Here is a 43,609-nt window from a genome sequence, read left to right as displayed (position 1 = left end):
CTCGGCGGAGTTGATCCGGTAGCCTGTGGAGAGGCGGTTTTGCCGGATGCCGAGCTCGCGGTTGATGCGGAAAAGCGAGTTGAGCGCACCCAGGGACTGCGAATCCGAATTGATGCGGGTCAGATCGCCGAACGGCATGGCAGTGCTCCTTCTGTTGCCTGTTCCGTCTTGGGTTCCCAGGCAGGTTATCGGCGATCTCAAAACGATACTTAAGCCCCCGGCCGACCTGCTTGTTTTTCGCAACGCCGGTGGCGTATTTCGCACGAAACCCTTTACCAACCGGAGCGCGGGATGGCGCTTTGGACAGAGCTGGAGCCGTTTCCTGAGCCGCCGATCGTGCGCACCCGCTATCCGGTGATCTTCTTGCACGGCCTCGGCACGGCCGCGCTCATGGTCCGGCGCGGCATGTTCTATCAGATCGCCATGTATCTACGCCAGCACCTGATCTGGGCCTTCTGCCCCAACGTGACTCCTTATGGCAGGATAGAGCAGCGGGCGGCCGAATGGAAGACGCGCATCGAGCGCATCTTGGCGCTTACGGGCGCCGAACGGGCAAACCTCATCGCCCACAGCATGGGGGGCCTGGACGGCCGCTATCTCATCAGCAAGCTGGGCATGGGCCCACAGGTGGCCACCCTCACCACGATCGCCACCCCGCATCGGGGCACGAGCCTAGCCGAGTACGCTTTGGAACAACCGAAGCCGTTTCAAAAAGCCCTCGTAGCCCTGTACAACTGGGTGGGCTCGAAGCTGTATCGCCATAACAGGGGGGAGGTTTTGGCCGCTATCGGAGAGCTCACCCGGGAATTCGTACAGAACGTCTTCAACCCCGAGGTGCCCGATCGACCCGAGGTGCGCTACTTTTCCTTTGCCGGCGCGGCGGGCAAGGGCACCGATACGCCCATCAGCCCCTTTCTGCTCTGGTTCAACGGGCTCATCTACGAACGCGAGGGCCTAAACGACGGCATGGTCTCGGTCGCATCCAGCCGCTGGGGGGATTTTCAGGGCGTTCTGCCGGCCGATCACGCCCAACAGCTCGGCATAAGGCTGGGGACCCAGGAACGATTCGATCCGTATGGCTTTTACTTGGATTGGGTGCGCAAACTAGCCGAAATGGGCTACTAGCAGCCGCAGCGATCACCATGCATGCCATGAGCCCCCTCGAAGAGGCCCTTCGGCGGTGCATCCACTGCGGGATGTGCCTGCCCAGCTGCCCCACGTACGAGATAAGTCAGCGCGAGGAACACTCCCCTCGGGGACGGATTCAACTTTTTCGCTCCTTCTGGGAAGGGGAGCTAGAGCTCTCTCCGCTGATCGCGGAGTCCTTCGCCTACTGCCTGGGCTGTTACGCCTGCAAGACGGCCTGTCCGGCCGGCGTGCGCTACGAATACATCTTCGAGGCGGCCCGCGACGAGCTCGAGGCGCGCTATCCGAATCGGCTCAAGCGGCTTCTTTTGCGCGCCCTTTTCGCGCACCTGAGCTTGCTCCGACTGCTTGCGCTCACGCTGCGCTGGACCGAACAAATAGGGCTGCGCCGCTGGGCCTTGCAGAGCGGATGGTTCGCGCGGCTCTTTCCGCGCCTGGCGCGCCTAGAGCCTTTTGCCCCCCCGATTTCCAGGCGTTTTTCGCGATCGCTCATCCGACCCCTAGAACGGCCCGCTTCGCCTCCTAGGGCCCGGGTGCGGTTTTTGTTGGGATGCGTGATGGATGTGGCCTTCGCCGAGACCAACCGCTCCAGCGTGGATCTGCTGTTGGCCTCTGGGGCCGAGGTGCACACGCCCCTCAATCAGGGCTGTTGCGGAGCGCTGCACGCGCACAACGGCGATCTGCGCACCGCCCGTCGCCTGGCCCAGCGCCTGATCGCTGCACTCGGAGGCCCGGATGCCGAGGCCGTGATTACGAACTCCGCCGGCTGTGGCGCCTTCATGAAAAGCTACGGTGCGCTGCTAGCCGATGATCCGCAGTGGGCAGCCCGGGCGCGGGCCTTCAGCGATCGGGTTCGAGACCTGAGCGAATGGCTCCTGGAGGCGGGTCTCCCGGTTCCGTTGCGCGCACTTCCGGTTCGGGCTACCTATCACGACGCCTGCCACCATGTGCACGCGCAGGGCATCGCCCGCCAACCCCGGACTCTACTCGGCCGCATACCGGAACTAGAGCTAGTGCCCCTGGAAGAGTCGAGCTGGTGCTGCGGAAGCGCTGGAATCTACAGCCTCCTACGGCCGCAGGATGCGGCCCAGCTGCTGGAGCGCAAGCTCGAGCGGCTGCGCCGTACAGGGGCCCAGTGGGTCATCACAGGCAACCCCGGCTGCGTCCTGCAGCTGCGCGCCGGCATCCAAGAGGCAGGTCTGAACATGGCGGTACACCACTACGCGGACGTGCTCCGATGGGCGCTACCGGAGGCATGACGCTGCGCGCCGAGGCGCTGGCCAAGCGCTATCGTAAGCGCTGGGTCGTACAGGAGGTCTCGCTTTCGGTCCGGCAGGGTGAGATCGTGGGGCTGCTCGGCCCCAACGGAGCTGGCAAAACAACCACCTTTTACATGATCGTGGGGCTTGTGCGCCCCGACAGGGGCCGGATTTTCCTGGACGATCGCGATCTGACGCGGCTGCCCATGCACCAAAGGGCGCGCATGGGAATCGGCTACCTGCCCCAGGAGGCCTCCGTGTTTCGATACCTTACGGTGGAAGAGAACCTGGAGGCCGTGCTCGAATTTCAACCCTTGAGCCGACAGGCACGCCGACAAAGGGTTGAGCAGCTCTTAGAGGAGTTCGGGCTCATGCGCGTTCGACGCACCAAGGGGTACGCCCTTTCCGGAGGGGAGCGGCGGCGAACCGAAATCGCCCGGGCTCTGGCCGTAGATCCCAAGTTCATCTTGCTCGACGAGCCCTTTGCCGGAGTCGATCCGATCGCGGTGGAGGATCTGCAGCGCATCGTGGCCGAGCTCAAACGCCGCGGCATCGGGGTGTTGATCACGGATCACAACGTGCACGAGACGCTAGCTATCACGGACCGAGCCTATCTTCTTTTCGAGGGCCGGATCCTGAAGGAGGGCACCTCGCAGTTTCTGGCCAACGACCCCGAGGCGCGCCGGCTGTATCTGGGCGAACGGTTTCGCCTGGAGCGCTACGCGGAATGAGGTCCACAGAGAGCCTGGCGAAAATACGCCACCGTGCGTTGAATCCCCTCCTCCAGCGAAACCTGAGGCTCCCAGCCGAGGCGCCTGTGGATTTTGGCGAAATCCAATACGCTGCGGCGCTGCTCACCGGACCTCGGAGGACCGTGTAGCTCAGGCACATCTGCGCCCACGGCCTGGCGGATGAGCCGAAAGAGCGTCAGCACGTCCGTCTCGCGTCCCGTGCCCACGTTGAAAACCTCGGGCTCCGGGCAAGCTAGCGCCAACAGGTTAGCCCGCACCACATCGCCTACGTAGACGAAGTCACGCGTCTGCAGCCCATCGCCGTAGATGAGGGGCTGCTGCCTGAGCAGCATGCGCTCGGTGAAGATGGCCACCACCCCGGCCTCTCCATGGGGGTTCTGCCGCGGCCCATAGACGTTGGCATAACGCAGCGCTACATACGGGATGCCATACTGCACGTAGTAGTAGTGCAGATACTTTTCGGCCGCCAACTTGCTCACCCCGTATGGGGAGACTGGCTGCACGGGATGCTCTTCATCTTGCGGGGCGTATACGGGCTCCCCGTAGATCGCTCCGCCCGTGGAGGCGAAGATCACCTTGCGCAACCCGTTTCGGCGGCCCGCCTCCAGCAAACGCAGGGTGCCGAGCACGTTTACGTCCGCATCAAACAGAGGGTCGGCCACGGAACGGCGCACGTCCATCTGGGCGGCGTGATGACAGAGCACCTCGAAGCGATGTTCCCCCCACAGGCGTTCGATCTCCGGAGAGCGGATGTCCAGCACGTGCAGGGAAACGCCACGGGGTACGTGCTCAGCGCGGCCCGAGGAGAGGTCATCAACTACGTGCACCTCGTGTCCGGCCTGCTGAAAGGCCGCCGCGACGTGGGATCCGATAAAGCCGGCCCCGCCGGTGACCAAGATCTTCACGGCCCGCTCCGTCTTAGAGCAGCTCCACGGCTAAGGCGCTCGCCCCGCCGCCGCCGTTGCAGATGCCCGCTACGCCGCGGCGCCCCCCATGGATGCGCAGCGCGTGCAGCAGGGTCACCAAAATGCGGGCTCCGGAGCAGCCCACCGGATGTCCTAAGGCCACAGCCCCGCCATGTACGTTCAGCTTCTCCGACGAGATACCCAGCTGTCGGGAGTCGGCGATCGCCACCACAGCAAAGGCTTCGTTGATCTCAAAGAGGTCCACGTCCGAGACGGTCCAGCCAGCCTTGCGCAGGACTTTCGAGATCGCGTCCACCGGCGCCAGGGTAAACCACAAAGGTTCCCGTTCCGCGTCGGCCTGAGCCACAACGCGGGCCATAGGGTTAAGACCCAGGGCGCGCGCCTTCTCGGCGCTCATAAGCACCAAGGCGGCCGCCCCGTCGTTGATTTTCGAGGCGTTGGCGGCCGTAACGGTGCCGTTTTCCTCGAAGGCGGGCTTAAGCTGCGGGATTTTGTCGAAATTCACGCGTCGAAGCTCTTCGTCCTCCCGAAACCGAAGCGGCTCGCCCCTGGGCTGCGGGACCTCAACGGTTACCAGCTCTTCTTCAAACCATCCCTCGCGATGGGCCCGAAGGGCGCGTTCGTATGACCGCACGGCGTAGGCGTCCTGCTCCTGGCGGCTGATCCCCAAGGTGCGCGCGCACAGTTCAGCCGCGTTGCCCATGTGGCAGCCCTCGTAGGCGTCCTCTAACCCATCGTGCAGAAGCCCATCGACGAGCTGCGCATGCCCTAGCCTGTAGCCCCGACGCGCGCCCAGAACGTAGTAGGGCACGTTGGACATGGACTCAAAGCCGCCTGCGACCACCACGTCGGCATCACCGGCCTGGATGGCGTGCACGCCCAGCTGCACGGCCTTAAGCCCAGAGGCGCAGACCTTGTTGATCGTAGTGCAGGGGACCCCGACGGGCAGCCCAGCTTTGAGCGCGGCCTGACGAGCCGGAGCCTGCCGCTCGCCGGCCTGGTAAACGTTGCCCAGCAGCACCTCGTCGACCTGCTCTGGCGCAATACCAGCCCGCAAAACGGCCTCCCGAACCGCTATGGCACCTAACTCCGGACCCGAAAGCGGCGCCAAAGCACCCTGAAAGGACCCTATGCCCGTTCGAACCGCGCTCGCGATCACCACCTCGCGCATGCTCTTGACCCTTCTTGCTCGAGAAACGGCGCTAAAATACACGCGCCGCTTCGCACAAGGCCAATCCAACCGCGGCAAGAAAGGTTAGACAAAGCGCACCGGAAGGCGCAGCGCATCCCGCAGAAGACCCAAATACGCCGACCGGGGGATAGCCACGGCCCCAAAGCGAGCCAGATGTGGGGTGACCCACTGTACATCGAGCAGGGCGAAACCTCGCGCGCGCAACCGCTCCACTAGCGCCACCAGGGCCACCTTGGAGGCATCCCGCTCCCGATGAAACATGGATTCGCCGAAAAACGCCCCGCCTATCGACACCCCGTAGAGCCCGCCCACAAGCTGTCCCTGCCTCCAGCTCTCCACGGAGTGCGCCCAACCTTGTCGGTGTAACTCCCCATACACCGCTATGATGCGCTCCGAAATCCATGTCTCGGCTCGATCCGCGCAGGCCCGGATTACGGCCTCAAAGGCCGTGTTATAGCGGACCTCGAAGCGCCCCTGTCGGTATAGACGCGCTAGCGTCCGAGGTATGCGGAACCGATCCAGCGGCAAAACGCCTCGCGGGTCGGGGCTAAACCAATGGATTTCGGAACTGTCGCGACCCGGGGCCATGGGGAAAAACCCCATTCGATACCCCTTTAGGACCTGCTCCGGCGTAAGCGGCCAGCGCACCTCAGCGGAGAAGCCCATTAGAACCGCTTGCTCCGACCTAAAAACGCCCCCTTACTTTACGAGCTCAGTCCTTGGTTCGCAAGGAGGTTCGCCCCATGGGCCGCGTGGGTCTGTCTTTGCTGCTGGGCTTGGGGAGTGCGCTTGCCGGCTGGGCTCAGCGCACCCATAAACCGTGGACGATAGAGGACGTGATCCAACAGGAAAGCATCACCGGCTTTGACATCTCACCCGACGGCCGAGCCGTGGTCTGGGCCAAGCGTTACGCGGATCCGAAAAAGGATCGACACGTAACCGATCTGTACCTTACGCGCCTTCCGGAGGGTGGAAGCGTGCAGCTTACGCGCGGCGGACACGACGACGCCGCGGCGCGTTTTAGCCCCGATGGCCGCTGGATCGCCTTTCTCTCGGCCCGCAGAGCCGAAGAGCTCAAAGAAGGACGCCAGATCTGGCTCATCCGTCCCGACGGGGGCGAGCCCTGGCCGATCAGCAACCACGAGGGAGGGGTGCGCGCTTTCGCCTGGCGGGATTCGCTTCGGATCGTTTTCCTGGCGCGGGAGGAGCCCACGCTGCGCGAACGCCAGCTTAAGGAGCGCAAGGACGACGCCCAAGTGGTCGAAGATCCGGAGTTTTGGCCGCCGGTCCGACTTTTTGAGCTCGACATCCGAACGCGCAACGTGCGGCGCCTGACGGAGAACACGGACCAGATCCTCGAATTCGCCCTCTCCCCAGACGGGCGTTACATCGTCACCTCCCACAACCAGAGCCCCCACTACGCGGCCGATGCCCGCCAACAGCCCCGCCAGTTTCTGTACGACCTCGTAAGCGGAGAACGCATTGAGATCTTCGCCGAACGGTATCTGGACCCGGGCAACTTTCAGTGGACGCCGGACGCGCGCGGATTTTACGCCACAGACACGCGCGCAAGCGATCCCCAGTGGGAGGGTGCGGGCATCGAGGAGCTTTATTATTTCGACCTGAGCACGCGAACGCACCTTAAGGTACCTTTGGCGTGGGACTGGGGCCTGGGCAGCTTCGGCGTCGTGGTGCCCACCCCCCAGGGGGTGCTGGTGCAGCTGGCCAACGGGACCACAAACCGTCTGGCGCACTACGTGCGCACGCCCTCTGGCTGGGAGCGCCGCTGGGTCTCGATCGCGGACACGAGCCTGTCGCCGGACCACCTGGGCGGCGTGGTCCTAGGTCCGGACGGGCGCACGATAGTTCTAGCGCATTCTCGAGCCAACCGGCCCACGCAATACTTTTGGGGGCGCCTAGAAGGGGAAAGCATTGTGGGCGTGCGGGAATTGGTGCGCCTGAACGCGCACCTGCGGGAGCGCCGCATCGCTCAGACCGAGGTTTTCCGCTGGCGAGGGTCTCGCAACCGCACAATCGAAGGCATCCTGTATTACCCGCACGATTACAGACCGGGGCGCCGCTACCCGCTCATCGTGCTCATACACGGCGGGCCGGCCTCCGTGGACTTAGACGCCTGGCGGGAATCTTGGGCCGGCTACCCCAACTTGCTCGCCCAACGCGGCGCCTTCGTGTTACGGCCCAACTACCACGGATCTTCGAACTACGGGCTGGAGTTCGTCGAGTCCATCAAGGGCCGCTACTACGAATACGAGCTTCCCGACATCCGGCGAGGCGTGGAGGCCCTTATCCAACGGGGCCTCGTGCATTCGGATAGCCTGGGCGTGATGGGGTGGTCCAACGGGGCTATCCTCACGATCGGGCTTACCGTGGAATATCCCACGCTCTTTAAGGCCGCTGCACCCGGAGCGGGCAACGTGAACTGGATCTCCGACTACGGCAACTGCTCCTTCGGCGTCCGCTTCGACGAGTCTTATTTTAAGGGCAACCCTTGGAACAACCTGAAGCACTACCTTGAAAAATCCCCCCTGTTTCGGCTGGATCGGGTCGTAACGCCAACGCTTATCTGCTTCGGCACCGAGGACCGGGCCGTGCCTACGGAGCAAGGATGGCAGCATTACCGCGCCCTGCAGCAGCTGGGCAAGGCCCCGGTCCGCTTCGTTCTTTTCCCGGGCGCGGAGCATAGCCTAGTGCGCCTGTCCCATCAGCGCCGCAAGATGGAGGAGGAGCTAGCCTGGTTTGCACAGTATCTATTCGGGCGATACGACAAACCCAACCCGGCCTACAAGGCCGACTCCCCCCTGGGGGAGCTCTTAAGACGCGCGCAAATAGCCCGCACAGACGGCCTATACGGGATACGGCTAGCCGATGGTACGCTTGTTCCGGAGTTCGTCAAAGCCGACTCCTTCTGGGTGAGCCGCTTTGAGATCACGCGAGCCCAATATCGGGCCTTTCGGCCCGACTATGCGTATCCAGCCGGTACGGATAACTACCCGGCAAACGGGATCTCGCTACAGGAGGCCCAAGCTTATGCGCGGTGGCTGGCCGAAAAGCTGGGCCAGCCGGTTCGCCTGCCCACGGTGGCCGAATTCGAAGCCCTAGAGCGCATCGCACAGGACAAAAGGGCACAAGAGAACACGCTGGACTTCTGGGCCGGATACACGCCGAACCCAGATGAGGTGCAGCTTCTGCAGCGCCAGCTGCAAGAGCTACCCCGAGCGGATGCGCTGCTGTTGGAGGTGGGATCGCGGCCCGGTGCGGGTCCGATGCTGCTATTCGACATCGGGGGCAACGTGGCCGAATGGTGCCTGGATGCCCAAGGAGAAGGCGTTGTGCGAGGGGGCGCGGCCGTTTTGCCCGCCGACCCCAAGGCGTCCTACAGACCTCCTGCGGCCGCCTACGTGGGCTTTCGGCTTGTGCGAGCCAAGCCTTAATCGGCCAGCTGAAAATCAAGCTGCCGCGTTTCCGTGTCGGCCCGAATGGGCACCACGCGCACCCGATCGCCCAGCCGATAACAACGGCCCGTGCTTTGGCCGATCAGGGCGTACCGCCGTTCATCCAGGACGTAATAGTCATCCCGCAGGTCGCGCACACGCACCAAGCCCTCGGCCAGCGTATCCAGTAGCTCGACGAAGAAGCCAAAGGGCGTCACGCCCGATATAACGCCTTCGAAGACCTGGCCGAGGCGTCGGCTCATGTATTCGACCTGCTTGAGCTTAACGGATTCCCGCTCGGCCTCGTCGGCCGCCCGCTCTCGCTGCGAACAGTGCCTGCAGATGGCCTCTAGCTCCTCCGCATCCCAATCCGAACCGCCTCGGCTATAACGATCCAGCAGCCGATGCACCATCAGGTCGGGATAGCGACGGATGGGCGAGGTAAAGTGCGTGTAGTAGCGGAAGGCCAGCCCATAGTGTCCGATGTTGCGCGTGGCGTATACGGCCTTGGCCATGGAGCGCAGCACCACTTGCTCGATGACCCCCTCTTCAGGGCTTCCCTCCACTTCGCGTAGCAGCCGTTGCAGCGAGCGCGCCGTGATCCGGTCCGCCTCCTTTTGGAGGCGATAGCCGAAATGCCGAACGAAAGCGTCTAGCTGGATCAACTTCTGCGGATCCGGCTCATCGTGCACCCGATAGATGAAGGGCCTGGGGCGCCGTCCGCGACGCAAGCGCCCGATGTGCTCGGCCACGGTGCGGTTGGCCAGCAGCATGAACTCTTCGATGAGCTTATGGCTGTCTTTGCGCACCTTGGGGATCACCTCCACGGGTAGGCCGTGCGCATCGAGCACAAACTTGACCTCCGGCAGATCGAAATCCAGGCTTCCGTTGCGCATGCGGCGGGCGCGCAGGCGCTTGGCCAGCTCGTTCATCCGGCGCAGGATCTCCGCAAAGGGGTGCTTTAGGCGCCCCTCCAGGATCGCATCGACCTCCTCATATGTGAAACGGGCCCGGCTGCAGATGACCCCCTTGGTGATGCGGTAGCGAAGAACCCGTCCCTGAGGGGTGAGGTTCAGGATCACGGAGTATACCAGTCGATCCTCCTCCGGCCGCAAGCTGCAAAGGTCGTTCGAAAGGCGCTCCGGCAGCATGGGCAGAGTGCGATCCACGAGGTAAACGCTTGTGGCTCGCCGTAGGGCCTCGCGGTCTAAGGCTGTGCCGGGCCGCACGTAATGGGAGACGTCGGCCACGTGCACCCCCAGTTCATAGGTGCCATCCGGAAGAGGCCGCAAAGCGACGGCGTCGTCGAAATCCTTCGCGTCGGCCGGATCGATGGTAAAGACGATCCAGGGGCGAAAGTCCTCCCGACCCTCTAGATCCGCTGCGCCGATGCGCCCCGACAGGGCCTCAGCCTCCTGAAGCGCGTCCTCCGGAAAAACCGAGGGGACCTCGAAGGCCTTGGCCACAGCCAGCACCTCAACGTCCGATCGCCCCGCCGGGCCAAGCACCTCCACGACGCGCCCCTCGGGGTTGAGGCGGGGGTCGGTCCAGCCCTCCAGATCCAGCTCCACCACCACCTTATCTCCCTCCTGAGCCCCGGCGCGCTCCGCGAGGATCACATCGTGAGGAAACCGGCGGTCATCCGGCTGCAGCACGTACAGGCGCCGAAAACGCCGAACCGTGCCCACCAGGGTTCTTCGGCGGCGCTCCAGCACCTCAACCACCTCCCCTTCGGGGTGCTTTGCCCCAGAGGCCCGGTGGGCGAACAGGGCCACGCGCACTCGGTCTCCGTCCAAGGCCGTGCCCATATGCCGGGGCGAGATGAAGACCTCTGCTGCTCCTTCCTCGGGCGTGACGAAGCCAAAGCCCTGCGGGGTCAGGCGCAGTATACCCTCCAGATAGCGCCGCTCGGGCTCGTAGCCGAAACGCTTGCCTTTGATGCGTTTGATGAGACCAGCCTGCAGGAGCGCCTCCAGAACTAGGCGCACCTCCTGTGTCGCCTGCGGGGTGCGCTGGCCCAGACGGCGGGCGATCTCGCCGGCACGAAAAAACCGACCGGGGTACGTGCGCAGAAAGCGCAGGATGCGTTCGCTAAGCGGCGTCATCTGATCGCGCTGCCCGGACATTCAGTTGCCTCCGCTTTTGGCTCACAGACCGGCCCGCGCGGAGCGAACGCGCTCGCCTCCCCAGAGCACGTATCGCCAGGCTGGGAAATCGGTTCGGTACCGAAGCCCCAGGCCGTATGTTTCGGGACTCAGCTGCCAATAAGTTCCGCCGGTGCGGTGAAAGAACTCCACCGAAAGCCGTCTGCTGAGCCGAAACGCCACGGTCAGGTCCCCAAACCATTGGCCGGCACCCTCAGGGCCACCCGCGGGAGTGTTCGGCGCGCCTACGCCCCCCAGGGTGCCCACGCGTCGGATGAGCAGCCGGTCGTCAAAGAGTCGAAGGGCGATATCCACGTTTACGCCCCCACCCCGCTGCAGATCCTGCAGGTCCAGCTGAATGTCCAGGTTTTCCAGCAGGCCTCGCAGAAGCTGGTTCACCTGGCTGGATAGGAAATACAGCCCTGTGGTCGTGCCCCCAGAGGCGAGCAGCCCTCCGAAGGCCGTAGTCGGCCCCAGGCCGCCCTCTTGCCAAAGCCGACCGGTAAGGAGCACGCTAGCGGCCTCCAGAAGACGGTTTTCGCTCTGGTTGAGCTGCGCGATACGGGCCCGCAGCTGGGGATCGGTCGTCTCCTCCAGCAGGGTGAACTCCAGCGTGACCTCGGGAGTCTGGGTGCGACCGGAAAGCCGCAGCCGAATCCCCAGGGGCACGCGCGCATTGGCCTCGGAACCGGAAAGGCCCAGATCGACCCGCGCCCGATAGAGCGCGGCTAGCTCCAGCTGGGCGTTCACAGGGTCCCCATCCCAGCGGAGCACGCCGCCGGGTTCGAGCTCAAAGCGGCGCACGAACACATCGCGCGCCGTAAAGCGGTACTCACCTTGGCTGACCGAAAAGGAGCCGAAGGTAAAGAAACGGCCCTCGCGCAGCACAAGCTGCAGCCGTCCCGAACCCACAGCGCGCAGCTCATCCCCGATGCGGGGATCGAAAAGGAGCCAAACGGTGGCGCCCTCCGGCGCCGTTATGTTGAGCGTCATCTCCAGGGCCTCTAGAAAACTGCGCTCCCGGGACGCGCCGGCCAGAGCGCGCGGCCGGGGGCTTGGCGAGGCGGAAAGCGTATCCAGCAGGGGTACGGGCTCTAGGTACACGATAAAGCCATCGGCGGCTTCCTCAAGCTCCTCGCTGCGGACCGTCAGAAACAGCTCGGAGCGGGGATCGGCCGTGGCTTCGATCCAGAGCACCGGCCGCGATTCGGGTCCGGTGAGGCTAAAGCGGCCCGAGGCGCTTACGGTCCCATAGAAAAGCTCCCCTGTGCGCTCTCGATTGTCTAACACCAACAGGTTTTGGGCCTCCCCGCGCAGATCAAAGGCCCACTGGCCCCAACGTCCGTTGTGAAAAAGACGTCCCTCAAGCCGGCCCGAGCCTCCTCGGTCATCCTGAAGCGCAAGGTTGGTCAGCTCAAGCGCCCGAGGCGAGAACCGAATCGAGCCTGAGACCGTAAGCTCGGCGTCGAACTGACTTAATCGGACCCGCGCGGAGCCGATTTGCGCCGTTCCCTCCAGAGCGAAAGCGCCCGGATGGCCCTCTAAACGCAGCTCCCCGGAGGCCCAGCCGCCGACTTGGGAGAAGAGATCCGCAAGCAGATATTCCAAGAAGAAAAGATCTAAGGCCTCTAGATGCGCCTCGGCTCGCAGCACCGGCTCATCGGGAGCCTGGGTGCGCAAAGACCAGGAGCCGATGAGCTCGGCCTTGTTGGCGATCCCGATCCGACCGGGAGGCAAATCCTTGTGCAAGCGCACGGAGAAGATGGCGCGCTCCCCTTGAGGATCGAACCGGCTTTCGGCCTCCAGATCCCCCAGCAAAGCCTCATCCACCTGCAGGCCGCGCACGCGAAGCGCGCCCGTAAGGGCCCCCCAAGCGCCTGGAAGCCCTCGCAGCGCAAGTCGGGCTTCCAACTGTCCGGCCAACCGAATGGGGCTCTGCAGAAGTTCGGATAGCTCCGCCATCTGCAGAGCTTCTATGTAAAGTTCCAGTGAATCGCGCTCCGCCGACCCCAGACGGCCCCGAATGCGCAGCCGCTGCGGGCCGTTGACCAGCTCCAGGGCCTCAACGCTTAGGCCCTCGGCCGACAGCACAAGGCGCCCCTCTTCGGGGTTGCGCCACGCGTATGCGGGGGTGCCGACGTACAGGTCGATGAGCGTAAAGTGGCTTTGCCCGGCCTGCTGGCTTAGCAGGCCGGAGGCCTGCAGGCGGACGTCGGGCTCTTGCCCCCGTAGGCTCAGGTACCACTCCGTAAGCGGAGCTCGGTAAGCGGCTAAAGCCTCCAATTGCGCTAGACGTCGGGGCCCTAGCGCGAGATCCCGCAGCTGGGCCTGAAAGCGATACCCCCACCTCATGGGCGTTGCGCGGAGCACCGAGGCCTCCAGCTGCATCCGCGCAGATCCCATCGAGGCCGCTGGGCTGCGCAAGGAGTCGGCCTGCAAAAGCAAGCGCATGCGCAGGCTATCGGGTTCGGCTCGCGCCTCCCAGGATCCCACTCCGATCCAGGCCCACTCTGCTGCGGACGCCCACCAAGACCGCAGCGCCGCAAGCCGTTTGGGTCGCCACCGCAGGGCGACCCACGTGCCGGGCTCTGGGGCGCGAACCGCCGCGAAGGCGGCGCTATCCGACCCAAGCGCCCTAAGCTCGTTCGCATAGCCCTGAAAACGCAGCGCCCAGTAGCGAGACAGGTCCGCTAGCCCCTCCCAGCTGAAGCGCCCCTCTAGCTCCGCCTCTAGAGCGGAGGAGTCGAAGCGGATCCGCTTTTGCCCTTGCGGGGTGCTCTCCAGTTCCAGTTGGGCTTCCAGGGCCTCCTCCGGTTGCGGACCCTCTAGGCGCAGCGCCGCGCTTGCGGAAAGCGACTCCCAATCCGGCCCGCGCGTCTCCACGGACCAGCGACCCGAAAGCGGTGCGGCATCTCGTGATCCCTCCTTGAGCCAGCGCCATGGCATCCAGTCGGTGAAACTGCCCTGCAGGCGCACCTCTTCGGGCCAGAGGCGCAAGGCCGCAAAGCGGGCGTGACCTTCAAGGGCAAACGCCCCATCGGGGCTTAGCAGGGCAAGCCGCGCCGCCGCAAGCCGATCCGCCCAGGATAGCTCCGCCCAAAGCGAGTCGATGCGCATCCGCTGCCAGCGCGAACCCACAAGGCGAGCGCGCACCTCCACGGAGGCCCGCTGCCAGTTCACATCCCGCCCTCTTAGCTCGAGTGCGCCGTTAAAGGCTCCCTCAGGGGCCTGAGGGCCTAGCCAACGTGCGGGGTTCCAGCTGCTCAGGCGAACGAGGCCGGCGTACTGCGCGGGCCCATTTTGGGGGAGCTTGACGTTGAGGTCTGTCTCCAGCGCCCCCGACTCCGATCCGCCGTCTAGGCGCAGCTGGGCCACCCAATCGCGCAGAAACCCATCCAGGCGCCCTTCCAGGTTGAGCCGATCCGGAAGCGTAGGAGGCGTTATGCGCAGCAGATCGGCATAGGGCCGCCAGTCTGCCGCCAGGACCCGGCTGGGCTCTAGGCGCAAGCTCAGGAATGCGCGCCGCCAATCCGGAAGCCCCCGGATGTCTCCGCGCAGCCGCAGCGCGGACTCCCGCCAATGCAGGGCCGCGGTGCGCAACCGCAGCCGATCCAGGCGCCCTTCGGCCCACAGCTCAACCCAAAGCGTGTCGCGGCTCGGAACCGGCAGCCAAGAGGCCAGCTCCTTAAGCGCGATCTGCGAGGGCTGCAAGCGCACCTGTAGCGCTTCGCTTCCGAGCCTACTGGGCCGTTCGCGCCATCCGGCGCCTCGCAGCCGAAGCTCTAAGGCCAGCCGACTCCGCTCGGTCTCCAAGCGCAGCCGATTTACCTCCAGGCCCGCGCTATCCAAATAGAGCTGGCCCTCTAGACGTCGCAGGTGAAGGCCCTGGCGGGGGAGCTCGGCCTCAAGGTGGCTGAACTCCACAAGTTGATAGTCCGTCCCCCACTCCAGGTGGATCCTAGCGGAGGCCGACAGGAGCTCCCCTATCTGCCCCTCGGCTTGCCATAGACGAGCCCGCCGCCAGGAGAGCCAATCCACATACAGTAGCCAGCTTGGGCCGGGGCGCTCGAGGGGGGGCGGCCTGCGGGGGGCCAGGGCCTCCCAAAGCGCCCAAGGGCGCTGTGGGGCATGCCGGAAGAGCGCTAGGCGTAGGCCTGAGGCGTGCACAGAGCGGAAGACGATGCGGTTTCGCAGCAGCTCTAGGGGCCGCAGGGCCAGCTCCAGCGTATCGACCCACAGCACGGGCACCCCCTCGGGATCGCGCAGCCCGATATCGAGCAGGCGAAACCGATTCCAACCCAGAGGCACGATATCCCCCACGTGCAAGCGCCCCTGAAAGCGCGCAGCGAAGGCCTCTTCAAGCCGTTCCCTTAACAGCCCCCGACCGGTTGGCGAGAGGGCGAACAAGGCGGCGCCCAACGCACCCCAGAGCGCTAGCCAGAACGCAAACCGTATCCCAGCCCAGAGGTAGCGCATACTAGCGCTTGCCTTGAACCCACTGCCAGGCCTCTTGGGCCTCTTCGGGGCGCACAAATTCCAGCACGGGATCACCTAGAGCGCGCAGCAACACGAAGCGTAGCCCACTCATCTGACGCTTTTTATCCCGCTCTAGGTGCGGCCACAGTTCTGAGAAGCTCACGTCACGCGGCCAATCCGGAACGGGAAGGCGCTCCAGCAGATCGGCCGCCTCCGCAAAGGGGAAATCCACATAGCGACGCGCCGAAAGCCAGCAGGCTGCCCACATGCCAACGGCCACGGCCTCGCCGTGTCGATAGCGCTCGTATCGAGTGGCCGCCTCCAAGGCATGCCCCAGTGTGTGGCCAAAATTCAGCACGGCGCGCCGGTTTTCTTCGCGCTCATCCTCGGCCACGATGCGCGCCTTAATCTGCACACACCGCTCGATAAGCGAAGCCAAAATGGCCGGATCGCGCTCCTCGATTCCCCGCCAGTTCTCCCGTAGCAAGGTGCGCAGCGGCTGGCCGTCGATAAGAGCGTATTTTACGACCTCGGCCAGCCCCGAGGCCCATTCTCGCTCCGGAAGGCTTCGAAGCAGCTCCGGATCGACAAACACCGCCCAGGGCTGGTAAAAGACCCCGATCAGGTTTTTGCCGCGCACGTGATTGACGCCGGCCTTGCCTCCGATAGCGGCGTCAACTTGCGCCAGCAGCGTCGTAGGCACTTGCACAAAAGGTAGGCCCCTTAGTAGGGTGGCCGCTAGCATGCCTGCTACATCGCCCACGACGCCGCCGCCCAAAGCGAGCACGAGCGTGCGCCGGTCCAGCGGCTCCCGCAGGGCCTGATCGTACAGATGGGCCAAGCTCTGCAGGGATTTGCTCTCTTCTCCGGCCGGGATCTGCAGCAGCCGAACACGGCAGCGAGCCCGCTCTAAGGCGCGCAGCAGAGGTTCCGCATACAGCTGGGCTACCCGTTCGTCCGAGAGCAGGAGCACGTGTTCCCGGGGGATGTCGTAACGCGCTAAGCACTGGGGAAGCTGCTCCAGTAGCCCCGGGGCGATGCCGACGGGATAGGTCCGCTCCCGCGTATGCACCCAGCATACGATCATGGCCAGCTCGGCACGTCTTGGCCCTCGATCCGAGCTCGCACCTCACAGGCGATGGCCTCGGCCAGCAGATCAGGGGCCAAGGCGGCGTCGTAGACGCGGTGCGCGCGCATGTATATGGGATCGCGGTCGGCCCACAGCTCCTCTAGCGAGCGATAGCGCAACAAGGGCCGTTCTTCGTGAGCCGTTCGCTGCCGCAATAGCTCAGGCCAGGCCCGAAGATACACCACCCAGCCGTGCTCCAAGGCCCAATCCATAAGCCCGGGCTGGGCGAGCGTACCTCCTCCGGTGGCGATGACGTGTCGAATCCAACCGGCCGATTCCTCCAGCAGCTCCCGCTCCAGGGCGCGAAAAGCCCATTCCCCCTCGCGCGCGAAGATCTCCGCGATGCTCCGATGGGCGCGCTGCTCCAGGAGCCGGTCCAAGTCCACGAAGGCCCATCCCAGGCGGCGGGCCACCAGGGGGCCCACTGTGCTTTTGCCGCTTCCGGGAAGGCCCGTTACGTAGAGCCGCTCTGGTCGCATATGCGATAAAAATAAGGGCGACGGCTTCGCGCCTGCCACCTAGGCTGAAGCTTCGGGGCGAACGACCTTCTGCCGACTTTGAGATAAACGAATCAGGAAACTATGGCGATCCAGAACAGGGGCTGCACGCCGCGCAGGTTGCCGATCTTAACGCCCTCTCCAGCAAGGCCCTGAGCGGACGCTCGGAGCTCAACTGCTGCGCTTCAGCTGTTCGATCTCATCGCGCAACCTGGCGGCCAGTTCGTAGTCTTCGTTTTCGATGGCCCGCTGGAGGGCCTCCTGCAGTTCGGCCAGTCGATCCGCCCGGGAGGCACCCCGTGCGCGCCGCGGCGGGGAGGTGGGGCTATGCTCTTCCTCGGACTCGGGCTCCACCGGTATGCCCGCCTCCTCTAGTACGGATTCGGCCACGTAGATAGGAGCCTCTACTCGCACAGCCAAGGCGATGGCGTCGCTGGGACGGGCATCCAGTGCGTCTTCTAGGCCGTTGTGCTCGTAGCGGATTTGGGCGTAAAAGGTGCCATCGCGCAGATCGTGGATGTAGACCTCCTGCACGTGCACATTGAGGGCCTCTAGCATATTGCGCATCAAATCATGCGTCATCGGTCGGGGGGGGCGTACTTTCTCCAGCTCGATGGCGATGGCCTGAGCTTCAAAAGCGCCAATGATGATGGGTAACCGGCGCGAGCCCGCCACCTCCTGCAGAATGAGCGCATACGCCCCTCCTCCGGCCATGCCGGAGGAGATCCCCAGGATTTCGACCTGAACCTTGTGCTCCAAGGACACCTGCCCTTACACGTACTTCTTGTGCCTAAGATGCACGGCTCCTAAAGCCTTGTCAAGTCCCGCAGCGGGCGCTGGGAGCGGCTTCACGGGTGCACCGTTTTCTTGAGGACCTCGATAAGCTGCGGCACCACTTCAAAGGCGTCTCCTACGATCCCGTAGTCGGCCACCTGAAAGATGGGGGCTTCGGGGTCCTTGTTGATAGCCACGATCACCTTAGAGCCGCTCATGCCAGCCAGATGTTGGATCGCCCCGGATATACCGACGGCAACGTAGAGCTTGGGCGTGACCACCTTGCCCGTCTGCCCCACCTGCTCCGCATGCGGCCGCCAGCCGGCATCGACCACTGCGCGGGAGGCCCCCACGGCCCCACCCAGCAGCGCGGCCAGCTCTTCGATCATCCAGAAGTTCTCAGGCCCCTTTAATCCTCTTCCTCCGGAGACGACGATATCGGCCTCGGCTACGTCCAGCTTGCCGGCCGAGGCCACGATCTCAAGGGCCCGGCCACGCAAATCGGCTTCCTCAATGGACACGGCAAACGGCTCCACCTGAGCGCGCCTGTCGTCTTCGGGGGCCCCGGCCGGGAACACGTTGGGTCGCAGCGAGATGACCTGCCGCTCCGCCTCGAAGGCCAACGTGGCGAAGGCTTTACCTGAGTAAACAGGCCGAACGGCCACCAGAGACCCATTCTCCACGCGCAAGCCGGTCACATCGGGCGCAAAGGCCGCATCAAGTCGCACGGCCAGGCGCGGCGCTATGTCCTTGCCCTGCGCCGTGGCGGGCACAAGCACTAGACGGGCCCTTTTGGCCTCGGCGGCCGCGCTCAAGGCCTTCGCATAGGCGGCCGGAGCAAAGGAGGCCAACTCCGGCTGATCGATCAGCAACACCCGTTCTGCCCCATAGGCGCCCAGGCTCGGGGCCACCTCCGTCAGGCCGGATCCGATCACGACGGCGTAAAACGGTAGCCCCAGCTCACGGGCGAGCTCACTTGCCTTTCGCACTACCTCGAAGGCGGACTTGCGAAAAACACCGTCTCGCTGTTCGGCATACGCTATGATGGACATGCTCGGCAGGACTCCTCTCGCTAAATAACCCCGGCCTCCTCGTGCAGAAGCCGCACCAGCTCCTCGGCCGATTTCACGAACTTGCAGCCCTTCTTGGGCGGCGGCAACTCCAGGCGCACCACCCGCATGGTAGCCCGTCCTCCAACGGGCTGGCGCACCGCGATGGGCTTCTGTTTGGCCTTCATGATATCGGGCAGCTTGGGCAGACGCGGATTGTTTAGGCCCCGCTGACAGGAGATCACACAGGGGAGCGTGATCTGCCCCAGCTCCTTGCCCCCTTCGACCTCGCGCTCGTAGGTGGCCACCGACCCGTTCAGCGTGAAACGCACCACGACAGAGGCGTTGGGCCAGCCCAAAAGCTCGCCCAGGGCCGCGGCCATAGCCGCCCCGTTGAAGCTCACGGTCTCCTTGCCCACAAAGACGATGTCGGGGGCCTCTTCGCGCAAAACGTCCGCGAGCCAGCGCGCGGCCACCAAGGTGTCCTCCGGCTCTCCGTCGATGCGCACAGCCCGATCCGCGCCCATGGCGAGCACCTTGCGGATCGTGGGCTCCGTCTCGGGTCCCCCGATGCAGAGAGCCACCACCTCACCGCCTGCCTTCTCCTTCGTGAGCAAGGCCTCTTCGACGGCGAACTCATCATACGGATTGAGCACGTACGTCACACCTGTGGGATCGATCGAGCGCCCATCGGCGCCGATGCGCACCTTGGTCGCCGTATCGGGCACATGGGCGATGCAAACGGCGATCTTCATAGGCCTGTCTCCAACTTGCTAAAGCCGAAGCCGAGCGCCTGCAGGACCTCCTGTAGCGCCTCGGCCAAGCGGTCGTTCTCTGAGGGCGCGCCCACGCTGGCGCGCAGGCAACGCTCCATTTGGGGATAAGCGGATACGTCCCGGACCAGCACCCCGCGCGCAACCAGCGCCTCGAAAACAGAGGTGGCCGGAAAGGGGGTGCGGAAAATTACGAAATTCGTCCACGAGGGCCAAACTTCGACCCCCTTTATGTCGGCAAGCAGACGGCGCAACCGCTCCCGCTCGGCTTTGAGCCGATTTAGCTGCTGCCGTATCCATGCGTCGTGTTCGAGCGCGGCGAGCGCGATCGCCTCATCCCATCGGCTGATCGCAAAGGGGATTTTGGCTTTGTAGAGCTCCGCAACAAGAGCGGAAGCGCCCACAAGATAGCCGATCCGAACCCCTGCGAGCGCGACGGCCTTCGAGAAGGTGCGCAGCACGAGCACATGGGGCCGCTCCGGCAACAGGGTCAAGGCTGAGGGCTGATCGGAGAACTCCCCGTAGGCCTCATCCACGAGCACAAGCCCCGGGGCCTCCTCCGTCAGCTCGCGGACCTCGGACAGCAGCAGCCTGCTAGCCGTGGGGCTATTCGGGCTTACCAACACCAGAAGCGCCGGGCTCCAGCGGCGCAGCGCGCTCCGGATCGCCTCCACGTCAAAGCCCCCGTCCGGGCGCAGGGGCACCCGCACGGGATCGCCCTCGTAGTAGCGCACAAGCTTCTCATAAAGGGCGAACGTAGGACTGGGCAGCAGCACGCGCACACCCGGACGCACCACGGCGCCCAGAACAAGGTACATGAGCTCATTGGATCCGTGCCCGACCAGCACCTGATCGGGCTCAAGCCCCCAATGCCGGGCCAGGGCGGCGGTCAGCTCCCTTGGGTACTCCTCCGGATAGCGGTTCCAGGGCAACGCGCGCAATCGCTCCAACACGCGCTCCTTGATGAACGGAGGCCAATCGAAGGGGTTTTCGTTTTGGTTGAGCTTCACCGGGGCCGAAAGGCCCCCCTCCACCCGATATGGGCGCAGCGCGCGCACCGCAGGGCGGATCTGCGCCAGGGCGCGCGCCAAGGCGAGCTCATATGCGCCGGTCGCTACGGGCACGGCTCTGTCAGGCGCGCTTGCACGGCCTCCGCGTGCGCCGGCAGGCCCTCGGCCCGGGCCAGCCGGATCACAAACGGAGCCGCGCGCGCAAGGGCCTCCTGATCGTAAGCGATCACGCTGGAGCGCTTCAGAAAATCCCATACGGAAAGGCCAGAGGCAAACCGGGCCGATCCGCCGGTGGGCAGCACGTGGCTGGGTCCGGCCCAGTAGTCGCCTATGGGCTCCGGGCTGTACGGCCCCAAGAAAACGGCCCCGGCGTGCCGAACATAGGGTAGCACGGACCACGGATCGGCCACGTACAGCTGCAGGTGTTCCGGAGCCAGCTCGTTAGAGACCGCCACGGCTTCCCGCAGGCCCTCTACGACAAGACAGGCCCCCTGCTGCCGAAGCGAACGCTCCAAGATCGCCCGGCGCTCCAGATTCGGCCAGCGCCGCCAAAGCTCCCGCTGCACGGCTTGGGCCAGGGGCTCTGAGGGCGTTATAAGCACAGCGCAAGCCTGTTCGTCGTGTTCGGCCTGGCTCAACAGATCGGCCAACACCCAATCGGCCCGGGCCGTGTCGTCGGCCAAAACGACGATCTCACTCGGACCGGCGATCTGGTCTATGCCCACTTGGCCGTAAAGGAGTTGTTTGGCGGCCGCCACGTAGGCGTTTCCGGGCCCCACGATCTTGTCCACGGCGCGGATCGAGTCCGTGCCCAAGGCGAGGGCCGCGATCGCCTGCGCTCCGCCCACGGCGTAGACCTCCTCCAGGCCCAACCGCCAGGCCACGGCGGCCACAAGCGGATGCACGCGGCCGGTGGTAGGATCCGGAGGCGAGGCGAGCGCGATCTCGAGCACACCCGCCACCTGAGCCGGGATGACGCTCATCCAGACGCTCGACGGGTAGGCCGCCTTACCGCCCGGCGCGTAGACGCCCACGCGCCCCAGGGCGGTCCAGCGTTGCCCCAAAAGCACCCCGGGCTCGGGCTCTATCCAGCTGCTCGTGGGCCGCTGGGCCTCATGAAAGCGCCGCACCCGGGCGATGGCCCCGTCGATGGCCTCTTGCAGCGCCGGATCCAGATCGCGCCAGGCGGCCTGTAGGTACTCGGCCGGCATGCGGAGCGGTTGCGGCTCCACCCCGTCAAGTTGGCGGCTCAGGCGCCTGAGCGCCGCATCGCCCTCCCGACGCACCGCCTCCAGAATCTCCTCCACGGTTTTGCGCAGTTCCTGCTGCTGTAACGACCAGCGCCTGCGACGGCGCCCCAGAAAGGCCGCGACCTCCGATCCCTTGAAAATCGGCAGCATCTCTAGAAGGCCGCGCTTACGTTTCGCAGAACCTGTTCGGCTAGCCACGGGAAAAGCGGAGTGGCCGCCAGCACAGCCGAGGGCACAGCCAGAGACAGCAGCACAGCCCGGCTCACCCAGGAGATAGCCGGCAGGGGCTGAGAAAGCTCAGCGCTTCTGAAGAACATGTAGTATGGGGCCTTCAGATAGTAGTACAGCGAAATGACGCTGTTCAGAAGGCCCGCTACAAGCAGGACAAGCATGCCGGGATCACCGGAGGTTTCGTACGCGACCCAGACGGCGGAGAACAGCAACAGCTTGCCCGCAAAGCCGGCCGTTGGGGGCAAGCCCGTAAGTCCCACCATGAAGACCGTCATCACGGCCCCCAAAAGGGGCATCGCCCAGCCCAAGCCGGACCAGGCGCGCACATCCTCCGAACCCGTGGCGTTGGCTACGGCCATCACCACCCAGAAGGCCCCGAAGGTAAGAAGACCGTACACAACCAAATAAAAGACCAGCGCTTGCAGGCCCAGTTCCCCCAGGGCGGCTGCGCCCATGAGCGCGTATCCGGCGTGCGCGATGCTGGAGTAGGCCAACATGCGCTTAAGGTTGTGCTGCCCAATCGCGGCCAAGTTGCCCAGGGTCATCGTCAGAAGCGCGATCACAACCAGCAGCGCGGATCCCTCCAGGCGGGCGAAGAGCTCCTCGGCCCCCAGGCCGATGATGAGAAAACGCACCAGGGCCGCAAAACCGGCCGCCTTAGGCCCCACCGCAAGCAGGGCCGCCACGGGCACCGGCGCCCCTTCGTAGGCGTCTGGAGCCCAGAAGTGAAAAGGCACGGCCGCGATTTTGTATCCGAAGCCCACAAGGGCCAGCAACACGGCTAACGTCAAAACGGGACCGGAGTCGACTTGGGTCAGCCGCTCAGAGAGCGCATACAGCTCCAAGGTCCCGGTAAGCCCGTATAGCAAGGAGAACCCGTAGAGCAGGAAGGCCGACGAAACGGCCCCGTATAGGATGTATTTGAGCCCCGCCTCGCTCGCCTTGGGATCGTCTTTGAGGTAACCGACCAGCACGTACGAACAGAGCGAGACAAGTTCAATGGCCAGGTACAGCGCCACAAGATGCGCCGCACTGGCCATAAGATAGAGACCGAAGATAAGCCCCACGAGGATGGCGTAATACTCCCCCATGCTGCGCCGATGCAGACGCAGCGGAAGCGATTCCATCGAAGCGATCACAGCTAGCGCGCCGGCCAGGGCGAACAACAACTTAAAAAGGCCCGCGTATCCGTCGGCAACGAGCAGCCCGTAGAAAAGATATACCCCGGCCGATGCGCCCCCTAGATCGGAAAGGCCCACCAGTACGCCGGATAGCAACAACCCCAAGAGGGCGATCACGGGCAGGACAGGACTTCGATTCCGGCCCAGAATAAGATCGGCCAAAATAAGCAGGATAAACGTCAGCAGCAGCGTCGCCTCAGGCCAGAACCGGTTGAGGCTTTCCCCTATCATCTGCCAGGTGTGCGCGTCCATAGTCGCTTCACCGCTAGTTGCCGAGCGCAAGCCCCCGCTGCAGCCAGGCCGTACCGGAGTTCAGCACCCACTCTAGAAAGCGGCCTGTTGAGGCCCGAATAAGCCCCAGGTACGCCTGCGGGTACAGGCCCAGCAAGAGCACAAGGGCCATGAGCGGGAAGAACATGGCCCGCTCGCGCCCGTTGAGATCCACCAAGGACGCACGCCAGGCCTCTTCGCGTAGCCTCAAAGGTCCGTAGAACATGCGCTGCACCACGGCCCACAGATAATAGACCGCGGCCAGAACGATACCGGCTGCCGAAACGAGCGCCATCCAACGCGGCACGGGCGAGAAGGCGCGCCCGGCGTGGATGGATTCGGCGCTAAAGGCGCCCAAAAATACGAGCGCCTCGGAGACGAAACCCGCCAGGCCCGGAAGCCCCATCGAGGCCAAAAACGCAAACAAGGCCACCCCTCCGTAGAGGGGCATAAGCTGCGATAGCCCCCGAAAGTGCCCGATCATGCGATCGTGCACCCGGTCGTAGAGCACCCCGACGAGCAAGAAGAGCATAGCCGCGACAAGGCCATGGGTGAACATCTGAAAAACAGCCCCCGCCACCCCCTCTTGGGTAAGCGAGGCGATGCCCAGCAGCACATACCCCATGTGGCTTACAGAGGAGTAGGCGATGAGCTTTTTCAGATCCTCCTGGGCGGCCGCCACAAGCGCCCCATAGATGACCCCAAGCATGCCCAGAGCCGCGATCCCGGTCCCAAAGGCGATGCCGCCCTCGGGGAAAAGCCCATAGCCCAGGCGCAGAATCCCGTAGCCGCCCATTTTGAGCAGAACCCCGGCCAGAATAACGGATATAGGTGTGGGGGCCTCCACGTGGGCGTCCGGCAGCCACGTATGCAGGGGAACGGCTGGAAGCTTGATGGCAAAGCCCACAAAGAGCACTAGAAAAGCCAGCAGGCGCGCATTCCACCCCAAAATTAGACCTGGGGCTTCGGGATTGAAGGGCGCATCCGGCGCGTAAGCCTCCGGCCGCATGAGTCGGAGCAAATCCAGGGTGCGCACCTGCAGCGCCGGCGGGGCATCTGGGTTGAGCGCGCTGCTGAAGTAGAGTCCGATGAGCACAAGCAGAAGGAAAATGGAGCCGGCAAGCGTGTACAGAAAGAACTTGACCGCCGCATAAGCGCGGCGCTCTCCCCCCCATAGGCCGATAAGAAAGTACATGGGGATGAGCATGAGCTCCCAGAACACGTAAAACAGAAACAGATCCAGCGCCACGAACACGCCCATCATGGCCGCCACAAGCAGCAGGTAAAGGGCAAAGTAGCCCTTTACGCCGCGTTCGATCGTCCAGGATGAGAGCACGCCGATGGCGCTGATCAGGGCCGTCAGCACGACCAGGGTCAGGCTGAGCCCGTCAAGGCCGAGGTAGTAATCCACCCGCAGCCGACCCCAGGGCCCCAAGGCCAGCTCCAGCAGGGTCAAACGCTCAACGAACTGAAACGCGTTCGGCTCGTTTACCCCGGCCCGACTCGGATCATAGGCCACAAGCAGCCCCAAAACAAGCGCCAGCTCCAGCAGCATCGCGCCCAGCGCCAGGCCCCGGATCGCGTTTACCCGCTGAGCCGGCACTAGCAGCACGCCCAGCGCGGCCAGCCCGGGCACAAGCAGAATCAGCGAAAGCCAAGGGAACATATGTCGACTACCGCCACAACCACAGGACCAAAGCCACGAACGCCAGCGCCGCCATGGCCAGATACGCCTGCACCCGACCGGTCTGCAGCCGTTGACCGGCTCGGCCTAAGGCGGCGATGAGCGCGGCCGTGCCGTTTACTAGCCCGTCTATTACACGCCGATCCCAGGCCGCCTGCGAGCGCATAAGCCATCTAAAAAGCCGCACCGGACCGGCCTCGTAAAGCGCATCCAGATACCATCTTTCGCGAGAGAACCGATACAGGGGCCCAAGCCAGGGGCGCTGTCGCCAACGATCCAGATCCGGCCGCCTGATTCCGTAAACCCAAAGCGCCCCGAAGATCCCCAGTAGGGCAAGCCCCAGGGACCAGGCCAGAACTTGAAGGTGGAACTCCGCCGACCCGAGCCGAATAAGCAGCACCGAGGGCACGTAATCGGGCACGAACGCCCCCTGGGGACCTACGCGGCCGGAGACCTCGGCGGCTATGGCGCGCCACAGCCAGCCCCGGTTGGGCTCTAGGGGATGGGGAGAAAACCAGAAAAACAGGCTGAAAAGCGCCAGCCCCAGAACCGGAAGCCGCATCACCCAGGGCGACTCCCGAAGCTCGGACAAAGACGCAGCCGGGTATTGTTGCGCCAGCCGAAACGGACCCCAAAAGACCTTAAACCACAGCCGGCCCATGTAGAAGGCCGTAAGGGCGGCCGTGGCAAACCCCAACACGGGCACCCCGAAAAGCCACAGCGGGGGCAGGTCCCACTGCACGGCGCCCAGGTAAGGGAAGGCTGCGGCGGCGATCAAGATGGCGTCCTTGGAAAGAAAGCCGCTAAAGAGAGGCAAACCGGCCAGGGCGGCCGCGCACACGGTGAAGGCGGCAAACGTCATGGGCATGGGCCGCCTAAGCCCCCCCATGAGCTCGATGTCCTGGGGGTCCAGGTGTAGCTCAAGGCCTCGATGGCTTAGGCGTTTTTCCAGCTTATGCAGGGCGTCTATAATGGAGCCGGCCCCTAGAAACAGGCCCGCCTTGAAGAAGGCATGCGTGATCAGATGAAACAGCCCGGCCACAGGAGAGCCCACGCCTACGCCCATGACCATGTAACCGAGCTGGGAGATCGTCGAATAGGCGAGCACGCGCTTGATGTCGCGCTGCGTAAGGGCGATCGTGGCGGCCATAAAGGCCGTGAAGGCCCCCGTGAAGGCGATAACCAGCAGCGCCTCCGGGCTCAGAAGCGGGTAGATGCGCCACAACAGGTACACGCCGGCTGCGACCATGGTAGCGGCATGAATGAGGGCCGACACGGGCGTGGGGCCCTCCATGGCGTCCGGAAGCCAGACGTGCAACGGAAACTGGGCCGACTTGCCCACCACGCCCATGAAGAGCAGCAGCCCGGCCGCCGTAAGCCAACCCGCCGAAAGCTCCCGCACGACCCCAGAGCCCTCCTCTAAGGGCACCAGCGTCTGCCATCGCCCTTCGATGATCCGGGACTCCGCCAGCAAACGGGAGAGCTCGCCAAAATGCAGCGTCTCAAATTGGCTCCAAAGTATGAGGATCCCGGCCCAAAAGCCCGCATCACCGATCCGGTTTACGATGAAGGCCTTCGTGGCGGCTCGGGAGGGCGCCTCGCGTTCAAACCAAAACCCGATGAGCAAATACGAGCTCAGGCCCACCAGCTCCCAGAACACGTAGATCATGAGCAGGTTGTCGGAGAGCACGATCCCCAGCATGGAAAACGTAAAAAAGCTCAGGTACGCGAAGTAGCGCGCGTACTTGGGATCGCCGGCCATATAGCCGATAGAGAACAGGTGGACCAGAAAGCTAACCCCCGTTACGAGCACGAGCATCAGGGCCGCGGGGATGTCGATCTGAAAGCCGAACGGCAAAAGCAGGGGCGCCCGACCCGACGTAGAGCCCAGATCGATCCAGATCCAACGCGGATTGTGCGGAGCCACTTGGGTGAGCAGGCCGTAGAGAACGTAAACGGAAAGCACCAAGGCCACCCCCACAAGGCCCGTGGCCAGCCAATCGCCCTGCCTGGGCAACGCGCGCTTGCCCAGGGCCCACACAAGCGCCCCTCCGAGTAGAGGCAAAAGCAGCACGGCGCTAACCCAGGGCGTGTAGTCCATGACCCCTCTTTTTAGAGTCGCAGGCTTTCGACTTCGTCTACGTTGACGGTCTGCAAACGATCGTAAAGGTTGAGCACGATGGCCAGGGCCAGAGCCGCCTCGCAGACAGCGAGCACGATCACAAGCAAGGCGGCCACTTGCCCCCCAAGCCGGTAGGGGTCGAACTGCGCAAAGGCGACCAGGTTCAGGTTAGCCGCATTGAGCATGAGCTCAACGCCTATGAGCACGGCGATGGCGTTGCGGCGCGTGAGCACGGCAAACAGGCCCAAGGAGAAAAGCAGGGCCGCGATGAGCAGATATCCGTTTAGGTAAGCCGCTGCGGACGTCACGATCAAACTCCTTTACGTCATGCGCCGGGGCCGCGCGCCCTCATCCCGAGAGCGCCGGGCCATGTAAGCGGCGCCGATCAGGGCGATGGTGAGCACTAAAGCGGCCACTTCAAACAGAAGCAAATACTCGCCCACCAACAGCCGACCCAACCGCTCCACCGTGGAGCCTGCTGGAGGCAACGTCTGCTCGTTGATCTGGCCCGCTTGGGCGATCCAGGGCAGCTCGGCAAAGCCGGCCCTCAGAAGGGCCGCAAGCAAAACCCCCAGAACGGCCAGGGCGGCTAGCGCGCCCACTAAGCGGTTTGTGACCCCGGTTCGGGGGGCGCGACCCGTGATACGCTGCGTGAGCATGATGCCGAACAAGAGCAGGATCACGATCCCGCCCACGTAGACCAGAATCTGCACGACCGCCAGGAAATCGGCCCCGGCCAGGGCGTATAGACCGGCCACCCCGAAAAGGCTCAGCAAAAGCCCCATTCCGGCATGGATCAGGTTGCGGCTCCAAACCGCGACCAGGGCCGCGAGCACCGTTACGGCTCCAAACGCATAGAAGGCGATCCGGTAGTAGTCCATCAGGAGTCCCCCTTTTTGAACACGAAGGGCTTTGCGGCCGGCTTGCGCTCTTGCGGCTGCTCCGATTCCGTCGAGGGGGGCTCGGCCGGCCGGGACTCCGCATCGGCGCCCGCTCGGGGCACAGGCCGAGGGGCGAAGGCGGGTTTGGCTCGGTGGGGTGCCTCCGCGGAGCCGGCGTTCGGAGCGGGATCCCGGTCCCCGGGGGCCTCAGGTCGGGAAACGGCCCTGGGCGCGAGGGCGGACTTGCCCGCAGCGGATGCGGGCTGAGCGGAGGCTGCTCGGGCCGGCGCGGCAGGCTTTACGGCCGCCGCCTCGGCCAGGCGACGCTTCTCCTCAACCTCCTCCGGGGTGAGGTTGGCGAAGTGATAGACCATGTTGTCGCGGTCAAACTCGCTGAAGTCGTGCACCTTGGTCATGGTCAGGCACTCCGTAGGACAGACCATGGTGCATAGACCGCAGTAGCAGCACTTGGCCATGTCGATGTCGAACCGGGCGATCCAGAGGCGCTTTTTCTGCCCATTGGAGGTCGTGCCCAGGTCCTCGACGGCCTTGATCGTTTCGATCGTGATGCAGTCTACGGGGCAGATGCGGGCGCACTTCAGACATCCGATGCAGTCGTCGATGTCGTTGTGCAGCCGATACCGGCCCGTATCCGGAACGGGCACGGCCTCGTGCGGATAGCGCACGGTCACCTGCCCGTCCGGCTGCCGAAAGTAATCCGGATCCGCGATCGAGACCGGCCGACGTCGCCTGCGGGCCTGTCGAAGATGGCCCAGCGTCAGCCGCAGGCCCGCCCAGACGGTTTCGACGCCGATGCGCAGGTTCGTAAAATACCCCGTACGGGTCGGCATAAGCTATCCCATCCACGTCGCCCAAAGGGCCGATACGACCACCATGGCCACGGCAAAGGGCGTCAACACCTTCCAGCAAAGATACATGAGTTGATCCACCCGAAGCCGAGGCAGCGTCCAGCGCACCCACATGTGCACGAGCACCACTGCCAGCGCCTTCGCCAAAAGCCAAAACGCGCCCCAAAACGGCCCCGTGGTCCAGTCTGCCAGCGCGACCGCCCCCACGTTGGGCAGCGGGCTCTGCCAGCCGCCTAAAAACAGAACGGCTCCGATGAGGCCCACAAGGAGCATACCGCCGTATTCGGCCAGAAAGAAAAAGGCGAATTTGATCCCGCCGTACTCCGTGTGATAGCCTGCTACAAGCTCGGATTCCGCTTCGGGGATGTCAAAGGGGGCGCGGTTGACCTCGGCCAACGAGGCGATGAAGTAGATCACAAACGCGATCACCAGATGCGGGTAGGCCAGGACGTTCCACGTAAGGAAGCCCCCTACGGCCGAGACGTCCGGCAAAAAGGGCAACCCCAGCAGATGGCGCGGCACCGGAGAGCCCGGGCCCTGCTGTAGCACGATCTCGTTTAGGTTGAGCGTACCCGCTACCAGCACAACGGAGAGCACAGCCAACCCGGCCGGGATCTCGTAGCTGATCACCTGCGCCACGCTGCGCACGGCTCCGTAGAGGGCGTACTTGTTGTTTGAGCCCCAGCCGGCCATGAGCAGACCCGCGACCTCGAAGGCGGTAAAAGCCGTAAGAAACAGCACCCCAACGTTTAAGTTCGCCCCGACAAACTCCGGGCCGAAGGGGATTACGGCGTAACCCACGAACACGGCGGCGAAAACCACAAAGGGGGCGGCTACCCAGAGGGGCTTATCCGCCATTCTGGGTACGATGTCTTCCTTCAGCAGAAGCTTCAGAATATCCGCTACGGTCTGCAATAGCCCTCTAGGTCCTGTCTCCAAGGGTCCGACCCGGTCTTGGATAAAGGCCGAGACCTTGCGTTCCGCATACACGGCGGCCAGCGTGTAGAGGGCGATGAAGCCGGCCACAAGCAGCGCAAGCAGCATGATGCCCAGTACGGGGCCGAGAAGGGAGACGAAAAACTCCGGTCCTGCGCCCATGAGGCCCCTCTATCGATCCACTTCCCCCAGCACGATGTCGATCGAGCCCAGGATCACGATCAGATCGGCCAGCATCGCCCCTCGGCTGATTTCCGGCAGCACGCTCAGATTCGAAAAGCTAGGCGCCCGGGCTTTGACCCTGAAAGGCTTATCCGTGCCGTCGCTTAGGATGTAGAAGCCCAGCTCTCCGCGGGGGTTCTCGAAGCGGGCGTAGACCTCAGCGTCCTTGGGCGGGGCCACGCGCGGAGGGCAGAGCTTCTGCGGATCGAAGTCCGCCGTGCGGCGCCCGATCCCCCGCTGGAGCTGATCAAGACACTGCTCGACGATGCGCAGCGACTGCTCGATCTCCTCGGCCCGGACCTTGTAGCGGTTCCAGGAGTCCCCCACGGTGCCGATCTCACCCCGACCAACGCAGACCTCGAAATCCAGCTCCGGGTAGACCGCGTAAGGGTCATCCCGGCGCAGATCCCAACGCAATCCTGAGCCGCGCAGCATGGGCCCAGAACAGCCCCAGTTGACCGCCACCTCTACGGGCAGCACCCCTACGTTGGCCGTGCGTTCAATGAAGATTTTATTGTAAGTCAAAAGCTCGTTTAGCTCCCGCACCTTGGGCCGAAAGTATTCGACGAACTCCCGGCAGCGCTCCTCAAAGCCCAAGGGCAGATCGTGCATAAGCCCGCCGATCCAGATGTAGTTGTATAGCAACCGCGCCCCGGAGGCCCACTCAAACAGGTTCAGGATGTGCTCCCGATCCCGGAAACACCACAGAAACGGGGTGACCGCGCCAGCGTCCTGCCCGAAAGTGCCGATCGAGACTAGGTGACTAGAGATACGGTTGAGCTCGGCCATGAGCACGCGGATGTACTGCACGCGCGGATGGATCTCCTCCTCTATCCCGAGCAGGCGCTCCACCGCGATGGCCCAGGCCAGCTCGTTGTTCATGGCCGCCAAATAGTCCATGCGGTCCACGTAGGGGATAACCTGTGGGTAGGTGAGGGATTCGGCGTGTTTTTCAAAGCAGCGGTGCAGGTAGCCTATGTGCGGGATGACGTCGACGACGATCTCGCCATCGGTCACGACCTCTAGCCGCAGCACGCCGTGCGTGCTCGGATGTTGCGGACCCATGTTGAGGACCATCTCCTCGGTCCGCAGATCCCGCAGACGCACGCGGTTGGAATCGGAGGCGGCCCAACGGACCGCTTCGGGGCCAGCTTGAGGCTGCATCAGTAGGCTACGCGGATACCGTGGTAATACTCAGGCCAACGGTAATCTTTGCGCAGGGGATGACCGGGCCAGTCGTCGCAGGTCAGGATGCGCCGCAGGTCCGGATGCCCGCGAAAGGCGATTCCGACAAGATCGTAGGCCTCGCGCTCATGCCATTCGGCCGTGCGCCAGATATCCGAGACCGTGTCCACAGCCGGCAGATATTCGGTCTCGTAGCTTGTGCGGGCCTCCAGGGAGTCCGCCACAGCCGATTCCGGAGGTTCGGCATTAGGCGTTGGCTCCCCGTCGGGTCCGATCTGGGTGTATTCGAGCTTGTTCGTTACGGGCTCCAGGTTCTGGGAGCGGCTTATGAAAACCTTGAGGGCGATCTGGTGATCGTGCGGTATCGAGTGCAGATGGTAAACGACCGCCACCATGTCGCGCTCCGGACCGTAATCGACCCCGCTTAAGCACATGAGCTGATCAAAGTACAGGCGCGGATCGTCGCGCAAGAATCGGCACACCTCCCGAAGCCGCTCGGCTGGAATCACGAAGGCGGGCGGGATCGATCGCTCTCGCTCCAAGTCCAAGATAACCTCCGGACCGAAGCGCTCAAGAAGCCAATCTCGGATCTGGTATACGCTGGCCATCTTCAGCTTGTCGGGCTCGGCTCGCAGAGCCGCTCTTGGCGGATTTTCTCCTGCAGCTTCAGAAAGCCCCCGATTAGGGCCTCCGGCCGGGGCGGACAGCCCGGCACATAGACATCAACCGGTATGATCCGGTCCACGCCCTTTACCACGTGATAGCCGTGCTCCCAGTAGGGCCCGCCGCAGTTGGAGCAAGAGCCCATGGAGATAACGTACTTAGGCTCGGGCATCTGCTCGTAGAGCCGGCGGATGCGATCGGCCATTTTGAACGTGACCGTGCCGGCTACGATCATCACATCGGCCTGCCGGGGTGAAGGACGGGGAAAAATGCCGAATCGGTCCAGGTCGTAGTGCGAAGCAAAGGTGGACATCATCTCGATAGCGCAGCAGGCCAACCCGAAGGACATGGGCCAAAGGCTGGACAGGCGCGCCCAGTTTAAAAGGTTTTCCACGGAGGTGATGACCACATTGCCGTGTTCGAAGCGCTGATCCAAAAGCCCCATAGCAGAGTCCACCTCTAGAGCCGTTGCCGATCGCTTCTTGGGAGCAAGTAAGGCGCGCTGAGGAGAGCTGCTCGCTAGGCCTGCGGAGGCCGAACGGACTTGAATTGAAACTTGCGCACACCTGGCCCGGGTGGCTTGGCTTCGGAGGCGACATCGGGAGCCGCCGGCTCCGCGGAGGCGTTCGCAGAGGCGACCGCCCCGGGCTCGATCGGCTCCAGGCGCCTCTTGGGCCTGTAGCCCCGGCGATCGCGGCTGTTGAGCGCCTCATACGGGATCGGAGGCAACTCCAGGCGAGGCACAACGGGCTCGGGCCTCACCCAGGTCAAGTCGCCTTTGCGCCATTCATAGGCCATGCCCAGCACCAGGATGGCCAAGAATACAAGCCCCGCTCCTAACGCGAGGGGCCCGAGATCCCGTAGCACGACTGCCCATGGAAAGAGCAATGCCACCTCGATTTCGAAGACGATAAAGATCAGCGCCACCACGTAGAAGCGGATGTTGAACTGCACCCACGCCGAACCCACAGGATCTTCCCCGCATTCGTACGGGAGGGCCTTTTCCGGATTGGGCCTGTGGGGCCGCAACAGGCGTGATAGGCCGAAAACCAGCCCCACAAACAGAAGCCCGGTCAGCAGGAACAGCAACACCTGGCCAAAGGCGCTGATCTGGGGTGACATAAGAGCCTTTCGACGCAGCCCTAACAGCGCGCCTGGAATATACGGCCCACCTCAAAGCAGAGTCAAGAAAAGGGAGCGGAGGATCCGGAAAGGGTCTGATTGCGCAGGCGCTCTTCGACGTAGGCGATCACGTCATCTAGGGCGGCCCTAAACTTGGTAAAATCCTCTTTGTATAGGAAGATCTTGTGCTTTTCGAGCTGGCCGTTGTCGGCGCGTTTGGATTCCGTGATGGTGATGTAGTAATCGGGCGTGGTGCGCATAGCCCGCACGTCCAGGTAATACGTCCGTCTTCCCGCCCGAATCCTCCGAGAGTACACCTCATCCCCGCCTGGCCCGGCCATGACTAGCTCCTCCCTGTGCTGCGGAGATAGTATACGCACGCTGGGCGCGCCTGGACAACCCCTAGCCGGACGCGCCGGGGTCCTCTAAGACGCCGCGCATCCGACGTTCTTCCAAGGGTCGTCCTCGAGCCAGATGTTCAGCCGCGATCCGGTAGGCGTCGGCCGCTTCGAGATGTCCGTACCAGACGTTGTCCGGGAACACTACGGCCGTGTTGCCCTGTTCGCAAGGCCCCAGGCAGCCGCTCATGACCACCTTGACGTCCGCAAGCCCTAGTTCCCGACAGGCCGCCTGCAGGGCCGTAAGCAGCGCCTGCGCGCCGTTTCGGCCGCAGGACCGCTTAGGGCTCTCCTCCGGACGCTGGTTGACGCAGACGAAAACGAGCTTCCGATACGGCATGCCCACCCTTACCGCCCTCCCGGGGTGATCTTGAGCACAGCCCGCAGATCAGTCGGCCGCTCCCCCTCGAAAATCCGAATCCAGTACCAGCCTGGAGCCAGATCCTCTAGCGGGATCTCCCAGCGGAAACGCCCAGGCTCTAGCCACCAAGACGGGCTCACCTGCAGCTGGCGGCCCAAAACGTCGTATAGACGCCAGGAGTAATAGCCAGCCTGCCCGGCATCTCCCTCGAGAACCACCCGATGTGTGGCGGGATGCGGATAAAGGGCCCGGATGCGGGTCCGAACGGGCCGCTCCGGATCTTTCGGCCATCCCACGGGGGCCAGGCTCCGGGAGCGGGCCCTGATGGTCTCGACCACGGCTCGGGCCTCCTCAAGCGTGCGGCCTGCAGCCAAAATCAAAAGAGCCGTCGTAGAGGCACCCGGTGCAAGCGTTCGGGGCGCTAGGCTCAAGACGTGGGAGACGTCCGTATCCCAGACCCTGTCGGTTGCGATGCCGGAACTTAAGGCGCGCCATTTCTCTCCGTCTGAAAAGCCGTCGTAGATCCCAATAGGCGTTCGAGCGCCGGCGTTGTCGATTAGATACGCTCCGGCCGGAGCCTGATCGGTGGCCACGGCGAACCAGTCCCGGGTGGGGCTGCCCACCATGCCCCGCACCCAGAGCAGGCGCCCCTCAGGATCGTAGCCCGTTGAGTCGGTCTGCCCGTTTGGGCTGATATCCCAGTCAAAAAACCAGCCTATCCGGAGCCCGCGCAGGGTGTCCGATCCCGTGTTGGCGATCTCGTAGCGCACAAGCAGCCCCTGATCCAACGGAGGGCTCCTCCAGAGAAAGGCCTCCTTGCGCACGCGCACCCGCAGCTGACGCCTCAAGGAGGCCTGGGCGTCATCGAACTCCGTGCGCCCATATAGGTCGGCTCCATAAACGGCCTCGAGGATCTGCACGGGCAGCAGCATCCGGAAGTCCCGCTTGGCCGTGTTGGGACCGGAGCGCACCACGTCGACCAAACGCGTGGAGTCCACGGCCAGCAGAAGCCCGCCTTCGAAGAGCACATTCGGCGCATCAGGCCGGGAGAGAAACCGAAACCCCTTGCCCTTGAAGTTGTCGGGGAAATCGGCAAAGCCGATGTTGCCCTCGCCCGTGATCGTGACCTCAACAAGGCCCATCGCCAGGGTGCGATACGTGGGGGTGATCTCAAAGCGCAACGCGACCCAATCCCGATAGCCCGAGGCGTCTTCGATGAACAGCAAAAGCTGCGCTTCGGACCCGTTGGGCGCCTCCGAACGCACGCGCAGACGCAGGCCCTCGGCCTGTGACGCCGAGCCGGTGGCCAGATCCCCCACGCTGAGCTCAGCCCGCAGCGGTTGCGTAAGGCCATCTAGGGGCTCCAGGCGCAGGCGCACCCCTCTGGCCGGCTCCAGCAGATTGCGCAGCCGCAGTTGGAGCTGCAGCTCCTCGCCCTGATTCGGAATGCCGTCGCCGTTTCCGATCGCCTCCTGCAAGCGGTATTCAAGCAGCCGTATGGCGGGCCGGCGCTCCGAAAGCGCTCGGCGGGCGTCGACGCGGCCGTAGCCGAGCTGATACGCGAATCCGGGGTTTTGAGGGCCGATATCGCGCGCCGTTACGCGCACCTGCTCACCAGCCTGTTCGGGGCTCAGCTCCGGGCGCGCAGCCAAAACCAGGGCCACCAGCCCCGCCGCCACCGGGGAGGCCATGGAGGTGCCCGAGGAGGTGGCGTAGCCTCCGCCGATCCAGGTGCTAAGGAGGCTCGTGCCGGGGGCGGAGACGTCCACCCAGAAGCCGTAGTTGGAGAAGGAGGCGCGCTGATCGAAGCCGCTCAAGGCCGGGTTGGCCACCGTCGCGGCCACGGCCAAGACGCCCTCGTAGGCGGCCGGATAAAAGGGCTGTGTTGTGCCGCTGTTGCCCGCGGCCGCGACGACCAGGGCACCCCTGGAGCGGGCGTAAGCGACGACGTCGGCGCCGAATTGGCTGTAGCCCTCTCCGCCCCAGCTGCAATTGATGACCTGCGCACCGTTATCGGCCGCATATCGGATGCCGTGGTAGCCGTAGCGGATGAGCCCGGCCTCCGGGCCGGCCCCCACGCTCACCTTAACGGCCATGATGCGGCAGGAAAATCCGATGCTGGCCACGCCGATTCCGTTGTGCGTGGCCGCCGAGGCAAGCCCCGCCACGTGTGTGCCGTGCGCGTTCTGAATAGCGCTGGGATTGTTATCGGCCCGGCCCGGGTTGTTGGGGTCGTCTCCGGCAAAGTCCCAGCCGTATACGTCGTCGACGTAGCCGTTTCTGTCGTCGTCGATGCCGTTGTTGGGGACCTCGCGAGGGTTCATCCAGAGATTGGGCCTAAGATCCGGATGCTGTAGGTCCACGCCCGTATCCACGATGGCGACCGTGATGCGCGCATCCCCGCGCGAAACATCCCACGCCTCCTCGGCCCCGATGGCCCGCAAATAGGCCTGCCCCGGCTCTCCATAGCGGGGATCGTTGGGCACAAAGGCCACGCGGTACACGGGATAAGGTTCGGCGTAGAGCACCTCGGGCAGCTGACGCAATCGGGCGGCCACACGCTCCGGATCCACAGAGGCGGCGTAGCGGATAAGCACGATGCAATTGAGCGCCTGGGCCTCAGGTGCGGGCTCGGGGCTATAAGGGAAGGCCGGCTCGGCGCCCAAAAGACCGTAGGGCCGCATGAGCTCATCTACGTACCAAGAGCCGGCGCTCACAACCGAGGCCCGGTAGCGGGGCCATACCTCCCGGAAGCGCACCACAACCAAGCCCGGCTCATAGGAGCCCAAACGTATCGGACCTCCGCCGGCATAGGTTTCGAGGGGCAAAGCGCAAAGGCCCAACAGCCCGCAGAATAGAAGCAGCCCGCCTCGCATATCCCTTAGCCGTTTTCCGTCACCTGCTCGCGTTGGCGCACCTGCAAGACGGTGCGCACGTTGCGTTGAAAGCCGGCGAACTTGGCCCGTTTGACGGCGCTTTTGGCGAAGCGCTTTCGGTACGCCTCCAGGTCCAGCTCCGCCCACTCCTGCAAGGTCGTATCCGCGATACCGGGCCGGGGCATCAGGCGCGGCTCCCGGGTCGCCTGGGCGAACTTGTTCCAGGGGCATACCTCCTGGCAGATGTCGCAGCCGAAAATCCAGGAGCCCATGCGTTTGGCTACCTCGGGATCGATCGTCTCGCCGCGGTGCTCGATCGTCCAGTACGAGATACAGCGCCGGGCGTCCACCACCGAGGGAGCCACGATCGCCTGCGTGGGACAAGCCTCTATGCAGCGGGAACACCGACCGCAGTGATCCGGGATCGGCCCATCGTAGAGGAGCTCCACATCCACGATGAGCACCCCCAGGAAAAAGTAGGAGCCCAGGCGCGGATGCAGGATGTTGCTGTTCTTGCCCTGCCAACCCAACCCGGAGCGCACAGCCCAGGCCTTCTCCAGAACCGGGCCGCTGTCCACGAAGGCGCGGCCGCGCACGCCCGGAACGCGCTCCTCCAGGAAGGCGAAGAGCTCCCAGAGCTTGTCCTTGAGGACCTCGTGATAATCATCCCCCCAGGCGTAGCGCGCAATGCGGCCCACTTGGGGCCGGGCGTTGGGCTGAAGGGGAACGTAATAGGAATGCAGCACACAGATCACGGATCGGGCGCCCTCCAGAAGGCGACTCGGGTCGACGCGCAGCTCGAAATGGCGCTCCATCCAACTCATGGAGGCGTGCATGCCGGCCTTAAGCCAGGCCTCTAGGCGTGTAGCCTCTTCATCGAGACGCTCGGCGCGCGCTATGCGGCAGGCCTCAAAGCCCAGCTCCGCTGCACGCTTCTGAAGCGCCCGGGTAAGCTCCTCGACCCAAGCCCGAGCATATGCCATGGCTACGCACTCCAGCGGCCATCGAGCGTGTACCCCAGGGCCAGGCGGCGCACAAGACGGCCTTGCGCATCGAAAACGAAATCCACGCGCCCCAGCCGGACCCCGCCCCAACCGGCCTGCACGATCCAAGTGGGCGGCTCATGCTCGTGTTCTATCACGCGCGGGGCATCCAGGAACGTGTGCGTATGCCCCCCGATGATGAGGTCGATGCCCGGAACGGCGCGGGCCAGTTTGACGTCGTCAATGCGCGGCGAGGAGTACTCGTAGCCCAAATGCGAGAGCACCACCACCAGATGAGAACGCTCCCGTCGGCGCAGGTGTGCTACGAGTTCGCGCACGATCGGAACCGGATCCTCGTAGCGCACCCCAGCCCGCAGCGGGGCCGGCAGCAGGCCCTCCAGGTCGATGCCCACGCCGATTAGGCCCACCCGAACGCCGGCCAGCTCGCGCACCGCATAAGGCCGCACGGCCGCGCGCAGCTCAGCGCTTTCAAAGCGGTAGTTGGCCGATAGGAACCCAAATCGGGCGTGCTCCAGGGCGCGCAGCAGGCCCTCAACGCCGAGATCGAAGTCGTGATTGCCCAAGGTGGCCAGGTCGTAGCCGATGGCGCTCATCGTTCGGAAGTCGAGCTCACCGCGAAAGAGGTTGAAGTAGGCCGTGCCTTGGAAGATATCCCCGGCGTCCACCAGCAACAGGTGCGGCTCCTGGGCCCGAAGCCGGCGCACGAGCGTGGCGCGCCGCGCCGCGCCCCCTAAACCGGCCATCGGCCCAGCGTTCTCCGGAAACGGCTCGATGCGGGAGTGCACGTCGTTGGTGTGCAGGATCACGATGCGCCTGAAGGCCCGGGCCTCGGCCCAGCGGGCCCAGGCCTGCGTCATGAGCCATGCGCCCATTCCGCCCCGAAGGGCCTTGTCCAAGAACGCACGCCGGTTCATGATGCCCTCCTCGGCAAATACGGCGCGACCTTCTGCCGGAACGCCTCCAGGCTCTGCGCGCCCAAGATCACCTCGCGCACAACGCCCTCGGGGTCCACCACCACCGTCACGGGCCGATAGCGCAGGGCCAGATTAAAAGGAGCCACCTCCGGAATGCGACCCAGAAAACCGTATCGGATGGCCTGCTCCGGAAGCTCGGCCATAAAACGCCGGAGCTGCTCCGGATCCTCATCCGAGATAGCCAGCACCAGAAGCCCTTGAGGGGCTAGTTCGCGCTGCAGCCGATTGAGGGCGGGCAGTTCGGCCCGACACGGAGGACACCAGGTGGCCCAGAAGTTGAGCAGCACGGCCCGGCCGCGAAAGTCGGACAATTGAGCTGAGCCGGAGCCGTCTAGGAGCTCAAAGACCAACTCCGGGGCGGGTTTGCCGGTAGCGCTCCGCGCCTCGGAGGCAGACTCCGCCCCGAAGCGAAGCGAGCGCAGCCCGCCTCCGACAAGAAAGCCCAACGCGATCGCGGCCACGACGGCAAAGACCCGAGCTAACTTGCGCTTCATGGCTACTGCTCCCGCCGTATGCGCCCGTCGATGCGGGCCTCCACGTGTCGGCCCTGAGCCGTAAGCGTCCGGATGTGCGCCAAAATGAGCTCGCGCAGAAGCGTCGTCGTATCCTCTCGCTCTAGAGGCGCCCCTACGGGGCTTAGGATACCGTCGCCGCCGTCGGCGACGAAGTTCGTGGTCACAAGCCCGTAGCGGCCCTCGGGCCGCACCGCTTCCCCCTGGACGCGCACCTCCTCGGCCCGACGCTCCCGGATCCGGAAGCTCATCCCGCTAATGGGCTGCCCGCCCTGCTCGGCCAGGCGATCGGCGAGCCGCATCAGCTGCTCTCCGGTCAGCTCCAGGCGGGTCATGGTGTTCTCAAAGGGCATCAGCTCGTAGATCGCCCCCACGGTGATGGGTCCAGCAAAAAGGGGTGCGCGCAGCCCTCCGTTGTTGGTGAGGGCCACCTGTACGCGGCCTCCCCAACGCTCTTGGGCCCATTGGAGCATTAGATCGGCCACGAAGTTGCCCAGCGGCCCCTCTGGCTGCCCGCGCATAAGCGTCTGGGGCGCGTAGCCGATCACGAGGCCCGTTGCGGAATCGTAGATCCGTTTATACGGGGCCAGCAGCAGCTGAAGGGCCGAATCGGCCGGAACCGAGGAATCCAGAACGAAAAAGCGCGCCTCAGGGGTCCAGCGCAGCTCCTTAGGGGCCGCACAGCCTAGCCCCAGAAACAGCAGGCCCGCTAAGGCGATCGGCGGCGTGCGCATACGATGCACCTCGGGTCAAGATGGAGGCTCATGTACAACCCAATCAAGCCCTAGCGCAAGCCGAGCTCGGCCCGCTGCCCCGCCCACACGGGCCCGGTCGTTTCGGGCACGGCGTTTTGGCCCAGCCAAATCCGACCTTGACGGAGCCGAAAGCTCGCCAGCGTGCGCAGGGGCTCGGGCTCCAAGCAGCCGCTTTCGGGGTCGATGGAGGGGACTAGACAGCGGCTGCAGGGCTTGACCAGGCGCAGGCGGACAGAGCCCAGCCGCACCCAGGACCAGGTGTCCTCCGCAAACGGTTCGACGCCGGCGAAGACGAGGTTGGGGCGAAACCGCAGAACGGAGACCGGGCGCTCTAAGAGCGCGTTAAGCGCTTCCAGGGAGGCCTCGCTGAGCAGCAGTATCGGATAGCCATCGGCCAGACTTACCCCTTCGCCGGGCCTTCCGTAACGCGCATCCAGGGGTCGGTGGCTCTCTCGGGGCTGAAAAACCAATCGGGCCTCTTGACCGAGGGCCGAGGCGAACCACCGAGCGGGCTCTGGACCCAGGTCGAGCAGGCGAAGCTCCTCGTTCCAGAGCCGCACAATACACCACCGAGCCCTCTGGCCGGGCTCTAGCGGCACCCACAAAGGCTCCCGGCCCGGGTAGGCCAACTGCAGCGCCTCTTCGGTGAGCGCAACACTTATGAGGGCCATCTTGGGAAGTTCGCGTTGCGTGAGCGCGCGCCCCTGGGGCCCGACCCACATCCAGCGCCGATCGTGGGCTAGCCCCCTCTCCTCCACAGTCCAAGCTTCGACGGCAAAACCCCGGCAGGACTTTACGGGGTAAACGTACAGGGCCGCAAGACGCGCTTCGGCGCTCATGTCTCCTTCCGGGTCCAGACCTCCAAACAGGCCTCTACGCTCCGGGCCAGGGCCTCCAGGTGATAGCCACCCTCCAGGACGGCGATCAGGCGCCCTCCGGCATACCGCCGGGCGACATCCCAGAGCAGCTCCGCCATGCGGCGAAATCCGGCCTCGCTTAGGCGCTGCTGCGCCAGGGGATCGAGCCGATGGGCGTCGAAGCCGGCCGAAATCAGCAGGGCTTCTGGTCGGAAGCGATCCAGGGCGGGCAGCACCTCTTCAAGGAAGGCGCGCTCATAGACCGCATCATCGGAGCCGGGCGGCAACGGGATATTCAGGGTGTAGCCCTCCCCCGGCCCGCGGCCGCGCTCTTGGCGCGACCCCGTGCCCGGATAGAGCGGATGCTGGTGCAGGCTTATGAAGAGCACCGAAGGATCCTCGTAGAAGATCTCCTGCGTGCCGTTTCCGTGATGCACGTCCCAGTCGACGATCGCCATGCGCTCCAGACCCCAGCGATGCTGCAGGTAACGGGCCCCGATGGCGACGTTGTTAAGCAGGCAAAAGCCCATTGCGCGAGCCCGCTCGGCGTGATGTCCAGGCGGCCGTACGGCGCAGAAGGCGTTCCGGACGCGTCCGGAGAGCACGGCATCGCAGGCGGCTATAACGCCGCCGGCGGCTAGGAGCGCAACCCGCAGGCTTTCGGGCCCCGCGACCGTGTCGGGGTCCAAGTGCCCGCCTCCGGCCTGGCAGAAGGCCTCAAGACGAGCCAGGTACTCCGGCGGGTGCACGCGCTCCACCCACGCGCGCTCAGCGGGATCCGGTTGGATCGGCTCAAGAGCCGGCCACAAGGGGCCTTTCTTGAGATGACCCAATATGGCGCGCAGCCGATCGGGGCGTTCCGGATGACCCGGACCCGGATCATGCTCCAGATACCGGGGGTCGTACACAAAGGCCGTGGCCATGCTTTAGGCGAACGCTTCATGCAAGCGCCGCACCAAGGGGGTGAGCTCCAGGGAGCCTCCGATCTGAGCCAGCAGCTCCTCGGCCGTGTACCGCTGGCCCCACTCCCACCAGGAGCGCAGAAAAGAGCCAGTGCGGGGGTTTAAGTACCAGTCCTCATCGAAGGTCTCCACCAGATACTGCCGCAGCTGGGCGGCGAACATCCAGGCCCGCAGGTAGTGGGTAATGTACAGAAAGCCGTCTACGTCGGCCAGGAAATCCTCCGGCGCGTAAGCCACAAGCGTATGCCGCCCCAAAAGGGCGGTATAACGCTCGGGCATGCCCCCCACATCGCCTCGACGAGCGTGCAGCTCCAGCTCGTAGGCGATTTTGCCCGCGTAGCGGCGCAGCAACGCGAGCTCCTGAAACAACAGGAAGCGGGCCACCTCCTCGGACCGCTCAACCCCCACGACCTTGCGCAGCCAAATGGGCTCTTGTACGAGCTGATCGAACGTCATCGCGAAGCCTTCCGTTACGGAGTTGTCTCCGAGCATGCGGAAAGCATACGGCAGATCAGACCGCGTGTAGCCGAAATGCAAGGCGTGTCCAAGCTCGTGCAGCAAGGCCTCGTAATCTTCCACGCCGCCATGGGGCATAATGACCAGATAGATCTCCTCCGGAACCCGGACTGGGACGCAGAAGGCGCGCGGGCTTTTGCGGGGACGGGCCTCCAGGTCCAGGCGCACCCGGCCGCCGGCGGTCTCATCAAGCCCCATGGCGCGCACAAAACGCCGCGCGCTCTCCCAGAGCCGCTCCGCCGGAAAGTAGGAGTCGTACTGGTGGCCCCGCAGCAGATGGGCCAAATCATGCCGTTCCAGTTGGGCTAGCTCCAGGCCGAGCCTTTTTCCGACATACCAGGACAAAAGCTCCCGGTACATGTCCTCGGTTTCCTCAGCGAAGCGCTCTAGCTTTTGCCGCAGCGTGCGCGCGTCGTGACCGCGCAGCTCCTCTAGGGCCTCAAGCAGGGGGGCTCCCCATAGGGCCTCCACAAGCTCATGCGTGCGCCGATGCAGGGCGATGCGCAGGGGGTTTAGCTGCGCGGTTACCTCTAGGCGGGCCCGATACAGCTGCCGGCGCCGGTTGCGCTCGGGCTCGTTGACCAGGGCCACGGCAGCCTGTCGATACGACAGGCTGCGCCCATCGGGCAGGCGGATTTCGGCGCGCAGCTCGGCGTTCTCCAAGGCCTCTAGATCGGCTCGGAGCTCATGCGAGACCAAGCTCCCCAATAGATCCAAGGCTAAGTAGCGGGCCTCCCGGGCCTCCTCCTGCGAGGACAGCCCCTGGCTCAGCTCCCGTAGACGTTCCAAGGCCTCCGGACGCCATAACTCGGCGTAGCGCTCAAAGATGGGCACAAGCTCGGCCTGCTCCTTCTGCCCGGAGCCGGATAGGTAGTATTCCCGGCCCAACTCAGCGGCGAAGCGCTCCAGCTGACGGCTGATGGCCTCCAGCGAAAACGACACCATGACCTGCTCGCCCCTAGTAGGCTCGCGCAAACACCACCCGATAACGGACGGGCCGGCCGGAGATCAGAGCCGGCCCCGGATCTTCGATGGCTTCTAGAGGAATACACCGGATCGTGGCTTTGGTTTCCTCCTTGATGCGGGCTTCGATCTCGGGATCCCCATCCCAGCGGGCCAAAATAAAGCCGCCGGCCTCGATTCTTTCCCGAAACTCCTCATAAGTTTCCACCCGATGGGTATGCGCCTCGCGAAAAGCC

The 43,609-nt window shown here is 64.4% G+C and carries 37 protein-coding genes and 1 pseudogene (1 of these 38 cut by a window edge); 4 read left to right on the top strand and 34 right to left on the bottom strand.

Annotation, left to right across the window (positions count from 1 at the left end; genetic code table 11):
* The first annotated feature begins 291 nt into the window (after positions 1 to 291).
* Genes NZ993_07030 through lptB form a run of 3 tightly spaced genes read left to right on the top strand, consistent with a single transcriptional unit; the run spans position 292 to position 3,136 of the window.
* Entirely contained in the window at positions 292 to 1,125 is an 834-nt protein-coding gene (locus NZ993_07030) for a hypothetical protein (GenBank protein ID MCS7155542.1), read from the top strand.
* Between the two features lie 26 nt (positions 1,126 to 1,151).
* Positions 1,152 to 2,405 carry a (Fe-S)-binding protein gene (locus tag NZ993_07025; GenBank protein MCS7155541.1) on the top strand — a complete coding sequence of 418 codons (1,254 nt, stop codon included), beginning with the start codon at positions 1,152 to 1,154 and terminating at the stop codon, positions 2,403 to 2,405.
* A complete protein-coding gene (lptB, locus tag NZ993_07020) occupies positions 2,384 to 3,136 on the top strand; it encodes an LPS export ABC transporter ATP-binding protein (protein ID MCS7155540.1) in 753 nt (250 codons plus the stop codon). Before NZ993_07025 ends, lptB begins: the two co-directional genes overlap by 22 nt.
* Here lptB and NZ993_07015 read toward each other — a convergent pair.
* The 3 genes from NZ993_07015 to aat all read right to left on the bottom strand — a co-directional run bounded on the left by NZ993_07015 (position 3,124) and on the right by aat (position 5,941).
* Complete coding sequence (locus NZ993_07015; protein MCS7155539.1) at positions 3,124 to 4,062, bottom strand: GDP-mannose 4,6-dehydratase; 939 nt, start codon at positions 4,060 to 4,062, stop codon at positions 3,124 to 3,126. The two genes, lptB and NZ993_07015, sit on opposite strands and share 13 nt — an antisense overlap.
* A 13-nt stretch (positions 4,063 to 4,075) precedes the next feature.
* Positions 4,076 to 5,254: an acetyl-CoA C-acyltransferase gene (locus tag NZ993_07010; GenBank protein ID MCS7155538.1), complete on the bottom strand. Its 1,179-nt coding sequence runs from the start codon at positions 5,252 to 5,254 to the stop codon at positions 4,076 to 4,078.
* 84 nt (positions 5,255 to 5,338) lie between these two features.
* Positions 5,339 to 5,941, bottom strand: a complete 603-nt coding sequence (gene aat / locus NZ993_07005; GenBank protein MCS7155537.1) for a leucyl/phenylalanyl-tRNA--protein transferase — start codon at positions 5,939 to 5,941, stop codon at positions 5,339 to 5,341.
* A 77-nt stretch (positions 5,942 to 6,018) separates the two neighbouring features.
* Here aat and NZ993_07000 point away from each other — a divergent pair, with 77 nt between their 5' ends.
* Entirely contained in the window at positions 6,019 to 8,727 is a 2,709-nt protein-coding gene (locus NZ993_07000; GenBank protein ID MCS7155536.1) for a prolyl oligopeptidase family serine peptidase, read from the top strand.
* Here the strand turns inward: NZ993_07000 and rnr are convergent.
* From rnr to proS, 31 genes and pseudogenes are all read right to left on the bottom strand, one after another.
* Positions 8,724 to 10,853: a ribonuclease R gene (gene rnr, locus NZ993_06995; protein ID MCS7155535.1), complete on the bottom strand. Its 2,130-nt coding sequence runs from the start codon at positions 10,851 to 10,853 to the stop codon at positions 8,724 to 8,726. The genes NZ993_07000 and rnr overlap by 4 nt on opposite strands.
* 21 nt (positions 10,854 to 10,874) lie before the next feature.
* On the bottom strand, positions 10,875 to 15,347 hold the full coding sequence (locus NZ993_06990; GenBank protein MCS7155534.1) for a translocation/assembly module TamB domain-containing protein: 4,473 nt from the start codon (positions 15,345 to 15,347) through the stop codon (positions 10,875 to 10,877).
* Position 15,348: 1 nt separating this feature from the next.
* Positions 15,349 to 16,434, bottom strand: coding sequence for a 3-dehydroquinate synthase (gene aroB, locus NZ993_06985; GenBank protein ID MCS7155533.1), 1,086 nt, complete (start codon positions 16,432 to 16,434; stop codon positions 15,349 to 15,351).
* Entirely contained in the window at positions 16,431 to 16,955 is a 525-nt protein-coding gene (locus NZ993_06980; protein MCS7155532.1) for a shikimate kinase, read from the bottom strand. The genes aroB and NZ993_06980 overlap by 4 nt, the downstream gene beginning before the upstream one ends.
* 189 nt (positions 16,956 to 17,144) lie before the next feature.
* Entirely contained in the window at positions 17,145 to 17,687 is a 543-nt protein-coding gene (locus NZ993_06975; protein MCS7155531.1) for a DUF151 domain-containing protein, read from the bottom strand.
* Between the two features lie 134 nt (positions 17,688 to 17,821).
* Positions 17,822 to 18,799: an electron transfer flavoprotein subunit alpha/FixB family protein gene (locus tag NZ993_06970; protein ID MCS7155530.1), complete on the bottom strand. Its 978-nt coding sequence runs from the start codon at positions 18,797 to 18,799 to the stop codon at positions 17,822 to 17,824.
* A 20-nt stretch (positions 18,800 to 18,819) separates the two neighbouring features.
* Positions 18,820 to 19,551: an electron transfer flavoprotein subunit beta/FixA family protein gene (locus NZ993_06965; protein MCS7155529.1), complete on the bottom strand. Its 732-nt coding sequence runs from the start codon at positions 19,549 to 19,551 to the stop codon at positions 18,820 to 18,822.
* A complete protein-coding gene (gene hisC / locus NZ993_06960; GenBank protein MCS7155528.1) occupies positions 19,548 to 20,693 on the bottom strand; it encodes a histidinol-phosphate transaminase in 1,146 nt (381 codons plus the stop codon). The genes NZ993_06965 and hisC overlap by 4 nt, the downstream gene beginning before the upstream one ends.
* Entirely contained in the window at positions 20,684 to 21,979 is a 1,296-nt protein-coding gene (hisD, locus tag NZ993_06955) for a histidinol dehydrogenase (protein ID MCS7155527.1), read from the bottom strand. The genes hisC and hisD overlap by 10 nt, the downstream gene beginning before the upstream one ends.
* 2 nt (positions 21,980 to 21,981) lie before the next feature.
* Positions 21,982 to 23,493 carry an NADH-quinone oxidoreductase subunit N gene (locus NZ993_06950; protein MCS7155526.1) on the bottom strand — a complete coding sequence of 504 codons (1,512 nt, stop codon included), beginning with the start codon at positions 23,491 to 23,493 and terminating at the stop codon, positions 21,982 to 21,984.
* A 13-nt stretch (positions 23,494 to 23,506) separates the two neighbouring features.
* Positions 23,507 to 25,177, bottom strand: coding sequence for an NADH-quinone oxidoreductase subunit M (locus tag NZ993_06945; GenBank protein MCS7155525.1), 1,671 nt, complete (start codon positions 25,175 to 25,177; stop codon positions 23,507 to 23,509).
* A 7-nt stretch (positions 25,178 to 25,184) separates the two neighbouring features.
* Positions 25,185 to 27,296: an NADH-quinone oxidoreductase subunit L gene (gene nuoL / locus NZ993_06940; protein ID MCS7155524.1), complete on the bottom strand. Its 2,112-nt coding sequence runs from the start codon at positions 27,294 to 27,296 to the stop codon at positions 25,185 to 25,187.
* 11 nt (positions 27,297 to 27,307) lie between these two features.
* Positions 27,308 to 27,625 (bottom strand): NADH-quinone oxidoreductase subunit NuoK, encoded by a 318-nt coding sequence (gene nuoK / locus NZ993_06935; protein MCS7155523.1) that lies wholly within the window; start codon positions 27,623 to 27,625, stop codon positions 27,308 to 27,310.
* Positions 27,626 to 27,637: 12 nt separating this feature from the next.
* Positions 27,638 to 28,198: an NADH-quinone oxidoreductase subunit J gene (locus NZ993_06930; GenBank protein MCS7155522.1), complete on the bottom strand. Its 561-nt coding sequence runs from the start codon at positions 28,196 to 28,198 to the stop codon at positions 27,638 to 27,640.
* Positions 28,198 to 29,049, bottom strand: coding sequence for a 4Fe-4S binding protein (locus tag NZ993_06925; GenBank protein ID MCS7155521.1), 852 nt, complete (start codon positions 29,047 to 29,049; stop codon positions 28,198 to 28,200). Before NZ993_06925 ends, NZ993_06930 begins: the two co-directional genes overlap by 1 nt.
* Before the next feature lie 3 nt (positions 29,050 to 29,052).
* Positions 29,053 to 30,165, bottom strand: a complete 1,113-nt coding sequence (locus NZ993_06920) for an NADH-quinone oxidoreductase subunit H (GenBank protein ID MCS7155520.1) — start codon at positions 30,163 to 30,165, stop codon at positions 29,053 to 29,055.
* A 9-nt stretch (positions 30,166 to 30,174) separates the two neighbouring features.
* The gene (locus tag NZ993_06915) at positions 30,175 to 31,302 is read right to left on the bottom strand and encodes an NADH-quinone oxidoreductase subunit D (GenBank protein ID MCS7155519.1); all 1,128 of its coding nucleotides are present in this window, start codon (positions 31,300 to 31,302) and stop codon (positions 30,175 to 30,177) included.
* Positions 31,303 to 31,388: 86 nt separating this feature from the next.
* Complete coding sequence (locus tag NZ993_06910) at positions 31,389 to 32,018, bottom strand: NADH-quinone oxidoreductase subunit C (protein ID MCS7155518.1); 630 nt, start codon at positions 32,016 to 32,018, stop codon at positions 31,389 to 31,391.
* Positions 32,019 to 32,020: 2 nt separating this feature from the next.
* Positions 32,021 to 32,518, bottom strand: a complete 498-nt coding sequence (gene nuoB / locus NZ993_06905) for an NADH-quinone oxidoreductase subunit NuoB (protein ID MCS7155517.1) — start codon at positions 32,516 to 32,518, stop codon at positions 32,021 to 32,023.
* A 269-nt stretch (positions 32,519 to 32,787) separates the two neighbouring features.
* Positions 32,788 to 33,195, bottom strand: a pseudogene (locus NZ993_06900) (NADH-quinone oxidoreductase subunit A).
* A gap of 62 nt (positions 33,196 to 33,257) precedes the next feature.
* The gene (locus NZ993_06895) at positions 33,258 to 33,575 is read right to left on the bottom strand and encodes a PUR family DNA/RNA-binding protein (GenBank protein MCS7155516.1); all 318 of its coding nucleotides are present in this window, start codon (positions 33,573 to 33,575) and stop codon (positions 33,258 to 33,260) included.
* A 22-nt stretch (positions 33,576 to 33,597) separates the two neighbouring features.
* Positions 33,598 to 33,933 (bottom strand): (2Fe-2S) ferredoxin domain-containing protein, encoded by a 336-nt coding sequence (locus NZ993_06890; GenBank protein ID MCS7155515.1) that lies wholly within the window; start codon positions 33,931 to 33,933, stop codon positions 33,598 to 33,600.
* An 8-nt stretch (positions 33,934 to 33,941) separates the two neighbouring features.
* Positions 33,942 to 36,830, bottom strand: a complete 2,889-nt coding sequence (locus NZ993_06885) for a S8 family serine peptidase (GenBank protein MCS7155514.1) — start codon at positions 36,828 to 36,830, stop codon at positions 33,942 to 33,944.
* 5 nt (positions 36,831 to 36,835) lie between these two features.
* Positions 36,836 to 37,813, bottom strand: a complete 978-nt coding sequence (queG, locus tag NZ993_06880) for a tRNA epoxyqueuosine(34) reductase QueG (GenBank protein ID MCS7155513.1) — start codon at positions 37,811 to 37,813, stop codon at positions 36,836 to 36,838.
* Between the two features lie 2 nt (positions 37,814 to 37,815).
* On the bottom strand, positions 37,816 to 38,748 hold the full coding sequence (locus NZ993_06875) for a metallophosphatase (GenBank protein MCS7155512.1): 933 nt from the start codon (positions 38,746 to 38,748) through the stop codon (positions 37,816 to 37,818).
* The gene (locus NZ993_06870; protein MCS7155511.1) at positions 38,745 to 39,302 is read right to left on the bottom strand and encodes a TlpA family protein disulfide reductase; all 558 of its coding nucleotides are present in this window, start codon (positions 39,300 to 39,302) and stop codon (positions 38,745 to 38,747) included. Before NZ993_06870 ends, NZ993_06875 begins: the two co-directional genes overlap by 4 nt.
* Positions 39,303 to 39,304: 2 nt before the next feature.
* A complete protein-coding gene (locus tag NZ993_06865) occupies positions 39,305 to 40,054 on the bottom strand; it encodes a 5'-nucleotidase C-terminal domain-containing protein (GenBank protein MCS7155510.1) in 750 nt (249 codons plus the stop codon).
* Positions 40,055 to 40,104: 50 nt separating this feature from the next.
* On the bottom strand, positions 40,105 to 40,914 hold the full coding sequence (locus NZ993_06860) for an MOSC N-terminal beta barrel domain-containing protein (protein MCS7155509.1): 810 nt from the start codon (positions 40,912 to 40,914) through the stop codon (positions 40,105 to 40,107).
* Positions 40,911 to 41,855, bottom strand: coding sequence for a histone deacetylase (locus tag NZ993_06855; GenBank protein ID MCS7155508.1), 945 nt, complete (start codon positions 41,853 to 41,855; stop codon positions 40,911 to 40,913). The genes NZ993_06860 and NZ993_06855 overlap by 4 nt, the downstream gene beginning before the upstream one ends.
* Before the next feature lie 3 nt (positions 41,856 to 41,858).
* On the bottom strand, positions 41,859 to 43,355 hold the full coding sequence (locus NZ993_06850) for a hypothetical protein (protein ID MCS7155507.1): 1,497 nt from the start codon (positions 43,353 to 43,355) through the stop codon (positions 41,859 to 41,861).
* A 13-nt stretch (positions 43,356 to 43,368) separates the two neighbouring features.
* Positions 43,369 to 43,609: the final stretch of a proline--tRNA ligase gene (gene proS, locus NZ993_06845; GenBank protein MCS7155506.1), read on the bottom strand. It continues 1,232 nt past the right edge of the window; 241 of the gene's 1,473 nt are visible here — the last part of the coding sequence; the start codon falls outside the window, past its right edge; the stop codon is at positions 43,369 to 43,371.

The organism is Bacteroidota bacterium (genome assembly GCA_025059945.1).
Classification (GTDB): domain Bacteria; phylum Bacteroidota; class Rhodothermia; order JANXDC01; family JANXDC01; genus JANXDC01.
This window is presented reverse-complemented; position numbering and strand designations above follow the sequence as displayed.

Coding starts and splice junctions, on each gene's coding strand:
- NZ993_07030 (MCS7155542.1), top strand. CDS start 292: ATGGCGCTTTGGACAGAGCTGGAGCCGTTTCCTGAGCCGCCGATCGTG.
- NZ993_07025 (MCS7155541.1), top strand. CDS start 1,152: ATGAGCCCCCTCGAAGAGGCCCTTCGGCGGTGCATCCACTGCGGGATG.
- lptB (MCS7155540.1), top strand. CDS start 2,384: ATGGGCGCTACCGGAGGCATGACGCTGCGCGCCGAGGCGCTGGCCAAG.
- NZ993_07010 (MCS7155538.1), bottom strand. CDS start 5,254: ATGCGCGAGGTGGTGATCGCGAGCGCGGTTCGAACGGGCATAGGGTCC.
- aat (MCS7155537.1), bottom strand. CDS start 5,941: ATGGGCTTCTCCGCTGAGGTGCGCTGGCCGCTTACGCCGGAGCAGGTC.
- NZ993_07000 (MCS7155536.1), top strand. CDS start 6,019: ATGGGCCGCGTGGGTCTGTCTTTGCTGCTGGGCTTGGGGAGTGCGCTT.
- rnr (MCS7155535.1), bottom strand. CDS start 10,853: ATGTCCGGGCAGCGCGATCAGATGACGCCGCTTAGCGAACGCATCCTG.
- NZ993_06990 (MCS7155534.1), bottom strand. CDS start 15,347: ATGCGCTACCTCTGGGCTGGGATACGGTTTGCGTTCTGGCTAGCGCTC.
- aroB (MCS7155533.1), bottom strand. CDS start 16,434: ATGATCGTATGCTGGGTGCATACGCGGGAGCGGACCTATCCCGTCGGC.
- NZ993_06980 (MCS7155532.1), bottom strand. CDS start 16,955: ATGCGACCAGAGCGGCTCTACGTAACGGGCCTTCCCGGAAGCGGCAAA.
- NZ993_06975 (MCS7155531.1), bottom strand. CDS start 17,687: ATGGCCGGAGGAGGGGCGTATGCGCTCATTCTGCAGGAGGTGGCGGGC.
- NZ993_06970 (MCS7155530.1), bottom strand. CDS start 18,799: ATGTCCATCATAGCGTATGCCGAACAGCGAGACGGTGTTTTTCGCAAG.
- NZ993_06965 (MCS7155529.1), bottom strand. CDS start 19,551: ATGAAGATCGCCGTTTGCATCGCCCATGTGCCCGATACGGCGACCAAG.
- hisD (MCS7155527.1), bottom strand. CDS start 21,979: ATGCTGCCGATTTTCAAGGGATCGGAGGTCGCGGCCTTTCTGGGGCGC.
- NZ993_06950 (MCS7155526.1), bottom strand. CDS start 23,493: ATGGACGCGCACACCTGGCAGATGATAGGGGAAAGCCTCAACCGGTTC.
- NZ993_06945 (MCS7155525.1), bottom strand. CDS start 25,177: ATGTTCCCTTGGCTTTCGCTGATTCTGCTTGTGCCCGGGCTGGCCGCG.
- nuoL (MCS7155524.1), bottom strand. CDS start 27,296: ATGGACTACACGCCCTGGGTTAGCGCCGTGCTGCTTTTGCCTCTACTC.
- NZ993_06930 (MCS7155522.1), bottom strand. CDS start 28,198: ATGGACTACTACCGGATCGCCTTCTATGCGTTTGGAGCCGTAACGGTG.
- NZ993_06925 (MCS7155521.1), bottom strand. CDS start 29,049: ATGCCGACCCGTACGGGGTATTTTACGAACCTGCGCATCGGCGTCGAA.
- NZ993_06920 (MCS7155520.1), bottom strand. CDS start 30,165: ATGGGCGCAGGACCGGAGTTTTTCGTCTCCCTTCTCGGCCCCGTACTG.
- NZ993_06915 (MCS7155519.1), bottom strand. CDS start 31,302: ATGGTCCTCAACATGGGTCCGCAACATCCGAGCACGCACGGCGTGCTG.
- NZ993_06910 (MCS7155518.1), bottom strand. CDS start 32,018: ATGGCCAGCGTATACCAGATCCGAGATTGGCTTCTTGAGCGCTTCGGT.
- nuoB (MCS7155517.1), bottom strand. CDS start 32,518: ATGGGGCTTTTGGATCAGCGCTTCGAACACGGCAATGTGGTCATCACC.
- NZ993_06890 (MCS7155515.1), bottom strand. CDS start 33,933: ATGCCGTATCGGAAGCTCGTTTTCGTCTGCGTCAACCAGCGTCCGGAG.
- NZ993_06885 (MCS7155514.1), bottom strand. CDS start 36,830: ATGCGAGGCGGGCTGCTTCTATTCTGCGGGCTGTTGGGCCTTTGCGCT.
- queG (MCS7155513.1), bottom strand. CDS start 37,813: ATGGCATATGCTCGGGCTTGGGTCGAGGAGCTTACCCGGGCGCTTCAG.
- NZ993_06875 (MCS7155512.1), bottom strand. CDS start 38,748: ATGAACCGGCGTGCGTTCTTGGACAAGGCCCTTCGGGGCGGAATGGGC.
- NZ993_06870 (MCS7155511.1), bottom strand. CDS start 39,302: ATGAAGCGCAAGTTAGCTCGGGTCTTTGCCGTCGTGGCCGCGATCGCG.
- NZ993_06865 (MCS7155510.1), bottom strand. CDS start 40,054: ATGCGCACGCCGCCGATCGCCTTAGCGGGCCTGCTGTTTCTGGGGCTA.
- NZ993_06860 (MCS7155509.1), bottom strand. CDS start 40,914: ATGAGCGCCGAAGCGCGTCTTGCGGCCCTGTACGTTTACCCCGTAAAG.
- NZ993_06855 (MCS7155508.1), bottom strand. CDS start 41,855: ATGGCCACGGCCTTTGTGTACGACCCCCGGTATCTGGAGCATGATCCG.
- NZ993_06850 (MCS7155507.1), bottom strand. CDS start 43,355: ATGGTGTCGTTTTCGCTGGAGGCCATCAGCCGTCAGCTGGAGCGCTTC.